This window comes from Magnetospira thiophila, assembly GCF_054657015.1.
In genome coordinates this window covers 1467810-1521734 of the sequence record NZ_BAAHXF010000002.1, presented here as the reverse complement: position 1 = coordinate 1521734, position 53925 = coordinate 1467810, and the positions used below count along the sequence as shown (strand labels likewise).

Here is a 53925-nt window from a genome sequence, read left to right as displayed (position 1 = left end):
TTCGGCAAGGTGTTTTTTGTGCGTCATTTCCGCGAGCCCATTCCTTTGCAGACCACGGCCATTGACCAGATCAGCGCCGTCATGGGGACCGATGACTCGGTGGTCGAAGGGCTAAAAACCATCTGCGAGAATTCCCGTCCGGCGATTATCGGCCTGCCGACCACCGGCTTGGTGGAAACCGAGGGCACCGATGTCACCCTGGCGGTGCGGACCTTCCGTGACAAATATCCCGAATATGCCGATGTGGTGGTGGTGCCCGTTTCCACCCCCGACTTCACCGGCTGCCTGGAAACCGGGTTTGCTGCGGCTCTGAGTGCGTTGTTCGAGGCCGTGCTGCCCGCCCAACCGCAAGGCCTGGTCGGGCGTCGTCCGCGACAGGTCAATCTGTTGGTCAATGCGACCCTGACCCCGGGCGATGTGGAGGAACTCAAGGTTCTGGTCGAGGCCTTCGATCTGCGGCCGGTGGTGGTGCCCGATCTGTCGGATTCCCTGGACGGCCACCTGCCCGAGAACGATTTCAATCCGCTGACCACCGGCGGCACGCCGATGGATGATCTGCGGACCCTGGGCGAGGCGGCGGCGACCATCGTCGTCGGTGCGTCCCTGTCCAAACCGGCCGATGTGCTGGCGGCGCGGACCGGGGTGCCCGACCACCGCTTCGATCATCTGATGACATTGGCCGAAATGGACCGTCTGGTGATGACCCTGGGCGAGATTGCCGGACGCGACGTGCCGGTGCGCATCGACCGCCAGCGCTCAAGGCTTCAGGACGCCATGCTGGATTGCCATTTCTCCATCGGCTTCTCGAAAATCGCCGTGGCCGGAGATCCGGACCTGCTGAATGGCTTTGCCCATTTGCTGACGTCCATGGGGGCGGAGGTGGTGGCTGCGGTGTCGCCGACCAATGCCCCGGTGTTCGCCCGTATTCCAACGGCCATGGTGAAAATCGGTGATCTGGAAGATCTGCATAATCTGGCCCTGGAGCAGGGTGCTGAATTGATCATCGGCAATTCCCATACAGTGGCCACCGCCGAGCGGCTGAACCGGCCGCTGCTGCGGGCCGGATTTCCGCAATACGACTGGATCGGCGGCTTCGCCCGGACTTGGATCGGCTATCCGGGCATTCGGCAGAGTTTATTTGATATCGCCAACCTGCTGCTGTCCCGGGAGCCGGGACATGTGGCCCCCCATCGTTCCATTTATGCACAGGAGAACGTCCATGCCCCTGGTTCGGCATCTGAGAATCCTGGACGGCCACATTAAGGACGGATGGATGGACAGCGCCCTCAAGGTGGCTTTCGCCTCGTCCGACATGAAGCATGTGGACCAGCATTTCGGGTCCGCCGAGTGCTTCGTCGTCTATGGGGTCGATATGGAAACCTCGCGCATGATCGACGTGGTGCAGTTCGGCCATCTGGATCAGGACGGCAATGAAAACAAGCTGATCGCCAAAATGGAAGCCCTGGAGGATTGTGCCGCCGTTTATGTGCAAGCCATCGGCGCCTCGGCGATCAATCAGTTGCGCAGCCTCGGCGTGCAGCCGGTGAAGGTATCCAACGGCACGCCCATCGGCGAGATGTTGCAGGCCCTGCGTGACGAATTGCGCGAAGGCCCCCGCAACTGGCTGGCCCGCGCCATCGAGAGACAGAAGGACCCGGACCGTTTCGCAGCCATGGCGGCCGACGGCTGGGACGAATAACGACCTCAAAACGGAGATGATGTCATGACCACCGAATTGGTGATTGCCCATACCGACCCGGTTCTGAAGACCGAATTTGCCACCGAGATGCTGCGTCAGATGAATGCCATCGACAGCTACGGCACCTATGAAGGCTGGGCTCCGGAAAAAATCCTCGACCCCTACATGATGACCAAGGAGCGGCGGCGGGAGATCCCCATCGTTGGCGATCCCGACGATATTATCATTGCCCGGGTGAAGGCGTTCTACAATGCCATCGCCTCAATGATCGAGCGCGAGTGCGGCAAAATGGCCGTGCCCATGGTGCACCTGTCCCACGAGGGTTTCGGTCGGGCGATCATCACCGTCGGCAAACTGGTGGTCATGGACCGCACCCTGCGCGACGTGCATCGCTTCGGCTTCCCGACCCTTGGCAAAATGAAGGACGAGGCGGACAAGCTGCTGTCCGTGGCCCTGGAGATCATTGGCAAGTATCCCGAAGCGGCGGATCTGTGAGGAGATGGATGGATGACCGATGACGAATTGAAAGCCCTGGAAAAGGCTGTCAAGAAGGCCAAGCGCATCGCCACCGAGAAAGCGGGCGAATTGCATGATCTGGTGGAGGATCGTCTGCCTGCCGGTTATGCCGAAATCCCCGGAATTTCTCAGGCCTGTTTCGATGCCTGCAAGGCTTGGGAAGACGCCACCAAGGCCCTGGAAGCGGCGCAGGACAAATAAGGAGAAGACCACAATGAGCACCATTACCGGACTGACCCGGGGCGGCGTCGAATGGACCCCGGCCTTCGTGACCGCACTGGACCAGAAGCACTGCATCGGTTGTGGCCGTTGTTTCAAGGTCTGCCCGCGCGACGTGTTCGAGCTGATCGAGCGGGGCGAGGACATGGCCCTGGAGGCGGACGACGATTTCGATGACGATGACGACGACATGTACGGCGATGACGATGACGACGACATGTACGGCGATGACGATGACGACGATGGGTTCTCCGACGAGGCGGCCATGGTCATGTCGTTGAAAAACAGCATGGATTGCATCGGCTGTGAGGCCTGTTCCCGGGTCTGCCCGAAAGACTGCATGACCCACGAACCGGCCGCGGCGGCCTGAGCCTGTCGAAGGGCGCGGCTCGCCTACCCGACACGTCTTGGAGATCCTGAAGATGCCCAAACCCGAAAAGCACGTTTTCGTCTGTACCCAGAACAGGCCACAGGGCCATCCGCGCGGCTCCTGCACCCAGCAGGGCTGCACCGAGGTCATGGAGGAGTTCCTCCAGCAACTGCAAAATCGCGACCTGTTCGAGAAGATCCAGGTCACGGCCACCGGATGCATGGGACCGTGTCCCGCAGGGGCCACCGTCTTGGTCTATCCGGAAGGCATCATGTATGGCCGGGTCTCCAAGGACGACGTGGCGGCCATTTTCGATGAACATCTGTTGCAGGACAAGCCGGTGGAACGGTTGCGGATGCCAGCGGATATCTGGGGCTGATGGCCCATCTCATCGCCTACCATAAACAGGCAACCAGCGCCCGGATGAGGTTTCTGCGCTATGCCAGCGGCAGCATCTGCGGGCCGGAGCCCCTGGCCAGCCCGGCGCAATTGGTCGATGAGGTTATCGCCGATAGCGGCGATCCGGCTATCGTCGCCCATCCCGCGCCGCTGAAATCCTCCATTCTGCGCGCTCTCGGGCTGACGACGGACGACTTGGAAGTCGAGGGCACGCCGTTGGCTCGGGTCGATGTGGCGGGCGGAGCGGTGACCGTCTATGCCGCCGCTTTCACCACCCTGGACCCGCCCTTTGACGCGGCGGAACAGGCCGGAGCCAAGTTCATCGAACTGGCCCAGGCGCGCGGCCTGCCGTCGGTGGAGTTGGAACTTCTCCGCCTGGTTTTCGAACGCGCCGTGGGCTGAGGACGCAGACGCAGGCACCGGATCTCGGTGGCGTGCTAAATCACCGGGTGAATCAGCTGCGGGTTGCTGATCGGCGGCTTGACTGAGTAGTCAAAAAAGCCCTTGCCGGTCTTGCGGCCCAGATAGCCGAGTTGCACCAGCCGGACCAGGGTATGCGGCGGGGCATGGTGACTTTCGCGCACGTCATCGAAAATATTCTGCGACATGGCCATGACCACGTCCAGGCCGATGTAGTCGGCCAGGGCGAACGGCCCCATGGGCACACCGGCCCCGGTCATCATGGCCTGGTCGATGGTGTCGATGGTGCCGGTGCCTCGCTCCAGCATGCGGATGGCATTGAGCATGTAGGGCGTCAGCAGGCGATTGACGATAAAGCCCGTGGTGTCCTGCACCGACACGGGGGACTTGCCAATCTGTTTGCAGAACGCATTCAGGGAGCGGAGGGTGTCGTCGGAGGTCTCGAAAGCATGGATGACCTCGACCAGACTCATCACCGGGGCCGGGTTGAAAAAATGCAGGCCGGCGAAGCGTCCACGGTGCTTGCAGACCGCCATCATCGCGGTGACCGACAGGGCCGAGGTATTGGTCGCCAGAATGGCCTCCGGTCGACAGATGTCCTCCAGGCGTTGGAACAGCGCCTTCTTGATGTCCATGTCCTCGACAATGGATTCAAGCACCAGATCGCAATCCGCAACGGCGCTTTCCTGATCGGTCAGGGTCAGGTTGTTCAAGATGGTGTCGCGCAGGGTGGCTTCCATCTTGCCGCGCTCGACCGCCTTGTCCAGAGAGCCCTTCAATTTCAAAAGGGGTTTTTCCACATCGCCCGGGGTCGCCTTGACGACGACCGTGGGGACGCCTGCCTGCGCACAGACCTGGGCGATTCCCAGCCCCATGGTGCCGCTGCCGATGATGCCGACGCTCTGAATATTCATGGCTCTGCCTCCCTTGCCCTGTCATTTAACCGGCGTGGCCTTGTATATGGCGACGCTATCCTACATCGACCATAGTAAATTTTTTCGCAACCGCAATATTTTTTTGTGCAGACGCACAAATTTGTATGGCTCATTTTTGTTGCGGCGCAAGGTTTCTGAATACCGCTGCAAATATTGCATCGTAACGAGAATAAAATAGCAGTATTCCGAGGCGATGAGGCGTTGATACTGTAAGGCCAGAGAGTGGGGCGTCCCCCATTCAGCGAATCGGAGAATCAACATGGCTCAACTTCCTCTCATTGATCGCCGCCTGTTCCTGCGCGGTCTCGCGGCCACCGGCGCTCTGGGCATGGCCTCGCTGTCGCCCTTGCGTCACGCCCTGGCGGCGACCACCACGGTCGGCTTCATCTATGTGGGGGCGCGTGATGACTACGGCTACAATCAGGCCCATGCAGAAGGCGCGGCGGCGCTGAAGGGTCTGCCCGGCATCAAGGTGGTCGAGGAGGAAAGCGTTCCCGAAACCGTCGCCGTTCAGAAGACCATGGAGAGCATGATCAATCTGGACGGCGCGACCCTGCTGTTCCCGACCTCGTTCGGCTATTTCGATCCGCACATGCTGAAAATGGCCGAGAAGTATCCCGATCTGACCTTCCTGCATTGCGGCGGCTTGTGGAATGCCGACAAGCACCCCAAGAACACTGGCAGTTATTTCGGATATATTGACGAAGCGCAGTACATCTCCGGCATTGTCGCGGGCTATGCCAGCAAGACCAAGAAACTCGGTTTTGTCGCCGCCAAGCCGATCCCGCAGGTGTTGCGCAATATCAATTCGTTCACCCTCGGGGCCCAGTCGGTGGACCCGACCATCACCTGTCAGGTGATCTTCACCGGCGAATGGTCGATGCCGGTCAAGGAAGCGGAAGCCACCAACAGCCTTGCCGACCAGGGTGTCGACGTGGTGACCTGCCATGTGGACGGCCCCAAGGTGGTGGTGGAGACGGCTGAAAAGCGCGGCCTGTTCACCTGCGGCTATCACGCCTCCCAGGCCCCGCTGGCTCCCAACGGCTATCTGACCGGGGCCGAGTGGAACTGGTCGAAGGTCTATACGGATTACGTCAATATGTTCACGGCAGGCACGACCATCCCCAATCTGGTGCGCGGCGGCCTCAAGGAAGGCATCGTCAAGATGTCCGATTACGGTCCGGCGGCGTCTGCCGAAGCCCGCCAGCACGCGGACGCGGTAAAGGCCAAGTTCATGGCCGGTGACATGGTGATTTATAAAGGCCCCATTGAAACCAACGACGGCAAGACCATCATCCCGGCGGGCGACTCCCACGGCCAGACAGATATCTGGCTGGAATCCATGGACTGGCTGGTCAAGGGCGTCATCGGCGGCGCATGAGGATGAGCGGGCTTCCGAACCGATTTTTCGCCGCTTCGGAAGCCTTTTTCCTTCCCGTGGCGGCCCTGGGGGTGTCGATGATCCTGTTCGGGATCTTCGTCGCCCTGGCCGGGGTCGATCCTTGGGAGGTCCTGGCGCTGATGTATAAGGGTGCCTTCGGAACCGCGTTTTCCATTCAAAATACCCTGCAACGGGCCGCGCCGTTGATTCTGGCCGCCCTTTGCACCGCCTTGCCCGCCCAGTTGGGGCTGGTCATCATCGGCGGCGAAGGGGCCTTGGTGATGGGCGGACTGGTGGCGGTGGCTGCCGGACTGGCCTTGCCAGACGGGGCATCGCCTCTCGTCGTGCAGACGGTGATGGCGCTGGCGGGCATGATCGCCGGAGGGAGCTGGATCGCCCTGTCCGGGGCCTTGCGCCATTACCGGGGGGTCAACGAGACCATCTCCAGTCTGCTGCTGACCTATATCGCCATCGCCATTCTCAACCACATGGTTTCCGGTCCGATGCGAGACCCGGCCAGTCTCAACAAGCCGTCCACGCCGTCCATTGGCGAGGCCAACATGATCGGGGCTATCCCGGGCATGGATGTGCATTGGGGGCTGGTGTTTGGCATCCTGTTCTGTATCGGGGCCTATGTCTTGATGTATCGCACCACCTTCGGCTTTGGGGCGCGCATGGTCGGTGGCAACCCGCGCGCTGCCGCCATGGCCGGGCTGCCGGTGGGGCGGTTGCTCTTGATCACCTGTTTCATCGCCGGGGCCGCCGCCGGGTTGGCGGGCATGGTCGAGGTCGCCGCCGTACATGGGGCGGCCAACGCGCCGTTGGCGGCAGGCTACGGCTATACGGGCATTCTGGTCGCTTTCCTCGCGCGCCAGAATCCGCTGGCGGTGATTCCGGTGGCCATCCTGTTGGGGGGTATTGATGCCAGCGGCGGGCTATTGCAGCGGCGGCTGGATCTGCCCGACGCCACGGTGATGGTGCTGCAAGGCATCATTTTCGTGGTCATCCTGGCCAGCGAGACCCTGTATGGCCGCTTCAAGATCTTCAAGCCACGGGAGGCCGCGTGATGGAGGTTGTGGGCGATCTGGGGCTGTGGACGGTGCCGCTGGCCATCTTCGCCGGAGCCATTCGGGTGTCCACGCCTTTTTTGCTGGTCAGCCTGGGCGAATGCCTGACCGAACGGTCGGGCCGCATCAACTTGGGCCTGGAAGGGACCCTGGTGATGGGGGCCATGTCCGGCTATGCGGTATCCTATCTCAGCGGCTCGCCGTGGCTCGGGGTGCTGGTGGCCGGGACCGTTGGCAGCGGCTTCGGGCTGCTTCATGCGCTGATCTGCAACATGCCGAAGGTCAACGATATTGCCCTGGGCATCGCGCTGATGCTGTTCGGCACCGGGCTGGCGTTCTTCCTCGGCAAGGGGTTCATCCAGCCGCAGGCCCCCAACCTGCCCGCCCTGCATCTGGGTTGGTGGAGCGACGTGGCGCAGATTCGTTCGGCGCTGGAAATCAACGTGCTGTTCATCGTCGGGGTGCTGCTGACTCCGGCCATAATATTTTTTCTCAATCGCACCCGCTGGGGGCTGATGCTGCGTACCGTCGGCGACAGCGAGGATGCCGCCCGCGCCGCCGGGTTCTCGGTCGAGCGGGTGCGCCTCCTGGCGACCATGGCGGGCGGATTTCTGGCCGGGGTCGGCGGTTCGTTTCTGTCGCTTTATTACCCGGGCAGTTGGAACGAGGGCCTATCCAGCGGTCAGGGCATTACCGCCGTGGCGCTGGTCATCTTCGCCCGCTGGAACCCGCTCTATTGCTTCTATGCCTCGCTGCTGTTCGGCGGGGCCGGGGCGCTGGGTCCGGCCTTGCAGGCGGTCGGCATCACCCATGGCTACTACCTGTTCAATGCGGCGCCCTACATCCTCACCCTCGGTATCATGATCCTCACTTCCTCCTCGACCCGGAGATTTGCCGGAGCACCGGGCGAATTGAGCGTCACCAGATAGAAGGAACGAAAAGGAATGAGCGGACTTGGCGGTCTCAACAAATCCCCCAACGGCGTGGTGTTGGGCATGGTGCAGCTCCAATTGCCGGTGGTCGAAACCAAGCAGCAATTGGCGGCGCAGACCGACAAAATCGTAGCCATGGTGGCCAAGGCGCGGCGTAACTTGCCGACCATGGATCTGGTGGTCTTTCCCGAATACGCCCTACACGGTTTATCCATGGATACCAACCCGGAAATCATGTGCGCCCTCGACGGCCCCGAGGTCGCTGCCTTCAAGCAGGCCTGTATCGACAACACCATCTGGGGCTGCTTCTCGATCATGGAATTGAACCCCGAGGGCAACCCCTACAATTCCGGATTGATCATTGACGACAAAGGAGAAATTCAGCTCTATTACCGCAAGCTGCACCCCTGGGTGCCGGTGGAGCCCTGGGAGCCCGGCGATATTGGAATCCCGGTCTGCGACGGACCTAACGGCTCCAAGATCGCGCTGATTATTTGTCATGACGGCATGTTCCCGGAGATGGCCCGAGAGGCGGCCTATAAGGGCGCGGAGATCATGATCCGCACGGCGGGTTATACGGCGCCGGTACGGGAAAGCTGGAAGTTCACCAACCAATCCAATGCCTTTTGTAACCTGATGGTGACCGCCAACGTCTGTATGTGCGGTTCCGATGGGACCTTCGATTCCATGGGTGAAGGCATGATTGTCAATTTTGACGGTACTCTGCTGGCCCAGGGTGGCGGGCGTCCTGACGAGATCATCACCGCCGAGGTGCGCCCCGATCTGGTCCGCGAGGCGCGCATCGGATGGGGCGTTGAAAACAATATCTATCAGTTCGGCCACCGGGCCTATGTGGCGGTCCGTGGCGGCGCACGGGATTGTCCCTACACTTACATGCAGGACCTGATGGCCGGTCAATATAAACTGCCCTGGGAAGATGACGTGAAAGTCACCGATGGTACTTCCTGCGGCTTTGAGAAACCGACCCGCGACTTCAAAGGGAACCCCCATGACTGAGACCTACATCAACTCCACCCCCTACAAATGGCCCTACAACGGCGATTTGCAGCCCGACAACACGGCCTTGATCATCATCGACATGCAGACCGATTTCTGTGGCATCGGTGGCTATGTGGACCAGATGGGCTACGACATTTCCATGACCCGCGCGCCCATCGAGCCGATCAAGACGCTGCTCGCCGCCCTGCGCGCCAAGGGCTATCTGATCATCCATACCCGTGAGGGCCATCGTCCGGACCTGTCGGACCTGCCGGCCAACAAACGTTGGCGCTCGCAGCAGATTGGGGCCGGGATTGGCGACCCGGGGCCTTGCGGTCAGATCCTGGTGCGCGGTCAACCGGGATGGGACATCATCCCCGAACTCTACCCTATGGACGGCGAGCCGATTATCGACAAGCCGGGCAAGGGCTCGTTCTGCGCCACCGACCTGGAACTGATTCTGCGTACCCGAGGCATCGAAAACCTCATTCTGACCGGCATCACCACCGACGTCTGCGTCCATACCACCATGCGCGAGGCCAACGACCGGGGTTTTGAATGCGTGCTGCTGGAAGACTGCTGCGGGGCCACCGATCAGGGCAATCATGACCATGCGGTCAAAATGGTGAAAATGCAGGGCGGCGTGTTCGGTGCCGTGGCCACCTCGCAAGACCTGATTGCCGGGTTGCCATGAGCGCCGCGATGGTCGAAATCGTCCATGATGCCAAACATCCCATCGGCTTGGAGGTGCTGCACCTGACCAAACGATTCGGCGATTTCACTGCCCTCGAAGACGTGTCCCTGAAAGTGGCCCCAGGCAGCTTCCATGCCCTGCTGGGCGAGAACGGCGCAGGCAAGAGTACCCTGGTCAAATGCGCCATGGGCTTCCATCCGGCCAGCGCAGGCAGCATCCTGGTCGGCGGCCATGAATACGATATCGACAATCCGCAGATTGCCTACGAGTTGGGCCTCGGCATGGTCTATCAGCATTTCACCTTGGTCCCCCATATGACAGTGCTGGAAAATCTGGTGCTGCCGCGCGGCGACCTGCCCCGGATCATCAACTGGAAACGGGAAAAGGCCATCGTCGAGGCGTTCATCTCCCGTATGCCGTTTCGGGTGCCGCTGGACACCCGCGCCCGCGACTTGGCAGCGGGGGAAAAGCAGAAGGTGGAGATCCTCAAGCAGCTCTACCTGGGCTGTAAATTCTTGATTCTCGACGAGCCGACCTCGGTGCTGACCCCGGGCGAGGCCGACGAGGTGCTGGGGCTGATCCGCGACATGACCCGCAACGACGGCCTGACCGTGTTGATGATCACCCATAAATTCCGCGAGGTCATGGCCTTCGCCGATGAGGTTTCGGTGCTGCGACGGGGCCGCTATGTGGGCGGCGGCGGAACCGGCGAACTGACACCCGACGACATGGCCCGCATGATGGTCGGGGCCGATACGGTCGCAGCGGGCATGGCCCGGCAGGACACCGCACCGGGCGCGGTCCGCCTCGAACTCAAGAACATCCGTGCTGACGACGACACCGGCCATCCGGCGGTGACGGGGGTCAGTCTGGCTCTGCGCGGCGGTGAAATCTACGGCATTGCCGGAGTTTCCGGCAACGGTCAGAAGGAGTTGGTCCAGGTACTGTCCGGGCAACGCAAACCTACCGGGGGCAGCATGGCGGTGCATGGGGAAAACTACTGGGCGACGCGGGCCGAGATGCGTCGCCACAAGGTCTTTTGCCTGCCCGAGGAACCGTTGCGCAATGCCTGCGTGGCCCGCATGAGCGTCACCGAGAATCTGGCCTTTCGCACTTTTGATCGCCCGCCCCAGGCGCGCGGCAACTGGTGGATCGACAAACGGGCCATGCGCCAAGCGGCCCAGGATTTGATTGCCCGCTACAACGTCAAATGTCCGTCTGCGGATTCGCCCATCGCCACCTTGTCGGGCGGCAATGTGCAGCGCGCCGTACTGGCCCGGGAATTGTCCGGCGACGTGGATGTGCTGGTGGTCGCCAATCCGGTATTCGGGCTCGATTTCGCCGCCGTGGCCGACATCCGGGGTCAGATCATGGCAGCCCGCAATCGCGGCGTGGCGGTGCTTCTGGTCAGCGAGGACCTGGACGAAATCCTGGAATTGTCGGACCGCATCGGTGTCATGTTCCATGGCCAATTGGCCTATGAAACCCCCATCGCCGAGGCCGACCTGACGGTCATCGGTCGTCATATGGCCGGACACTGAGGAGCCCCCATGCCGACCATCGAACGTGCCCAGCCCTTTCCATATGCCTTTGAGGTGGCCAGCACCGCCTTGGTGATCATCGACATGCAGCGGGATTTTCTGGAGCCGGGCGGCTTCGGCGAGACCTTGGGCAACGACGTCTCCCTGCTGGCCCCGGTGGTCCCGGCAACCGAGATTTTGCTCGCCGCCTGCCGCAAGGTCGGGATGAAAATCGTCCATACCCGCGAAGCCCATATGCCGGACCTGTCCGACTGCCCCCCGGCCAAGCGCGACCGGGGAAGCTGCAAACTGCGCATCGGCGATACCGGTCCCATGGGACGCATTCTGGTGCGCGGCGAGCCGGGTAACGATATCGTGCCCTCCCTGGCCCCGCTGCCCGGAGAGACGATCATCGACAAGCCGGGCAAGGGGGCGTTTTACGCCACCGGACTGAAGGAGATTCTGCGCCACAAGGGCATCACCCATTTGCTGTTTGCCGGGGTGACCACCGAGGTCTGCGTCCAGACCTCCATGCGCGAAGCCAACGACCGGGGCTTCGAGTGTCTGTTGGTGGAGGACTGCACCGGCAGTTATTTCCCCCACTTCAAGGCGGCGACCCTGGAGATGATCACGGCGCAGGGGGCCATCGTCGGCTGGACGGCCCCCCTCGATGCGGTGCTAGGCGGACTGGAAAAAGCCGATGCATAAGCCGTTGTCGTTCCCGGGCCTGCTGACCGACCCCGGCCCCTGCCATGACCGGGATTGGGAAGCCTTCCGCGAGGGGATCGAGATCAGTTGGGTTCATCGGCCCGAGCAACCGGACGGACCCTCCTCGGCCTTCCTGCGCTATGCTCCCGGGGCCGTGGTGCCCGCCCATCGTCATCCGGCCTTCGAGTATATCTTCGTTCTTGAGGGATCGCAGAGCGACGACAACGGCACCCATCGGGCGGGGTCATTGGTCGTCAATCCCCCCGACAGCGTTCACGGGGTCCAGAGCGCGGACGGCTGTCTGGTCTTCGCCGTCTGGGACGCGCCGGTCCAGTTCCTTTGAATCGTCGGATCATTTGCGCATTGTGCCGGAACCGGCGACATGCGCATGAGTGACTGAGGCGGGGGGGCGTCACTGGGTGATAACCTCGGTCATCTTCTCGGCGAGTTCCTTGATGTTATGTTTGAGCAACTTGTCATCGGTATTGGTGGCCGCCATGTGCAGGGCCTTGAAGACGATCTGCACTTCCTCGCGGGTCATCTGAAACCAGAAATCCTGGGCATCTTTTTTTTCAATTTTCATGCGCCTTGTCCCGACATGGCTGAGGTCGGGCCGAGTGTAGACCTGTCGGCGCGCAAGGGGAATAACCCGATGGAGGAAGGCCGGATTCGGACGCTTCAACGGCCTTTAAACAGGGAGCCGAGCAGGCCACGGACGATCTCACGGCCCAGTCGGCTGCCGACCGCTCGCACGGCGCTTTTGACCAGGGCCTCGCCGACGCCTTGCCGGTTCGAACTGCGTGAGGTCGGCCGGGGCGCGGCCCGAGTCTCCTTCATTCGGGTTTCGGATTCAGCAGCGGTCCGAGCCGCCTGATCGGCCCGGGCGCTCAGGATTTCGTAGGCCGATTCCCGATCCAGTGCGGTCTCGTAGCGGCCCGCATAGGGGCTGAATTTTTGTCCGGCGGCCTGTTCGTCGGGCGTGGCCATGCCGATCCGGGAGCAAGGCGGGCGCAACAAGGTGCGCTGGACAATGGTCGGGGTTCCTTTCTTTTCGATGGTCGTCACCAACGCCTCGCCGAGCCCCAGTTCGGTCAGCACCTGTTCGGCATCGAAGGCGGGATTTTCGCGAAAGGATTGGGCCACGGCACGCACCGCCTTGCGGTCCTTTTCGGTGAAGGCACGCAGGGCATGGAGGATGCGATTGCCCAACTGCCCGGCCACATCGGAGGGAATGTCCAGTGGATTCTGGGTGACGAAATAGACTCCGACCCCCTTGGAGCGGATCAGCCGCACCACCTGTTCCACCTGTTGCAACAAGACGCGCGGGGCGTCGTCGAACATCATATGCGCTTCGTCGAAGATCAGCACCAGCTTGGGCTTGTCCGGGTCGCCGATCTCGGGCAGATCCTCGAACAGTTCGGACAGCAGCCACAGCAGGACCGCACTATAGAGTCTCGGGCTGCGAGCCAGTTCGGCGGCTTGCAGGATATGCACCAGACCTTTTCCGTAACGGTCGCCGCGAATCAACTCGGCCACATCCAAAGCGGGTTCACCGAAGAAGCCATCGGCGCCGGAGCGTTCCAGCACCAGCAACTGGCGCAGAATGGCGGCGACAGACGCGGAACTAAGCGATCCGTAGGTCTTTTCCAGCTCCTTACGGTTTTCCTGGGCGAAATTGAGCAGGGCGCGCAGATCCTTGAGATCCAGCAGCGCCAACCCCTGATCATCGGCCAGGGCGAACAGCGCCTGAAGCACCCCTTCCTGAATGTCGTTGAGGTCCAGAAGTCGGCCCAGCAGCAGCGGTCCCATCTCGGAAACCGTGGTGCGGATCGGATGGCCGAGTTGGCCGTACACGTCCCAGAACACGGTCGGGAAGGCTTCGGCCCGATAGTCGGACAATCCCACTTTGGCGGCTCGCTCGCCCAGCTTGCCGTCGGTCTTGCCGGCCATGCAGAGCCCCGACAGATCGCCCTTCACATCGGCCAGGAACACCGGCACCCCCTGGCTGGAAAAACCCTCGACCAGACATTGCAGGGTGACCGTTTTGCCGGTGCCGGTGGCCCCGGTGATCAGGCCGTGCCGGTTGGCGTAGCGCAGATTGAGATGGACCGGCCCGTCCCCCAGGCCGAGAAAGATCGCCGAATCGTTATCCATGGAGGTGCCCCTGTTCTGTGAGTCCGAAGAGGATACATCTCACAGCCGGGACATGAAATCCTCGAACTTGCCGTTGGCCGCCACCGGCAGCAGGTCGCGCTGCTCATGCAGATTCAGCCGATGGTTCCAGTGCAGGGAGTCCCGAATGACCCGCTCCAGGGCGTCCCGTTGTGCCGTGGTGAGCGGCTCCGTGACTACCAGCGTCGCCTCGATGAGGTCCAATTCCGATTGGATGAATTGATACTGGCGTACCGCCGCGATGCCCTGGAAGTCATGGAATCCGGTGAGCGGCCAACGGATTTCCCCTTCCGGCGTGCGCAACATATTGCGGGAGCGGCCCATATTTCGTGACAAGGTTGGCAGGCCGCGGCCGCAGGAACAAGGCCCGCCGACCTCGGCGTAATCCCGGATGTCGTAGCGGATCAACGGGGTGGCGAAGTTGTGCAGATCGGTGACCACGATCCGTCCGGTTTCGCCCGCCTGGCAGGGGGTGCCGTCGTCTCGCAGCACCTCGACAATCAGGTTTTCCGCCATGATGTGGTACAGCCCGCTGTCTGGACATTGAAAGGCAATATTGCCCACTTCCTCGGAACTGTAGAGGTCGCTCGTCTTTACCGACCACTGGCTTTGGCAGCGATCGCGCAGGTCCGCCGACAGGGTTTCGCCGATGGTGGTGACCTCGATCATCTTGGGGAACGTCAGATTCCGGGCCGCCGAGGCATCCAGCAGGGCGCGCAGATTGGACGGATAGGTCAGCAGAAAATCCGGTTGCAATTCGTCGAGGAACGCCAGTTGCGCCGCCACGTCAATAAACGGCAGGGTGGCGAGCGGCCCGGTGCGGAACAACTGCGCGATTCCGCCACCCCAGGAAGGATGCTGCTGGCGTTGCATTTTGGCCCGAATCACCGCGACCCTGCCGGTGAGATCGCGGCGGTGCCAGAAGTGGTGGCGGATGGACAGGGCCTGGAAGAAAAGATCGGAAATATTGGTCTTGCGGACGGTCACCGGCTGGCCGGTCGAGCCCGAGGTTTTGACCTGTCCGCCGACCTTGTGCCCCGCCGGAAGCCGGTCCGAAAAAATCTTGTCGCCCGCCCTCTGGAGAGCGTCTCGGGTCAATAGGGGCAGTCTGCGCCAAGCTTCCAAGGAGCGGCAGGTGGCCTCAATGTCGATGCCCGCCAAGCTGTGCCGATAATGCGCCGACTGCTGACGCGCCACATGCAGGATCGCCCGCGCCTGAACCAGTTGCCGCCGCAGAAGGACTTCCGTCGGGTCCCATTCGGTCCTGTCCAGGGCTTCACAGAGGTGGATCAACGGGGCCAAGCCGAGGTGGGGCACCCTGAGCCAGGTCACGCCGGGAATGAAGGCTTCCGGGCGGACCTTCCAGCCGGGGGGGAGGTGATCGAGGAAACTCATGGTCGGCGCTCCAACTGAATCAGCGGGCAGCGCGCGCCCAACTCATAGGTGGGGGTGACGACGCCGGAGATCTGGAACCGCCCTTCGAGTGTGGTCTCGATTTCCGCCAGGGTCGGGAAGGTGTAAATGGCGCTTGAGCCTTCGTAGGCATCAATGGTCTGGATGTCTGCTTCCGGCCAACCCAACCGCCCGGCCGCCGCCGCCCGATCCGGCAGGCGGTCGCACAGGCTTTCCCGGATGAGGGCGACCGCCACTCCCTCGGAGAAGCGTGTTTGCAAGGCCATGGCAACCCGCCATTTCAGCACATGGAAGGAGCCAATGCGGTTGGCCTCAAGGTCGGCGAAAATGTGGTCGAGGGTCTCCGTCGCCTCCGGACGGACAAAACAGCGCAGGAAAACGCGACCGCCCGGGCGGAGGATGCGGTGCAGTTCCCGAAAGACCGACAGGTATTCATCGGGGCTGCTTAATGTGGTCAGGGCGCCATCACCGAGCGCCAGATCGAAGGCCGCGTCTTTCAGGGGGACATGTTGCCATTGGGCGCAGATCGCCTCATTGTCGCAGGGCGGCAACCCGGTGGGCCAGACCCGGGCTATCATGTCTGGATTCTGGTCGATGGCGGTCAAGTGGCATTGGCGGGGCCAGGGCAGCAGGGCCAATTCCGGGGTGACACCCATCATCATGATTTTCGGCGCATCCAGATCGACAATCAGGGGGGCAAGCAAACGCCAATAGAGCTGACAGTCCTCAGAGATGGGCCGCAGCGGACTGCCCACATGGGACCATTGCCGTGCGTGTCGCGACCAGGGGGATGCCGAGGAAGGGACCGAAAGTGTCATGACGGCTCCCATGGGGGCTGTTACAGCATGCTGCTGATCAGGGTCTGATAGGCGGCATTGATGCGTTTGAAACGTTCCTCGGAGTCCTTGTTGCCCTGGTTGGCGTCCGGGTGGTGGCGTTTGACCAGTTCCTTGTAGCGGGCGCGCAGGACCTCCAGGGTCAGCGGTGCTTGCAGATCCAATTCACGCAGCGCCAGGGCTTCCGGAGTGCCCTGCCGGGGGCGCTTGATGTCCTCTTCCGCTTCGTCGTCGCGGAAAAAACGGAACGGATCTTCCATGTCGTCGATGGTGGGGCCGGATTTGACCCGGGGGCCGGTGCCCCAGCGCCAGGTGGGACGGTCCCAGATGGTATCCCGCCGCAAATCGGCTTCCACCTGGTTTTCATCCATGCCGGCATAATAGTTCCAGGCGGCATTGTACTCCCGCACATGGTCCAGGCAGAACCAGCGGTATTCGGTGATGTTGTCGCGCGACCGGGGGGCCCGGTACAGGCCCGCTTCCTGGCACTTGGGCCATTCGCAACGGGGTGTCTCCGGGTCGTCCGGTTCGAAGAACCGACCATCTGATTTTCTGCGTCTTCCTACCATACTTGCATAATGGGCCGTCGCCCGGTTTCAGGCAAGATGACGGTGGCTTGACGGAATGATTTTCCGACCCCACCTGTAGGCGGTAAGATGCCGCTCGCGCGGTTGATATTTTATTATATTGAAGGACAAGATCATGAGCGTAGCCGAAACCATGCGGACGAAATTGACCGAAGCCCTGGCTCCGACCCTCATTGAGGTGATCGACGAGTCCCACCGCCATGCCGGACATGCCGGAGCCAATCCCAAGGGCGAGAGTCATTTCAGTCTGCGCGTGGTATCGGCGGCCTTCGAGGGGCAGTCACGGGTGCAGCGTCAGCGCCTGGTCTATGGCTTGCTGGCCGAGGAACTGGCCGGTCCGGTGCATGCCCTGTCGTTGTCGACCCAGACCCCCGGCGAGGCGGGCTGACTGCCGCTTTTTTTCGTCCCATTTGATTGCAATAAGAGAGAAACCTTAACAAGGTTTCTTTTTTGTGGTTGCAATTCACGGGGTTTTAAGTACAACTTTCATATTAAAGACAAATATCACAGGGCAACATACAGTGTTGTTCAGTCGAGGGGAGATGTCTCTGACCATCGTTCTCTGTGATGTGGGGGGATTTAGGGGGGCGCAACGCGAGTGATGTGGATACAGAGCAAACTGGTGACACGAAACGTGACCGTCCATGGACGCCGGACTAGCATCCGCCTGGAAAAAGAAAACTGGTCAGCGTTGGAGGAAATCTGCCAGCGGGAACGGATCTCCATCCACGAACTTTGCAGTCAAATCGACTCGAACCGCACCAATTCCAGCCGGACCTCCACCGTACGGGCCTTTATCACCGCCTACTGCCGCAAAACCCAACTCTCCCCCGATCCTAAATCCCATCCTTCCGATCAGGCGGGTCATCTGCTTCAGGAGCTTCTGCCGGTTCGGACGTCCTAGGTTCGGACGTCCTGGCGGCCTCCTGCTTCAAATATGAACCATATAGTCCATATTTGACCCCTTGTCAAGCCGGTGATGAATAAGGTCCGATGGGCCGGAAGCGGCGCGTGCCGTCGCGACCGTTTCAGGGGAGGACATGCATGCCGGGCAAGGGGGGCGACGGGCTGACAGGAGTGGCGGACCGGTTGGCGCGGCTGGTGTCCCTGGCCGGGTCACAGGCCCGAGCGGCCAGTCTGGCCGGGGTGTCCCTGTCGCAGTTCAAACGCTATCTGTCGGCGGAATCGCAACCCGGGCTTCAGGCCATGGTCGCCCTGTCACGGGCCTTGGATGTGCGGCTGGATTGGCTGGCGCTGGGGCAGGGTCCGCTGCGCACGGCGGGGAATTCTCCGCCGCCGCTGGAGGAGTCCCTGATGGAATTGGTGATTGTCGAGACCGAGCGATTTTTACAGCGACGCCAGTTGCACATCGACCCGGCGCGCAAGGGGGCGCTGCTGATGGCGGTCTATCGTCTGGCACTGCGGGCACGCGACGGCGGGGCCGATCCGGCCTCGGTGCTGGGCGCAGACTCCTTGCAGGACCTGATTGGACTGGCCGGATAGTTCCTATTACGTTCTTGACCCGTGGTGCGATATGTGAATAGATATGTTATTCACATGATTGCATCGCGAGGTGTGCCTTGAGGGACGGCGACAAGGATCTGGAAACCGTACGCCGTGTGTTGGCCGAGGCGGCGGGGTGCAACGACAACGGAGACACCCACGGCGGTCGGACGGGAGACCTCGACGGGGCACCGGGCGGCGGCGTCGCGGGGCCGGTGCGCGCGCCGCTTGGTGCGGCGTCGGCCAGTCAATGGGGTGCCAGTCTATGGGGTGCCGGACTATGGAGTGCCTTGGCCGGAGGGCTGGTATTCAATGGCCCGGTGACCCTGCATCTGCATCTGACGGACACTCCATCGCGCGACCGCAGCGATGGTCTGGACAGCCTGCGTCGACGGCGGGGCGTCCTGGCGGCCCTGCCCCCGGCGAATTTCGGAGGATAGATTTGCGATCAGGTCTCGTCGGGGGACAACGAGCGGGCACTTTTCGGGAGATTGGGCCACAGGCGGGCGACGACGGGGCCTTCGGCGGTCAGGGCGTGACAGGTATCGACCACCCGGGGCAGGCCCTGGTCGTCCTCCGGGGCTTCCCGGCGGTGGCCGGTGGCGATGATGGTCTGAAAGGCGGTGGTGGCGATAGGGCCGGTGAGCATATCGGTCAGGTGGGTGCAGCCTTGGCGGTTCCCCATCTTGTCGCGTACCTTGCGGACCCAGCCCGGTCCGATCCGTTCCCCTTTGAGCCGGGCATAGTCCGGGGCGATCTCGGGGCAGATGGTGAAGGGCGCGGCCTCGGTCACCGCTTCGATGTCATGCACGGTCAGTTCCTCGTCCAGGGTCACCCGGACCCGCATCAGGTGAATGGGTTCCCCGGCCCGGATGCCGCCCCGGTCCTGGTTGTCGAAGGAGTAGGATTTGATGTCGAGCAGCCGGGCCTCGATGTCCCATAGCCCGTCGTCGCGCTGATAGCCCCGGCAATCAATCTCGCGGGTATGGGATAGGCGGCGCGGCTGCGGCTTGGACAGGGACATGGGGCGGTTCTCCTGGGAGGGGGCGCTATTCGGGCATTTGCAGGTTGCGGATGAGCACCTTTAGCAGCCGTTGCCCCTCGCGGACCAGATCAAATTGCCGACCGCTCAGCGACCAGCGCAAGGCCAGACTCTGAATGATGCTCAGAGTCAGCGCGGCAACGTCCGTCGGTGGGGTGCGGGTGGGCAGGGAGCCCTCGGCAAGGGCCAATTCGGCGGCCCGGACCAAATGGTGGTTCAACTGTTTGACCAGGGACAGGAAATGCTGTTGCAAAACCGCATTTTCCACATGCAGCTCACGGGAAAACAGGATCGCCGGCAGGGCCGGGGTGGCGGCGATGATGTGGAGTTGCGCCTCGGCGAGGTCTTGCAGGCGCTGCAATCCCTGGGGCGTCTGCGCGGCAACCTGTGACCAGCGGGCCTGCATGAGGTCACTGAGATGGGCCGCCACCGCGCTCCAGATCGCCTGTTTGGTGGCAAAATGCCGGAATACAGCGGCCTGGGACAGGCCCACCGCCTGGGCGATGGCGGTGGTGGTCAGCCGCTCCGGACCGGCCTCTTCGGCCAGCCGGAGGGCCGCCTCGATCATTTCAGCCTTGCGTTGTGCCGCCGGTTTGCGAGTCATTGGCGCTCATTTGGGACTGTCCATTACATTTTCACTGCGCCCGGGAATGCCACGAAAAATGGCATGACACGACACGCAGCCGCCGACGATTTCCGACAGATGGGTGGCCGCTCCGGCCATGTCGCCCTTGTCGGCAGCATCGGCGATCTTCAAGGCACCACCTTCCACCACCTCGTTCATGGAAGTCAACACGCCAAGGGTTTCGTCATTGACCGTATCGGCGGGCAGATACGGCAACATGCCGCCGCGCGGGATGCGATGGTCGGCCAGTCTGCGGGCAGCCATGGCCGCCAACTCGCCGTTGTCGGTCAGAATGCCGGTCAGAACGGCGCTGAAATCGCTCTGAATTTCATGCATGAGCTGACGCAGGGTGATGGTCGACTGCCGTTGATGTTTGGCAAAAACCTGGAAAATGGTCTGCCGGGTTTCCGGTGACAGGGCCATGACCCGCTGGCGGGTCTCGGGGGTCATCAGCATCATTTGCTGCTTGATGGACTCGGGAATGCCCTGCATGGGGTCGGCCGCCTGCGCGGCGGGCGCGCCGAGCGGCAGGATCAGCAGGGCAAGCAACAGCAACGCGGAGGGCAGGGAACGGGACATGGTCGGTCTCCAGTTGGAAGAGCAGGAAGCCTTCATGTAAGTGATCAATCACATACTTGTCAAGTTCCGACCCTGCGACTGTGGGCGTGCGGACTGAATCCATGTCATGGGGTTCCGGTTTGGTCGGTCGCGGCTTATTGGGGGCTCTTGCCGTCCGGCGTCTCCGCCTGTTTGCGGAGCGCTTCCTGCACCTCTTCGGCGCTCAGTTTGTTCTGGGTGGCATTGAGCCAGATGGTGCAGATGCGCACCCAGTTGTCCACCGAGTCGGACCGTTGCACCGCCAGATGCGGCACGGAATTGCAGTAGATGGCCAACGGCTTGCCGGAATCGGCGGTCTGTTCGCCCGGCGCGGCGAGGGTGGGGAGGGCGAACAGGGAAACGGCAAGGACCAGCGGTATCTTTCTCATCAGTTCATCCCCATATCATCCGGGTGCGCTATACTTGTCTGATGTTGATTGTTCGCCCTTCCGCGGGCGGGGTCAACGCTTTCCATGCGATGCAAAGGGAGGATCTGCCATGCTGATCGGGGTGCCCAGGGAAATCAAGGTCCGCGAATACCGGGTCGGCATGACCCCCGGCAGCGTCCGCGAGGCGATTCACCACCACGGTCATCGGGTGATCGTTGAGAGCGGGGCCGGGGACGGCATTGGCTGCGATGATGCGGCCTATCGGGCGGTCGGGGCCGAAGTGGTGGACAGCGCCGAGGAGGTCTTCGCCCGCGCCGAGATGATCGTCAAGGTCAAGGAACCGCAGCCCCAGGAGATCGCCCGCCTGCACGCGGGCCAGTTGCTGTTCACCTATCTGCATCTGGCCCCCGATCCGGCCCAGACTCAGGCTCTTTTGGCTTCGGGGGTCACCGCCATTGCCTATGAAACGGTGACCGATAGTCGCGGTGGTCTGCCCCTGCTGGCCCCGATGAGCGAGGTGGCCGGGCGCATGGCGACCCAGGTCGGCGCAGGATGTTTGGAAAAAGAACGCGGTGGTTCGGGGATACTGTTGGGCGGCGTGCCCGGCGTCGCCGCGGGGCGGGTGACGGTTCTCGGCGGCGGCACGGTCGGCACCCAGGCGGCGCGCATGGCGTTGGGACTGGGGGCGGACGTCACCGTGCTCGACAAATCGAGCGCCCGTTTAAGCGCTCTGGACGACCTCTATGGGCCGCGCCTGAAAACCCTGTTTGCCACCCTTGAGGCGGTGGAGCAGGCGGTGCAGGGGGCGGATCTGGTCATCGGGGCGGTGCTGGTGCCCGGGGCGGCGGCCCCGAAACTGGTTACCCGAGGCATGCTCGACGGTATGCGCCCGGGATCGGTGCTGGTGGACGTGGCCATTGATCAGGGCGGCTGTTTCGAAACCAGTCGCCCGACCACCCACGATCAGCCAACCTATGTGGAACAGGGGATGGTGCATTACGCGGTCACCAACATGCCCGGTGCGGTGCCGCGCACCTCGACCCAGGCGCTCAACAACGCCACCTTGCCGGTGGCCATGACCCTGGCCGACAAAGGCTGGCGGCAGGCGTTGCGCGACGATCCCCACTTGCGGGCCGGATTGAACCTGCACGACGGCCAACTGACCTGTGCCCCGGTGGCCGAAGCCCAGGGGCTGCCCTATGTGGCGGCGCAGGATGTTGTTTAGGCGATGGGCCTTTCTTCGGTGAGGGCTTCCGGTTCGTCCTTGGCGGTCTTCTGCGGGATGATCCGTACTTCAGTGATCTGATTGCGTTGCCGTTTGAGAATGTCAAAGCGGAAATTGTGGAACAGGAACGACTGGCCGACTTCCGGAATGCGTCGGGATTCATGGAGTATCAATCCGGCGACGGTGGAGGCCTCCTCATCGGGCAGACGCCATTCGAATTTCCGATTGAGGTCGCGGATGGTCACCGACCCGTTGACCAGGAGCGAGCCGTCGGTATCCCGGGTGACTCCGGTGAAGGTGATGTCGTGCTCGTCGTCGATGTTGCCGACGATTTCCTCCAGGATATCTTCCAAGGTGACGATACCCAGCAGGGCACCGTATTCATCCACCACCAGCGAAAAATGTTCGCGCCGTTTGCGGAACGCCTGAAGCTGGTCGTGCAGGGTCGTGGTCTCGGGAATGAACCAGGGATCGGCGGCCACTTCCACCACGTCCAGGGCATCCAGCCCTTCCAATCCGCCGTTCTGTGCCCGCACGGCTCGCAGCAGGGCGCGGGCATGGAGCAGGCCGATGATGTTGTCCGGTTCTCCGCGCCACAGGGGCAGTCGGGTATAGGGGCTGGACAGCACCGCATCGACGATTTCCTGCGGTGGGGAATCGGCATTCAGGGTGACCACGTTCTTGCGATGGATCATGATTTCACCGACTTCCACGTCTTGCAGTTCCAGCACGCTGCGCAGCATGGCCCGTTCGCGGCGGATGGTTTCCTCGTCTTCGGCGGTGCCCTCGTGCAGTTCGATGGCTCCGCGCAACTCATCGACGCTGCGGCCCAGGGCGTCGTCGGTCTCCAGGCGGACCCCGAACATCAGCAACGTGCCGCGCACCACCCATTGCAGGGTCATGGTGATCGGGGCCAGCAGATAGACCAGAATGCCGACCAGCGGGGCGATGCGCAGGGCGACGCCGTTGGCTTTGCGGAACGCATAGCTCTTGGGCAGAATCTCGGCGAAAATCAACACCAACAAGGTCATGGCCAGGGTGGCATAGGCGATACCCGCCGCGCCGAACAGCTCGATCAACAGGCCGGTGGCGACCGCCGAAGCCATGATGTTGACCAGATTGTTGCCGAGCAGAATCGCTCCGATCAGCCGATCCTTGTTGGCATGCAGCCGGTTGACGATGGCGGCGCGGCGGTCACCGCCCTGTTCCATCCGATGCATGACCGGGCGGGAGGCCGCAGTCAACGCGGTTTCGGAGCCGGAAAAAAACGCCGACAACAACAGCAGGATGAAAATGACGATCAGGGAAGTGATCATGAACCGTCTCCGTTGAGGTAATCCGCTAGCATCCTATGCAACACATCGGGCGGCACGTCGCGACTGAGGAACGATTGGCCGATGCCCTTGGCCAGCACGAAGGTCACCCGGCCCTCGGCAACCTTCTTGTCCGAGGCCATCAGGGTGAGCATCTGATCGGCGCTCCATGAGGAGTCCTTCAGATTGCCGATGCCGGTGGGCAGACCGGCGGCGGTCAGGTGGGCACGCAGGCGGGCCAGGTCGGCGGGCGGGCACAGCCCCAGGCGGACCGATAGATCAAACGCCTGCACCATGCCCAGCGCCACCGCTTCGCCATGCAACAACCGATCGCCGTAACCGCACAGCTTCTCCAGCACATGGCCAAAGGTATGGCCCAGGTTGAGCAGGGCGCGCTGTCCAGATTCCCGTTCGTCGGCGGCGACCACCCGGGCCTTGGCCCGGCAGGAGGTGAGCACCGCCCGGCGGCGGGCTTCCCGATCCCCGGACAAAACACGCCCGCCGTTCTGCTCCAAACATTCAAAGAACGCCGGATCGTCGATCAATCCGTATTTGAGCACCTCGGCATATCCGGCGCGCAGTTGCCGGGGGTCCAGGGTGTCCAGGGTGCCGATGTCGGCCAGCACCAATCGCGGCTGATAGAAGGCCCCGACCAGATTCTTGCCGTGCGATGTATTGATGCCGGTCTTGCCGCCGACGGAGCTGTCCACCTGGGCCAACAGGCTGGTCGGCACCTGGATGAACGGCAGGCCGCGCAGCACCACCGAGGCGGCGAATCCGACCAGATCACCAATCACCCCACCGCCCAGCGCGATCAGGCTGGTCTGGCGCTCCACCCGGCGGTCGAGCAGGGCGTCGATCAGCGCTTGCAGATGGACGAAATCCTTGCTGCCTTCGCCCGCTGGGAGCGGCGGCAGATATTCCACGGCCACTCCAGCCCCAAGCAGGGACGCTTCGATGGGAGCCTGGTATTGGGCCGTGTTCTCATCGGCGATGATCACCACCCGTTTTTGCGGCAGCACCGGCAGCATGTGGTCGGCGGCCCGGGTCAACAGATCGTCGCCGACCAGGATGTCATAGGAACGGTCGCCCAGTTCGACGGGCAGGGTTTGGGCGGTCATGGCTGCGGGGCTTCCTCTTGCAACGGCACATGGAGGTGACGGGCCAGCGCCTGAAGCGCCAGCTCGGTGGTATGGTCGGCGCTCTCCTCGCCGGTATCGATCAGGGTATCGGCCTGCTGATAGACGGGATAGCGCAGATCCATCAGGTTTTGCAGAATTTCAGCCGGGTTGCCCTGGCGCAGCAGGGGCCGGGTGTCGCGCCGGGAGGTCCGTTCGACCAGAATATCCAGGCTGGCCCGCAGCCACAGGCTGAGGCCGCATTGCTGGATCACTTTGCGGGTTTCCGGGTCCATGAAGGCCCCGCCGCCGGTGGCCAGGATGCCCGAGGGCTCGCCGAGCAGTCGGGCGATGACCCGACGTTCACAGTCGCGGAAGGCCTCCTCGCCGTACAGGTCGAAGATGTCGGCGATGGAACATCCGGCGGCTTTCTCGATTTCGGCGTCCGCGTCGATGAACGGCAGTTCCAGCCGCGCCGCCATGCGGCGTCCGACGGCGGACTTGCCCGCGCCCATCAGTCCGACCAGCACCACGGAGCGGCCGTTGAGCCGGGTCACCAGTTCGCGCAAGGTCTCGGGAGAAGTTATTTCAGTCATCGGGCGGTTAGGGCCTCCGGGAGCGTTGAAAGGCGGGCAGCCTATGGATACACTGCCGCCGAGTTGTCTTGCTGGGGTCTTACCTAGCACAGGCCGCCGCATTTGTGCAGGCGGCTGATTGTCCGTTCGAGCGAGGGAGAGCATCTTTATGAGGGGTCTGACCAAATTTCTGCTGCTGCTGGTCCTGCTGTTGGTGGTCGGGGGCGGTGTCTTTCTGGTGACCTGGGATATTCCCGCTCCGGTGACAAAAGTCGAGAAGGTGATTCCCAATGACCGCTTCGAGCGCTAGCCGTCGGGCGGCGGCCCTGGGTGTCGCGCTGGGTGTTTTAACGGCGGTTCCGGCGCTGGGGCAGAGTTCCGGTCCCATTCGGTTGACGCCGCTGGCCCCTGCCGTGGAGGCGCAGCCGTCGGGGCCGATGATGCCCCAGGACGGAATCCAGACGCAATCCCTGGGCGCGGTGGATGCCGATTCCGTGGGGCTGCTCAATGCCCGCAACGGCGGTCTGGGGTTTGACCTCTGGGTCGGGGCCGAGCGCTCGACGGTGACCCGCTTGATCGGCCTGCTGCCGACCCGTGCCGCGTCGCCGGCCATGCGGGATCTGATGCGGCGTCTGTTGCAGACGGCCGCCACCGCACCAGCGGGGGAGGGCGTCAGCGGAGCCATGGCCGAGGCGCGGATCGGCGCGCTGTTGGCTCTGGGCGATGCCAAGGGGGCGGCTGAACTGTTGCGCCAACTGCCGACCGTTCCGGCCAGTTCGAAATTGGCCGAAGACGAGGTCAACGCCCTGTTCCAGACCGGCGAGGCCCCCCGTGCTTGCGCACTGGCGGCCGAAAAAGTATCCCAGAACGACAATCCCTTCTGGCAGAAGACCCTGGTGTTCTGCCAAGTCCTGGCCGGGGAATCCGACAAGGCGGGGTTGAGCATCGCCCTGTTGCGCGAGACCGGGCATCGCGACGACGCCTTTTTCCTGCTCACCGATGCCATGGTGTCGGGGGGGGCGGAGCCGCTGAAGTCCCTGCCTGGGGCGACGCCGTTGCACATGGCCATGGCCAGCGCGGCCAAGCTGAAGCTGCCCGCTTCGGTGGCCGAAACCCGGGACCCGGGGGTGCTGAAAATGGCCGCTGAAAATGAAACCCTGGATCTGCCGGTACGGATTTCGGCGGCCGAACGGGCCGAGGCCGCCGGAGCCCTGGCGACCGAGCAGTTGCGGGCACTGTATGTCCAACATCCGTTTACCCGCGAGGAAATGAGCAATCCTTTGAGTCGGGCTCGGGATTTGGGAGGTGCCGCCGGACGGGCGCTGCTCTATCAGGCGGCTCAGGCGCAGGGCATTGCCGCCGCCCGGGCCGAAGTCATGGCCGAGGCGCTCTCCCTGGCCCGCAACGCAGGCTCCCATGCCCAGGCGGCGCGCGTCTATCTGGCTTTGCTCATTGATCAACAGCCGACCGGAGATCTGGACTGGTTCGGACCGGAGGCGGTGCGCGCCTTTCTGGCCGCCGGGGAGCCCGACCGGGCGGCCCGCTGGATGCTGTTGCTGCGGGCCTCGGCCCGGACCGATCCCAAGGCCGAGCAGGCGCTGATTGATCTCATGCCACTGGCCCGTCTGGCCGGGGGGGCCATCGGGACCTCCTGGACTCCCGAGGATCTGGCCCGCTGGCACGACCGCACCCTGTCCCGCGAGGATGGGGCCACGGTGTTGGCCGGTTTCGGGCGCGCCGCGTTGATGTTTTCGTTGCTCGAAGCGACCGGGGAGACCGTGCCCGACGCCTATTGGCTCGATCTTCTGGCCGCCCCGCCACAGCTTTTGAGCGCGCCGCCCAATGCCGCCGCCTGGACCGGACTGGATCGCGCCGTGCGCGCCAGACAACGCGGCGAAGTCGCGCTTTATTCTTTGATTCTGCTGGGCGAAGCCGGGCCAGGCCAGGCCAATCCGCCGGTGCTCCATAAGGTGGTGGGGGCGCTTCAATCGACCGGCCTGCCCCAGGACGCCCGGGCCATCGCCGTGGAAGCGGCCATTGCGGGCGGTCTGTGAGGGGCCGTCCGCCGTCGCCGCGTCCGCCGCTCTCCCGCTCGGCGCAGTTGTTTCTCGACATGTTGAGCGCCGAGCGCGGGGCGGCAGCCAATACCCTCGACTCCTATCATCGGGACCTGGCCGACTTCGAGGCGTTTCTGGGCACCGCGCCGGAAGCCGCGACGACCGAGGATCTGCGGCGTTATCTGGCCCACATGAACCAGGCGGGACTGGCCCCGCGCACCGCCGCCCGACGGCTGTCCGCGCTGCGCCAGTTCTTTCGGTTTCTTCATGGCGAACGACGACGACCGGATGATCCCAGTCTGGCCATCGACAGCCCGCGTCTGGGCCGTCCGTTGCCCAAATATTTGAGCGAGGCGGAGGTGGACCGGTTGTTGGAGAGGACGCGGCTGCGCGACAATAGCGACGGTCTGCGGCTCACCGCGATGCTTGAAATTTTATATGCCACGGGTTTGCGGGTCTCGGAACTGGTCGGCCTGCCGGTGGCCGCGTTGTCGCGGGACGGGCGGGTGCTGGTGGTGCGCGGCAAGGGCGACAAGGAACGTCTGGTCCCCATGAGCGAACCGGCGCGACAGGCCCTGGCGGCCTATATGACGGTGCGTGACCGCTTTCTGCCGCAGGGTGCGACGGCGGCCAAGGCGCGCCGCTTCATGTTCCCCTCAACGGCCCGCGAAGGTCATCTGACCCGCGCCCGATTCGCCCAATTGCTCAAGGAACTGGCGGTAGAAGCGGGGCTGTCGGCGGCCCGGGTGTCGCCGCATGTGCTGCGCCATTCCTTCGCCAGCCACCTGCTGGCCCACGGGGCGGACCTGCGCAGTCTGCAACGGATGCTCGGCCATGCGGATATCTCGACCACGCAGATTTATACCCATGTGCTCGATGAACGACTGAAGCGACTGGTGGAAACGGCCCATCCCCTGGCCCACCTGATGAAGGGTAAAAAATAACGGTCGTTAAAAAACGCTTTTTCGCGTCGCCAACGATGAGTCTTTGTGCTACCAAGCGCTCATGCATACGTATCTCGATTTTGAAAAACCCATCGCCGAGTTGGAAGGCAAAATCGCCGAGCTGCGCCACATGGGCAGTTCGGGCGGGCTGGACATTGCCGAAGAGGTGAGCAAGCTTCAGGGCAAGATGGAGCGACTGCTCAAGCAGACCTACGCCAAGCTGTCCCCCTGGCAGAAAACTCAGGTGGCGCGCCATCCGGACCGGCCCAAGGCCTTGGATTACATCAACGGGTTGATCGACGACTTCACGCCGCTGGCCGGGGATCGGGCGTTCGCTGACGATCAGGCGATCGTCGGCGGCCTGGGACGGCTGCGCGGTCAATCGGTGATGGTCATCGGCCAGGAAAAGGGCCGTGACACGGAATCCCGAGTGCGCCACAATTTCGGCATGCCGCGACCGGAAGGCTACCGCAAGGCCATGCGTCTGATGCGTCTGGCTGACCGCTTCCATCTGCCGGTGATCACCCTGGTCGATACGCCGGGGGCCTATCCGGGCAAGGAAGCCGAGGAACGCGGACAGGCCGAGGCCATCGCCCGCTCCATCGAAACCTGCCTCGATCTGCGGGTGCCACTGGTCAGCGTAATCATCGGCGAGGGGGGCTCGGGCGGGGCCATTGCCCTGGCTTCGGGCAACGTGGTGCTGATGCTGCAACATGCGGTCTATTCGGTGATCTCGCCCGAGGGATGCGCTTCGATTCTTTGGCGCAGCGGCGAGCAGGCGGAAACCGCCGCCGATGCCTTGCGCCTGACCGCCACCGACTTGCAGGCTCTCAAGGTGATCGACGGGATCATTCCCGAGCCCCTGGGCGGCGCGCATCGGGAGCCGACCGCCGCCATCAAGGCGCTGGGCGATGTCCTGGAAAAGAAGCTGAAAGCCCTGGCGGGTCTGGAGGGCGGCGTGATCCGCGCCAAGCGGCGCAGCAAATTCCTCGAAATGGGCAAACAGGGGCTGGCCTGATCAGGTCGTCCCGCGATTGTGGACCCGGTCGCGGATTTCCAGCATCTGGTTGGCATCAATATCGAGCAGCGGCGACAGACGTTGCATCAATCCCGCCTCGAAGTTGTGCAGAATGCCATCGGCGAACATCACTTCCCAGACCATTTCGAGCAGTCGCACCCGATCCTCGCTCGCCAGTTCATCCATCACCACCATGGAACAGCTATAGATTCCATGCGGTCCGGCAAGCACCTCCTCGACCTCCACCAGCAGCGCATCCACCTGCGCCGGGGTAAGGTTGAAGCGGGTCGCCAACAAGCCATGGATGGCCTCTTTTTCCAGGTCATGGAAATGGGCATCGGACTGGGCGGCCTTGACCAGCAATCCGCCGACGGCGATTTGTAGGGAGGTGAACTCCACTTTGCCGTTGTTCTCCAAGGGCCCTTCGAACAGTTTTTCCAATTTTTTGTTCATTCGGGAGAAATCTCCATCCGGGCCCGGACTTCGTCGCGAATGCGCAGGCTGTCCGCCTCGTCGATATCGAGAATGGGGCCGACCCGGCGCATCAGCCGTTCCTCGTACTGGTGCAGGACCCCGTCGGCATACATGATCTCCCAGATCATCTCCAGCAGCGCCATGCGTTCGGTGTCTTCCAGTTCGTCGTTCAGGACCATGGAACAGGCATACATGCCCTTGGAGTCCTTGAGGAAGGCCAGGGCAGCTTCAATCAGCCGCCCGGCTGTTCCGGGGGCGAGGCTGAAACGCCGCGTGAGCTGGGTTTCAATGGTCTCCCGCTCCGCTGCCTGAAAGTCGTCATCGGCCGCCGCCGCCTTGATCATCAAGGCGCCGACCGCGACTTGCAGAATGGAAAATTCCGCCGCGTCGCCGGAGTCGGAAAATATCTTAGTCAGCCGGTCTGTCATGAGCGTTATTCTGGCGAACCCCCGGGTGAGCGTCCAGTACTATTGAGCTGCCTGTCCGTGACAATGTTTGAACTTGCGACCCGACCCACAGGGGCAGGGGGCATTGCGCGACACCTTGCCCCATGTGGCTGGGTCCTGGGGGTCGATTGCGTCGGCGGCCTGACGGGAGCGAATGGGAGCCGGTCCCGAACCGTCGGACTTTTCAGAGGCCTCGGAGTCGCCCAACAGGCCGGTGACCTGGGAATAGCCGAGCGCTGGATCAATCCGCGATTCGTGCATTTCCTGTGGCCCACCGCTGAGCGAGAAGTCCTGTGACGGGGCCATGTGCAATTCCACATGCATCAACAACTGGGTGACCCGTTCGCGCAGCACCGACAACAGGTCGTCAAACAGATTGAAGGCTTCCCGCTTGTATTCGTTCAGCGGGTCGCGCTGACCATAGGCGCGCAGGCCGATGCCCTGACGCAGATGGTCGAGGGTCAGCAGATGATCCTTCCAGACGAAGTCCAACACCTGAAGCAGGACGTTCTTTTCCACGTCGCGCATCACCTCGGGGCCGTAATTGGCGACCTTCTCCGCCGCCTTGCTGTCGGCCTTCTTGAGAATCCGCTCGCGGATTTCCTGGTCGGCGATGCCTTCTTCCTTCGACCAGTCGGTGATCGGCAGGTCCAGCCCGAGAACACGCAGAACCTCCTCATGCAGGCCGTTGGTATCCCATTGCTCGGCATAGGCCTTTTCCGGGATGCAGCGGGCGACCATTTCCTCGATCACCTGATGGCGCATGTCGGCCACCGTATCGGCCACATTCTGGGTCGCCATCAATTCCTTGCGCTGTTCATAGATGACCTTGCGCTGGTCGTTCATCACGTCGTCGAATTTCAGCAGGTTCTTGCGGATTTCGAAGTTGCGCGCCTCGACCTTCTGTTGCGCCTTTTCCAGCGCCTTGTTGATCCAGGGATGGACGATCGCCTCACCGTCCTTGAGGCCCAGCTTCTGCAACATGCCGTCGATGCGCTCGGAGCCGAAAATCCGCATCAGGTCGTCTTCGAGGGACAGATAGAACTTCGATCCGCCGGGATCGCCCTGACGTCCCGAACGGCCGCGCAACTGGTTGTCGATGCGGCGGCTCTCGTGGCGTTCGGTGCCGATCACGTAGAGTCCACCGGCCTCCAGCACGATCTTCTTGTTGGCCGCCACTTCCGCCTGGATTGCTTCCTTGCCTTTTTGGAACGCCTCGCTCTCCGGGTCCAGCTTGCCCAACTCGTTGTGGATTCGCATATCCACGTTGCCGCCCAGCTTGATGTCGGTGCCGCGTCCGGCCATGTTGGTGGCGATGGTCACCGCGCCGGGGGCACCGGCCTGGGAGATGATGATGGCCTCGCTGGCGTGATGCTTGGCGTTCAGTACCGCATGGGGAATCTTGCGCTTTTTCAGCAGGGCGGCCAGGGTTTCCGACTTCTCGATGGAGACCGTGCCGACCAGGGTCGGCTGTCCGCGCTTGTGGCATTCGGCGATCAGATCGGCGATGGCCTCGTTCTTTTCCACCGCCGTGCGGTAGACCTCGTCGTCCTCGTCGATGCGGGTGACCGGGACGTTGGTTGGCATCTCCACCACATCGAGCTTGTAGATCTCGGCGAATTCCCCGGCTTCGGTCATCGCGGTGCCGGTCATGCCGGCCAGCTTGGGGTAGAGGCGGAAATAGTTCTGGAAGGTGATCGAGGCCAGGGTCTGGTTCTCGTTCTGGATCGCCACCCCCTCGCGGGCTTCCAGCGCCTGATGCAGGCCTTCGGAAAAGCGGCGGCCCTCCATCATGCGTCCTGTGAACTCGTCGATGATGACCACCTTGTTGTCCTTGACCACGTAGTCCACGTCGCGGGTGAACAGCACATGGGCGCGCAGGGCCTGATTGATATGGTGGACCAGGGAAATGTTTTGCAGGTCGTACAGGCTGCCCTCGGTCAGCACGCCGATCTCGCGCAACAGACCTTCCATCTTCTCGGTGCCAACTTCGGTGAAGGTGGCGGAGCGGGACTTTTCGTCCTTTTCGAAATCCTCCGGCAGCAAGTTGGGGATCAGCTTGTCGATCCGCGCATAAAGCTCGGAATTGTCCTCGGTGGGGCCGGAGATGATCAACGGCGTGCGCGCCTCGTCGATCAGGATGGAGTCCACCTCATCGACGATGGCAAAATTGAACGGCCGCTGCACCATGTCTTCGAGCCGGAATTTCATGTTGTCACGCAGGTAATCGAAGCCCAACTCGTTGTTGGTGCCGTAGGTGACGTCACAGGCGTAGGCCCGTTGACGCTGGGCGTCGTCCAGTCCGTGCACGATGCAGTCGACGGTCAGACCGAGAAAGCGGTAGACCTGCCCCATCCATTCGGCGTCGCGTTTGGCCAGATAGTCGTTGACCGTGACCACATGCACGCCCTGGCCCGACAAGGCATTGAGATAAACCGGCAGGGTGGCGACCAGGGTCTTGCCTTCACCGGTCTTCATCTCGGCAATCATGCCACGGTGCAACACAAGCCCGCCCATGATCTGCACATCGTAGGGGCGTTCGCCGAGGGTCCGTTTGGCCGCCTCGCGCACGGTGGCGAAGGCGTCGGGCAGAATATCGTCGAGGCTTTCGCCCTGCTCAAGGCGGCCACGCAGCCACGGCGTACGGGCCGCCAGATCGGCATCACTGAGGGACGAAACCTCGGGCTCCAGGGCGTTGACCGCCTCGATGGTCTTGGTCAGGCCCTTGATGAAGCGATCGTTGGCCGAACCGAACAGCTTGCGGGCAATGGCGCCAAACATGGGAAAATCCTCGGACTAAATGGTGTCATGGGCGCAAACGGAATGTCCCGGCACGGGGCTTCCCACGCAGTTGGGCAAGAGATAGAGGCGACAGCCGGTCCTGTCAACGGCACTGCCCAATTCCGCTCAAGGGAATTTGTGCGGCAAAGTTATTCCGGGGCTGTACCAAAACCGGACAATCTGTTATGATGCGCGGTGCGGCGCGGAGGTTTTACAGGGCAGAAGCCTGTCCCTGCGGTCCGTAGTGTACCCTCAGAAGGAGGCCAAATATATGAACGAAAGCAATATCGGGGGGCTCCCCTCCCAGCAAGTGCCGCCCAAGGCAGATGCCCGCGCGGCCCATCAGCAACCGGCGGAACGGCCCGACATCGACCGCTTGCAGCATCAGCAGGCGGCCGAGCGGCAGAAGCCCGTTGCCAGCGAACATCAGAAAAAATCCGGCGATTCCACCGACAGCGGCTCCGGCGTGGTGGTCGATCTGAAGTCGATTCCGCGCGCCGCCTTGCCGACCATTACCGGCGTGTCTCCGGCGCGGGCCTTGTCCTATGCGGTGGCGGCCCTCAAATCCGAACTCTCCACCCTGTTCGTGGTGCTCGGTCAGACCGGCGATACTTCGTCCGGTGTTGCCCAGAAAGTTGGCGCGACCATCGAACACGACATCAGTTTCAATCAGGGCGGCGGTGCCGGAGTCACCCAGGCCGTCACCCAGGCGCTGGACGGGTTTACCGTTCCGCCCATTAAGACTTCCGGCGGGTTCAGTGTCGCCGCCACCGATTCGGCGGATATTTCCATCGCCGTCCAGGATCTTCAGATCAGCCTGGGGGCCGGTGGCGGCATTGGGGTCAGCTATTCAGGCATCGACGTGGTGGTGGAGACCTCGCCCGGTGCAGCGCTGGTGAACGGCGGTCAGTCCAATTTCGCCCAGGATCTGACCGGCAGCGAGGTGGATCTTGCCGGTCTGACCTCGGGAATCGCCTTCGCCTCGGGGACCGATGCCCTGCGCGGCCACGTGGCGCGGGTGGGGTCGCGGCCCGAAATCGAACTGGAGCTACCGCCCGCCGCCCGGTCCAAGGAGCCACTTCGGGTGGCGACCTATGGTCCGCAGGCGATCCGTCCCGGTGCCCCACCGCAAGAACAACAGGCCGGGCTGGACCTGTTACGGCGTCGGGTTGATCTGGCGATTTCCTCCCTGATGCTGGTCAAGGGCGGCTCTCTGCGTGAAGGGGAGGGTGAGAAAGGTCTGACGCTGGTCAGTCTGGATGCCATCCGGCCGCTGTTCTCGCGCCGCGAGGGGCAGGTCCAGTTGTCCGCCGGTTTGGTCGAATTCGCTCAGGCGGCAGAGCGGGCGACCCTGCCCAAGGATCAAGTGGGCGGCAGCAAGTTCGACTCCAAGGCCTGATTTGCAGGTGTTGACTCGGGCCGGTAGTCGCCGGTCCGGGCGGCCCTGGGGAGCCTGTCGACGCGCGTCCCGACTCGAGGGCAAGGCCTCGGGTCTGGGGCGTTTTTTCGGTTGCGTTCCTTGAAATCCCCATACCCCCTTGCCGCTTGGGCAGTGATATGCTTCAGTCACGGCCCAATTGTTTTCTCGAAGGATACAGCTTCATGATCGCACGTCTTGTCCGTACCACCGCCGTCTGCCTGATTGCGGCGGGTTCCGTGTTCGCCACTGCCCGCGCCGCCGACCCCACCCCCGAAACGGTGGTGGCCCGGGTCAACGGCGAGCCGATCTTGTTCGGTGAGCTTCTGGTGGCGCGCGAACAATTGCCGGAGAAGGCGCAGCAGGTGCCGATCGACCAGGTCTACGGCGTTCTGTTGTCGGCGCTGGTCAACAACAAGCTGCTGGCCGTCGAGGCGCGGAGCCGTGGATTGCAGGACCTGCCCGACATCAAGGAGCGGGTGCATCGGGTCGAGGATCAACTCATCGCCCGGCAGTTGCTGGTCGAGCATGTGACCTCGCGGATGAACGACAAGGATATCCAGGACACCTATCAACAAGTGGTGGCGCAGAATACCGGCGTCGAGGAAATCCACGCCCGCCACATTCTGGTGGACGACGAAGCCAAGGCGGCGGAACTGATCACCCAGCTCAACGGCGGAGCCAATTTCGCCGAGCTGGCAGTCAAGAATTCCATCGGCCCGACCGGTCCCAATGGCGGCGACCTGGGCTGGAATCGTCAAGGTTCCCTGGTGCCGGAATTCGAGGCGGCGGCCCTGGCCCTGCAAAAAGGCACCTTCACCACCAAGCCGGTCAAAACGGCGTTCGGTTGGCATGTGATCTTCCTGGAGGACAAGCGGACCGCACCGGTGCCGACCCTGGAACAGTCGATGCCCGCCATTCGGGCCAAGCTGTCCAATGACTATGCGGTAGAACTGACCAAAAGCCTGATGGCCAAGGCGCAGGTCGAGCGGTTCGGCCTCGACGGTACGCCGTTGCCCGCGCCGACGGCCCCGGCGGCACAGTAAGTCGGCCATGAGCAAGGTATCGCCCCTGGCCCCGGCGGCCTTTCCCGCCTTGCCCGTGATCGAGGGTGTGCGACTGGCCGCCCACGCGGCGGGGATTCGGTATCGCAATCGCAGCGATCTGATGCTGATGCATTTCCCCGACGGGGCGGAAGCGGCGGGGGTGTTCACCACCTCCAAAACCGCCTCCGAGCCAGTGCATTGGTGCCGCAACGCCTTGCAGGTCAGCGGCGGTCGGGCCCATGCCCTGCTGGTCAATGCGGGGAATGCCAATGCCTTCACCGGCATGGCGGGCAAGCGGTCGGTGGAACGCACCCTGGCCCGCTGCGCTGCGGTTGTCGGCTGTCCGGAAACGGAGATCTATCTGGCCTCCACCGGCACCATTGGTCAGGACCTGCCCGATCAGCGCATCACCGATGCCATGGAAGCCATATACGGTGCCCTGGCCCCCGACAATTGGGAGGCCGCCGCGCGCGCCTTCATGACCACCGATACCTTCCCCAAGGGCGCGACCCGGACCACGAAGATCGGCCATGTTCCGGTCCGGATCAACGGCATTGCCAAGGGCTCGGGCATGATCGCCCCGGACATGGCGACCATGTTGTCCTATGTGGTGACCGATGCCGATCTGCCCTCCGACGTCTTGCAGCAATTGCTGCGGGCCGCTGTGGATGAAACTTTCAACTGCATCACCGTCGATTCCGACACCTCCACGTCCGATAGCCTGATGCTGTTCGCCACCGGCAAGGCGGGCAATCCGGTGCCCGGCACGGCAAGCGATCCGCTGTTGGAGGGATTTCGCACAGCGTTGCACGACCTGTTGCTGGATCTGGCCCTGTTGGTGGTCAAGGACGGCGAAGGGGCCTCCAAGCTGATCGAGGTGCAGGTCAGCGGCGCGGAAAATGACCGGGCGGCCAAAAAGATCGCCTTTTCCATCGCCAACTCGCCGCTGGTCAAAACGGCCATCGCCGGGGAGGACGCCAACTGGGGCCGTATCGTCATGGCGGTCGGAAAGTCCGGCGAAGCGGCCGAGCGGGACAAGCTGGTGATTTCCATCGGCGGCATTCCGGTGGCGGCCGAAGGCCGCGCCGTGCCCGACTACGACGAAGCGCCGGTGGCGGCCCACATGAAGGGCAAGGAAATCCTCATTCAGGCGGATGTGGGAATCGCCGATGGCAGCGCCACCGTCTGGACCTGCGATTTGACCTACGAGTACATCCGGATCAACGCCGACTATCGGACATGAGGGCGGATGTCGTCCTTAGATCCTGACGGCTGTTTCGGTGCCCTGCCGCCCCATCGCCCGCTGCCGGTGCTGCTGGTCAGCGCGGTGGCGTTGCTCGATGCGGACAACCGGGTGCTGCTGGCGCAACGCCCGGAGGGTAAGGCGATGGCCGGATTGTGGGAGTTTCCCGGCGGCAAGGTGCAGGCGAACGAAAGCCCGGAAACGGCGCTGGTGCGGGAGTTGCGCGAGGAATTGGGGATCGACGTCACGGAAAGCTGTCTCGCGCCATTGACCTTCGCCTCGCACCAATATGACGACTTTCATCTGATGATGCCGCTGTATGTCTGCCGCACCTGGAAGGGGCAGGTCCGACCGATGGAGGGGCAGAGTCTGCAATGGGTCCGCCCGGCGCGATTGGCTGAATTTCCCATGCCGCCCGCCGACTTGCCGTTGATTCCGCTGTTGCGGGACTGGCTGTAGCGGATTAGGTTACGCGCTGCTCCGATCGCCAATCCGCGAGGCCGTCTTGAAATATATTTCCACCCGCGGGCAGGCCCCCGACCTGCCCTTCGACGATGTGTTGCTGACCGGCCTGGCCCGGGACGGCGGTCTTTACGTGCCCGATCAATGGCCGACGTTCAGCGATGCCGACTGGCGGGCCTTGCGCGGCTTGCCCTATTGGGAAATCGCCACCCGAGTGATGCGTCCCTATGTGGCCGGGGTGATTCCCGAAGATGTTTTTGCGGATATGGTGCGCGACGCCTATGCCGGTTTCGGCCATCGTGCCGTCGCGCCGATGAAACAACTGGGCGATAATTTGTGGCTGATGGAACTGTTCCATGGCCCGACCCTGGCCTTCAAGGACATGGCCATGCAGATCCTCGGGCGGCTGTTCGACTATGTCCTCAGCAAGCGCGGCGAGACGGTGACCATCGTCGGGGCGACGTCGGGCGATACCGGCTCGGCGGCCATCGAGGCCTGCCGCGACCGGGAGGCCATCGAATGCTTTATCTTGTATCCCCATGGCCGGGTGTCCGACGTGCAGCGCCGCCAGATGACCACCGTGCCCTCGGACAACGTGCATTGCATCGCCCTGGAAGGCACCTTCGACGATTGCCAGGACGCGGTGAAGGCGATGTTCAACGACATTGCGTTCCGTGATGCCCGGCGACTGTCGGCGGTCAATTCCATCAACTGGGCAAGGATCATGCCGCAGATCGCCTATTACGTGGCGGCGGCGGTAAACCTGGGAGCCCCGGATCGGCCGGTGTCCTTTGCCGTGCCCACCGGCAACTTCGGCAATATCTTCGCGGCCTACGCGGCGGGCAAGATGGGGCTGCCCATCGCCCAATACATCATCGGTTCCAATTCCAACGATATCCTGACCCGCACCCTGGAGACCGGCCACATGAGCATGGCGCAGGTGGTGCCGACCCTCAGCCCGAGCATGGATATCCAAGTGTCGTCCAACTTCGAGCGGCTGCTGTTTGATCTCTATGGGCGGGACGGAGCGGCGCTGACCGAAGCCATGACCCGCTTCCGGGCCGACGGCACTTTGAGCTTCGGGCGCAATCAATGGGACCCCCTAAAGGCCCAATTCACCGGATTCCGCATGGATGACACGCAGACCCGGGAGGCCATCCGGGCTGTCCATCAAAGCACCGGCGAATTGCTCGATCCCCATTCGATCATCGGCCTGATGGCGGCCGAACAACGCCGGGCCGATCCGTCGGTGCCGGTGGTCGCCATGGCCACCGCCCATCCGGCCAAGTTCCCGGCGGCGGTGGAAGAAGCGACCGGGGTCCATCCGGCGCTGCCCCCCCGCATGGCCGATCTGTTCGATCGCCCGGAACGGTTCACCGTGCTGCCCAACAGGCTGGATGGCCTGAAAGACCATATTACGTCCACATTGACCACGCGGGGCAAGGTTTGAAAAACGTTCAGGTAACCACTCTGCCCTCCGGTCTGCGTGTCGTCAGCGATTTCATGCCAACGGTCGAGACGGTCTCCCTGGGGGCCTGGGTGGAAGTGGGGACCCGCCACGAAAAGCCGATGCGCAACGGCATCTCCCATCTGCTCGAACATATGGCTTTCAAGGGCACCCCGACCCGCGACGCGCAGGACATTGCCGAGGAAATCGAGGCTGTCGGAGGGTCGATCAACGCCTATACCTCGCGCGAGCATACCGCCTATTACGCCAAGGTGCTGAAGGAAGACAGCGCGCTGGCAATGGATATTCTGGCCGATATTTTGCAAAACTCGCTGCTCGACGGCGCGGAATTGGAACGCGAACGGGCGGTCGTCTTGCAGGAAATCCATCAGGCCCACGATACCCCCGACGATATCGTGTTCGACTACTTCCAGGAAACCGCCTTCCCGGATCAGCCGCTCGGGCGTCCGGTGCTGGGTACCCTGGAACGGATCGGCGGGCTGACCCGGCAGGATCTGGTCGAGCATATGGATGACCACTATAGCGCCTCGCAGATGGTGCTGTCGGCATCCGGGAACCTTGACCATGACGCCCTGGTGGCGCTGGCCGGGACCGCCTTCGAGAGGCTGACTTCGACCACCCCCGGCAAGCCTCAGACGGCCCGCTATGCGGGAGGGGAATGCCGTAAAAATCGCGATCTGGAACAGGTCAATCTGGTGTTCGGTTTCGGCGGCACGCCCTACGGCCATCCGGACTATTATGCGTCCAGCGTGCTCAGTGGCCTGCTCGGCGGCGGCATGTCGTCGCGGCTGTTCCAGGAAATCCGGGAAAAACGGGGGCTGGTCTATTCCATCTACAGTTTCACATCAAGCTACACCGACGACGGTTTGTTCGGCATTTATGCCGGCACCGGGCAGGACGAAGTGGCCCAGGTGATGCCGGTGATCTGCGATCAGATCCGCGCGGTGTGCGACGGCGTGACCGACAAGGAAGTGGCCCGGGCCAAGGCCCAGATCAAGGCGTCGATTTTGATGTCCCTGGAAAGCACCGGCTCCCGTTGCGAACAACTTGCGCGGCAGATGCTGATCTTCGGGCGTCCGCTGCCGATTGCGGAAATCGTCGAAAATCTCGACGCGGTGGATCGGGAGTCCGTGCTCGCCGTTGCCCAGCGGATTTTCAAGAGTCCGCCGACCCTGGCCGCCGTCGGGCCGTTGCACAAACTGGAAAGCCTGGAAAAGCTCACGGCGCGTCTGAACTGAGCGCCTTCTGAGCCGCGTCCTCTTCGGCCGGATACAGGGTGAAGTGGAGGGTCGCTCCCTGACCTTCTCCCGCCGATTCGATCCAGATTCGACCGCCGTAGCGCTCGACAATCTTGCGACAGAGGGCCAGACCGATGCCGGTGCCCTCGTATTTGTCGTCCGTATGCAGCCGCTGGAAGATCAGGAAAATACGCTCCTGGTAACTGGCCGCCACCCCCATGCCATTGTCGGACAGGGTAAAGTGCCATTGCAGGCCCTCGCGCCGGGCGGCGAAATGAATTTCCGGCACGACCTCCTTGCGGCGGTATTTCAGGGCATTCTCCAGCAGGTTTTGGATCAATTGTTCCAATTGGCTGCGATCCCCCAGAACATGCGGAAGCGGCTTGTCCTGGGTGATGATGGCACCGGTTTCCGTGATCCGTGACGCAACCAGGGCCAGCCCCTGTTCCCAGACCGCCTGCATGGAGACTGGGGCGAAAGAAATTTTGTCGGCTCCGATTCGGGAAAAATTGAGCAGATTGAGAATCAGGTCCGACATGCGTTTGCTGGCGTTGGCGGCAAAAGCGATGAACTCCCGCCCGTCCTTGTCCAGTTTGTCGGCGTAGCGTCGTTCGAGCAACTGCACGTAACTGGTGACCGTGCGCAGGGGCGTTTGCAGGTCATGGGAGGCCAGATAAACGAATTGCTCCAAATCCTGATTGGAGCGTTTCAACTCTTTTTCGCTGGCCCGAAGCTGTTTGAGATACTGCTCCTGGGCCTCGGCCATGGCGTTGAAGCTGTGGCCCAGGCGGTCGATCTCGTCGCCGCCCCGGCCCACCTCCACCCGCACCGACTGATCATGCAGCGCCAGCGCTTCGGCGGCATGGGCGACCGCCCGCAGGCGTCGGGTCAGCCAATAGCCGATCAACGAGAACAGCAACGTTGAGCCGACAATGGCTAGGCCCAGAATGCCTGCCGCCGTGCGTCGCATGTCCTGTCGGGCCTTGATGAAATCGGCGGTGGATATGCCGAAGTACAGGGTTCCGTAAATCTGTCCGCCCAGGGTGATGGGGGTCGACGCATGCCAGATCTTCTCCACCCCCTTGCCGGGGCGACCGATTGAGTCGGGGGGCGGGGCCTCCTCCGCCCAGCCGCTGCGGGCCATCACTTGCCCGGTGGAGTCATACAACAAAAGGTATTCGATGTTTCCGATGGTATGGATGGCGTCCAGGCTGTCCTGCAAAGTACCGGAATCCCGCTCGACCAGGGGCGGGGCAAGGGCGGTGGAAAACAACTGCGCCAATTCCGCCAAACGGGTCTCCGTATGTCGGCTGTGGACGTCTTCGAGAACTTCCGAGTCGTTGGCGAACAGCGCCAGCAGCATGAGGACTTCAACAGCCAGACTGGCGAGGACCAATTTAAAGCCAAAGGATCGGAAAAGCGGAGGCAGCATGGAGGTTCCAGACCCGATCTACGGCACGTCGAGGGCTCGGCGGACCGACCCCAAATAGCGGTCCAGGGACGTCAAATCGTCACTGGATACCGGCGCAATATGACCATAGCCGGTGGCCTGGGCGAACGCCCGCCCTTCGTCGCTGGCGGCAAAATCAAGCAGCGCCTGTCGGACCGCCTGGACCTCCGCGTCCTCGACTTGCGGAGCGGCGAGAAACAGGATGAAGATCGGCTCGTCCACCGTGTTGCCGATGACCCGCAGGCGATCAATGGTCTCGGGGGCCATGCTGGCCAGGGTCTTGTACCAGACCAGGGCGGCGTCGCTTTCGCCGTTCAGCACCGACAGCACCGCCGCATTATGGGAGGGTTTGGCGATCAGGGTTACGGTCTCGCCCGGCATCAGACCGGCATCGACCAGTGCCTCGGCCCCCATCATGGTGATGATCGCCAACGGGTCCGGCGTGCTCACCGTCAGCCCGCGCAGGTCGGCCAGGGACGCGCCGGGGCTCTCCTGGGCGACCAGGAAGGTGCCGCGCAGGACGGCCTTCATCTGCAACAGCACCCGATAGCCGTCGTCCACTTCCGCCAGGCGACCGAAATGCGGCACATCGAAAATGAACCGATAGGCCCGATCACGGGTCTTGAGCGCGAAGGTCTGGAAATCCGTCGCGGTGACAAAATAGGTCGGTCGTCCCAGGGTTTTTTCCAGATGGACCCGCAACGGCTCGTATTGCTTGAACAGCAAACGGGTGCTGTAGTAGGGGGTGATGCCGATTTCCAGCGGCTCCGCAGCCCACGATGGCCCCTGAATCAAAACGCCCAGGGCCAGGACCATGAGCCACCGGCGGAAAAGTCCTTTGAGCAATCCTGCGACTCCCCCCACAGAGCCACCTTTCCACACACTTTGGAAAGAGCAACTCAGGTCCGATTGCATTTCGGGTATCTACCTCCCAAGTATAACCCAACATATTGGGTTGTCATAGATTTTTCATCGTTCAGGGGGCTCAGGAGTCTTCGGCATCGAGATATTCCTCGATCAGGTCGTAAATCACCGGCGCGTCGTCCTCGCTGGTGACGGCAAGGTTGGTGCGTTCGCCGAAGGTATTGAGCAGGTAGCCCCGCTCGACGCAGAGCCGTTCCAGGGCGGCGATGAAGGGCTCCAGCACCTGCGCGTTGAGGGTATCGGCGGTGGGGCAGGCGGCCATGCGCTCAAGCAAATCGCGGTGCAGGGTCTGGGCAGCCTTTTTGCCGTCCTTGCTCATGCGTGACCCGCCTCAAGCGACAGCAACGACGAGTCGATGCCCAGCCGGGCCAGGGCCTGCTCCCATTTGTGGTCCGTATCGGGATCGAAAATCAGACGGCTGTCGCCGGGCAGGTTGAGCCAGCCATTGGCCAGGATCTCGTCGTCCAACTGCCCCGGTCCCCAGCCCGCGTACCCGAGGGCCAGCAGGGAGCGGTCCGGACCATGGCCGTGGGCGATGGCGCGCAGGATATCCACCGTCGCCGTCAAGGCGATGTCGCCATCGACCCGCAGGGTGGAGTCCTGGAAATAGTCGGCGGAATGCAGGACGAAGCCGCGTCCCGTATCCACCGGTCCGCCCACATGCACCCGAATGCGCTCATCGACGCCGATGGGGTCGATGTCAAGTTGTTCCAGCAGGTCGGGCAGGGTGAAGGAGTCCATCACCCGGTTGATGACCAGCCCCATGGCCCCTTCCGGCCCGTGGGCGCAGATGTAGATCACCGAGCGCTCGAAGCGCGGGTCACCGATTCCCGGCATGGCCACCAGAAGCTGGCCGGACAGGGTTACCAGATCGAGGGTTTCGTTCTTGCTCATGGTTTCATTATCGCACAGGGGATCGTTCGACCCAATGCCCTTGTCGGGTCGGGCGATGTCGGGCGATCAAATATCCGTGTAGGGCATTTCCCTGCCGCGTAAACAGGTTATAGTCAAAGGATGATGATTCGAATTTTGATGTTCCTGTTGATCGGCCTGGGGGCCGTTTTTTCGTCGCCTGCCCCGGCCCCGGCGGCCGGTTCCGAATGGGCGCGTCTGGAGCATGTCTCCCTGCGCCTGATTTCGGCCGACAATGCCCTGCCTGGGGAGGAGGCCCGGTTGGGGCTGTATTTCCAACTGGAAGACGATTGGAAAATCTACTGGCGGTCACCGGGGGATGCCGGGTTTCCGCCGCAGATTGATTGGAGCGGCTCGCGAAATCTGGCCGACGTGGAGATTCTGTGGCCCGCTCCGGTGCGTTTTTCCGCCGCTGGATTCGAGACCATCGGCTACAAGCACGAGGTGGTGCTGCCGCTGTTGGCCCGGCTGGAGAATCCAGGCCGGGACGTGGCCCTGCGCGGCAATGTGGATTTCCTGGCCTGCGCCGAAATCTGCATTCCCTATCAGGTGGATCTGGCGCTCGATCTGCCGGGCGGCGAGGCCATCACATCGAGCCCCGAAGCGGCTCTGATCGACCTCTACCAGGCCCAGGTGCCGGGCAATGGCGCGGCGCACGGATTGACCCTTGAACCGATTGTTGGTCTGATCCCGGGTGAGAAGCCCGTGCTGCTGGCGGCGGCCCAGGGCATGGCCCCCTTCGAGGCCCCGGATCTTTACGTGGAGGGACCGCCCGAACTGATCTTCGGCAAGCCTGTGGCCTCCCTGGCCGGGGGCGGACGGCAGGCCAGCTTCCGCATTCCCGTCGAGGGCCTGAAGGACGTGGCGGACGGCGGCATCGGGGCGACCCTGACCCTGACCCTGGTTGATGGGCCGCGCACCGCTGAACGGCAATCGACGATCATCGCGAATACGCCAAACAGCCTTTCGGTGTCCGCAGACGCGGCGACGGTTTCCCTGCCCCTGATCCTGGCGCTGGCGCTGCTCGGCGGGTTGATCCTCAACCTGATGCCCTGCGTGCTGCCGGTGCTGTCCATCAAGCTGCTCGGGGTGATCGGTCACGGCGGCGGCGATCCTCGCGAGGTGCGCCTGGGGTTCGTGGCCTCGGCGGCGGGCATCGTCACCACCTTCCTCGGGCTGGCGACGGTGCTGATCCTGCTCAAGCAGGGCGGAGCCTCCATCGGCTGGGGCATTCAGTTCCAGCAGCCCTGGTTCCTCACCGCCATGGCGCTGCTGGTCACCCTGTTCGCCTGTAATCTCTGGGGCTGGTTCGACATCCGCCTGCCGCAATGGCTCAATGACCTGGGGGCTACAGGGGCCGGTCGGGTGCATGGTCTGGGCGGGCATTTTCTGACCGGAGTGTTCGCCACCCTGCTGGCGACTCCCTGTTCGGCCCCCTTCCTGGGCACGGCGGTCGGGTTCGCCCTGGCTCGGGGCGCGGTGGAAATTCTGGCGGTATTTCTGTTCATCGGGCTCGGTCTGGCGCTGCCCTATCTGCTGGTGGCGGCCCGTCCGACATGGGCCACCCGACTGCCCCGACCGGGCGCATGGATGGTGACCCTGAAGAAAATTCTGGGCTTCGCCCTGGCGGCGACGGCGGTCTGGCTGGTCAGCGTGATGGTGGCCCAGGTGGGGCGCGACGCGGCTGTGATGGTCGGTGGCCTGCTGCTGCTTCTGAGCGCGCTGTTTGCCCTTCGCGCCCGGCTCGGCAAGGCCCTCACGCCGCTGGTGACTCTGCTGGCGGTGGCGGCGTTTGTCGTCCCTGCCGACGAGGCCCCGACCTCCAGTGCTGATCCGCAGGGGCTCTGGCAACCGTTCGATGAGGCGGCCATTGCGGGACTGATTGCCGAGGGCAAGATTGTCTTCGTCGATGTGACGGCCGACTGGTGTCTGACCTGTCAGGTCAACAAGGCGGCGGTGCTCCAGGTGGACCCGGTGCATGCCCGCCTGAACGCCCCCGAGGTGGTGGCCATGAAGGCCGACTGGACCCGGCCCAGCGAGACCATCGCCGCCTATCTGGCACAATTCGGGCGCTACGGCATTCCCTTCAACGCCGTTTACGGGGCGGCGACGCCGGACGGTCAGCCGCTGCCTGAGCTGCTGACCTCCTCCATGGTGCTCGAAGCCCTGGATCGGGCGCGGGGCGTCGGCCCATGACCCCAATTGCCGTGGGCGACCGCCTGCCCGACGTGTCGCTGAAGAGTTTCGATGCGACGGGTGAATTCCTCAACCTGCAAACCGCTTCCTGCTTTGCCGACCGGCGGGCGGTGCTGTTCGGCCTTCCCGGGGCCTTCACGCCGACCTGTTCGACCCTGCATTTACCGGGCTATGCGAAAAATCAACCACGGTTTTTGGAACGGGGCATTGATCTGCTGGCCTGTCTGTCGGTCAACGATGTGTTCGTCATGCGGGCTTGGGCGGAGGCCCAGCAGGTGGCGGGGCGGGTGCTCATGCTGGCCGACGGCAATGGGGAAATGACCCGGGCCCTGGGCCTGGAAACCGATGCCACGGCCTACGGCATGGGCCTGCGCGCCCAACGGTTCGCCATGGTGCTGGACAACGGTCGGGTGAGCCAATTGCACATCGAAGCCCCGGGGGAATACCGGGTATCGGATGCCGACTACGTTTTGCGACATCTCTAGTCAAAAACTTATTTGGCCTGTACCATGGCCGGCCCTGCCACCGTTCGGAGACGAGGTGCCGTTTCGTGACATCCTTGCAGACCCGATTGATCATTCTGATTGGTGGCTTGCTGTTTCTGGCTTTTGCCGGACTGGAAGGACTGTCCTATTTCCGGGCCAAGGAAGCCGCCGTCCAGGAAGCCTACCAGAGGGCGGAGGGGTTGCGCGGAGTGCTCATGGCACTGCGCCGGGTCTATCAGCACCAGTTTCTGGAGAGCGGGATTGAACTGACTCCGAAGACCATCGGCTTTCTGCCCGCCCATTCCATCTCGCGGATTTCCGAGGAGTTCAAGTCCTGGGACCATTCCGGCGTTTCCTTCAACAATGTGTCGGACAATCCTCGGAATTCCAGGAACAGGGCCGATGCGGTCGAGGAAGCGGCGATGCAATTTTTCCGCCAGAACCGCCAGGAAGAGCGTCGCCTGACCACCTTCAAGGGCGGTGACGGCGAAACCTATTTCCACTATGCCAGCCCCATCTGGGTGGAGAAATACTGCTTGAAATGCCATGGGCGCCGCGAAGATGCACCGCAAACCATTCGGGACGCCTACGACACGGCCTTCGACATGAAGGTCGGGGACCTGCGCGGCATCGTGAGCATCAAAATTCCGGGCGGGGATCTGGATCAACGGATCTGGAACACGGTGATGCAGGATCTGGTCGTCCACCTGCTGGTGTTCATCGGGCTGTTTCTGATCATCACCCTGACCGTTCGCCGCTTCCTTACCCGACCTGCCATCCTGCTCTCGAAGGGCCTCGACGCGCTGGCTGCGGGCGACCTGAATCACCGCATTTCCGGCCTGGAAGGGGAATTTTCGCAAATCGGCGATCATTTCAACAAGATGGGAGAGCAATTGGCCCGGACGCAAAACGAACTGCGACGCTCCAACGATGAACTGCGCCAGTTCGCCTATGTGTCCTCGCACGATCTGCGGGAGCCGTTGCGCATGATCACCTCCTATTTGCAGCTTCTCCAACGGAAATGTACCGGGCTGCTGGATCAGGATGCCCATCAGTTCATCGGCTATGCGGTCGATGGGGCATTGCGGATGGATTCCCTGATCAGCGACCTGTTGGCCTTGTCCCAGGTGGAAACCCATCGCGATAAACTGTCCGCCGTCGATTGTGAACGTCTGACAAAAAACGTGATGGAGGGATTGCGGGTCGAGCTGGAGGAGTCCGGCGGTACCGTGGTGTGTGAAAAATTGCCGAGCATTCAGGGAGATCCATCGCAAATTGGACAACTGTTCCAGAACCTGATTGTCAATGCGCTCAAATATCGCCGACCCGACGGACGGCCGGAGATTCGGATATCCGGCGCGGTGGAAAAGGGCATGGTCCATGTCGCGGTGGCCGATAACGGAATCGGCATCGACCCCGTCTATCATGATCGGATTTTCATTATTTTCCAGCGCCTGCATCAGCGTGAGGAATACGGCGGGACCGGAATCGGGCTGGCCATCTGTAAGCGCATCGTCGAGCGCCATGGGGGGCGAATCTGGGTGGAAAGTGAACTGGGGCAGGGGGCGACCTTCCACTTCACCCTGCCACTCAGCCCGGCAGAACCTCCGCCGTCCGCTTGAGTTCCAATGCCGTCTCCTGATCGCGGATCGGGCTCAGATTGTCGAGAAACTGTTGGGCGCTGGCGGCCCAGGAAAACTTCTCCGCATGGGGGCGGCACAACTGGCGGGGAATGTTCAAGGCGCGACGGACCGCCGCTTCCAGGTCCTCATCCAAGGCCCCGGCAGGGCTGTCGCCGATGACGTCCAACGGTCCGGGCACCGGATAGGCGGCCACCGGGACGCCCGAGGCCAGCGCCTCAATCAGCACCAGCCCGAAGGTATCGGTGCGGCTGGGGAAAACGAACACATCCGCCGCCGCATACCAGGACGCCAGATCTTCCCCATGCTTGGTGCCGGCGAACAGCACCTCGGGATGGGCACGGCGCAACTCGTCCAGCTGCGGGCCGTCGCCGACCACCACCTTGTGGCCCGGCGTCTTCAGATCGAGAAAGGCCTGGATGTTCTTTTCCACCGCCACCCGGCCCACATAGAGCTGAATTGGGCCGTCCAGATCGACCAATTCCGCGGGTTTGTTCTGGCGCCGTTCAGGGGTGAACAACTCTGTATCAACCCCGCGCGTCCAACGGCGGATATTATTGAATCCCCGTTCTCTAAGCGCCAATTCGATGGTTTCCGTGGCCACCATGATATTGGCCGCCCCGCCATGAAACCAGCGCATGAAGGCATAGGACCAAGACAGCGGCAAGCGCGTCCGGGCGTAAATATATTCCGGGAAGCGGGTGTGATAGGCCGTGGTGAAGGGCAATCCTTCTTGTTGACAATAGCGGCGGGCCGCCAGTCCCAGGGGGCCTTCGGTGGCGATGTGAATGGCGCAGGGGCGGGCCGCTTCGAGGACCCGGCGGACCTGTCGCCCGGGAAATATTGCCAGGCGAATTTCCGGATAGGTGGGACAGGGCACGGTGCGGAAACTGTCCGGGGTGAGGAAATGGACCTCGCGGCCCCGCAACCGGAGCATCTGTCCAAGGGAGTCCAGGGTGCGCACCACGCCGTTGACTTGCGGATACCAAGCGTCGGAGACAATGAAGATAGGCATGGGGGGGCTCAGATCTCCGTTGCCGGGGTCTCGATCGGTCGAGACATGGGAGCAACTTCCCGAACCCGGGCGTCGATTGGCGACAGATCGCGCATTTTCAACCAATCGAGAACCTCCAGCCGACCATCGGGATGTTCCACCAATGCGGTGCAACTCTCCACCCAGTCGCCATCGTTGGCATAGAGAATGCCACCCATGTCGAATAGCGCCGTAGCATGGATATGGCCGCAGACGACGCCATCGACGCCGCGCCTGCGGGCCTCGCCGACCACCGCTTCTTCATAACGACTGATATATTCGACGGCATTCTTTACCTTGTGTTTTAAAAAGGCGGAGAGCGACCAATACCGAAATCCCAACTTGCGTCGGACCACATTCAGCCAGTGATTGGCTTCTAGAAGGAATTCATAGGCCCAGTCACCGATCAACGCCAGCCATTTGGCATACTTTACCACCGCATCAAACTGGTCGCCATGCAGAACCAGATATCGTTTTTTGTCGGCCGCCGTGTGAATGATTTCCGTCTGAATAGCCACGTTGCCAAAACGGTGGCGGGCGAAGTCGCGGAAACTTTCGTCGTGATTGCCGGGAATATAATAGACCTTGGTTCCCTTGCGGGCCTTGCGCAGGATTTTCTGAATGACGTCGTTATGGCTCTGCTGCCATTCCCATTTGCGGCTCAGGCGCCAATTGTCGATGATGTCGCCGACCAGATAGAGATAATCCGATTCCGTATGACGCAGGAAATCCAGCAGAAATTCCGCCTTGCATCCACGGGTTCCCAAGTGGATGTCCGAGATCCAGATGGTCCGATAATGCAGCTTGCTTTTGCTCACGGCGTTCATGGCGTGGACCTTTATCCCCGACAAGACGGGGTTTCATATATATAGTGGGAGGCCCCGTTGAACTCCCACATGTTGAGTAACCGGATTGGCGCGCCCTGTATAGAGGCCGCGTGGGCATTTCACGAAATATTAAAAAAAGCGTCTTGGGACTGTCGTTGAGAATTGTAACTTTTCATTTTGTTATTTTTTTGTATTCTTACTGTCATCAGATTTACACATTGCTGAAATACTGAACCCCAACAAAGTGACAAGAACATGATCGAATCCTATCTGGGAAGCGTCACCCGTCGCGTCCTTGTGATCCATAATCCGGTTGCCGGTCAGCGTCATGGCACGTTGTTTCATCGGGTGGTCGGGCAATTGCACGATTTGGGGTGCGTTTTGACGGTGCGCGACACCGCCTGTCGCGGCGATGCGGAGGCCTTTGCCGCCGAGGCGTCGGCCGATCAGTTCGATGTGCTGGTGGCGGCGGGCGGCGACGGTACCATCAACGAAGTGATCAATGGTGTTGACGATTTCAGGTTGCCGCTGGCAATCATTCCCCTGGGGACGGCCAATGTGCTGGCGCTGGAAATGGGCCTGTCCGGCAAGGCGTCGGCCATCGCCCGGGTCATTGCCCTGGGGCAACCAACCCCGGTGCACATGGGGCGGGCCAATCACCGGCGCTTCATTCAGATGGCGGGCATCGGTTTCGACGCCCGGGTGGTGGCGGGAGTCAATCCGCGGATCAAGAAACGTCTGGGCAAGGGTGCCTATGTGATCGAGACCCTGGCCCAACTGGCCCGACCGCCGATGCCGCACTATCGGTTGACCCTGGACGGTCGGACGGTGGAGGCCGCTTCGGCAGTCATCTCCAACGGCCGTTATTATGGCGGTAAGTTCTCCTGTGCGCCGCTGGCCCGCCTACAGGAAGACACCTTCCAGGTCTGCCTGTTTCAAAACAATGGGCGTTGGGATACCCTGCGCTATCTCTGGGGGTTGGTCTCGGGACGGCTCAAGTATTTCCGCGACGTGGCGGTGGTGGCGGCCCGGGAAATCACGGTCGAAGGCCCGCTCGGCGATCCGGTGCAGGGCGACGGCGATATCCTCGGCCACCTGCCGCTGTCGCTGTCCGTGGAGCCCCGGCAACTGACCTTGATGATGCCGTAAGGGTCAGCGTCCGGCCAGGGCCATGCCCTCAATCCGCACGGTCGGGGCGTCGCTGCCGTAGCGGAATTCCAAATCGTCGGCCGGGGTCATTCGGGCGAACATGTCCAGCAGATTGGAGGCGATGGTCACTTCGCTGACCGGGTAGGAAAGCTGGCCGTTTTCGATCCAGAAGCCGGTCGCGCCCCGGCTGTAGTCGCCGGTCACCCCGTTGACCCCGAAGCCGATCATTTCGGTGATGTAGAGCCCCTGTTGGATGTCGGCCATCAATTCGGCGGGGGACAGCCTGCCCGGGGTCAAATACAGGTTGGTCACGCCGGGCGACGGCGGTCCGCCGGTGCCGCGCGTCGCATGGCCGGTGGGTGGCAGGCCCAATTGGCGGGCTGACCGCAGGTCGAGCAGCCAGGTGGTCAGCCGTCCGTCCTCGATGATCTGCCGTTGCCGGGTCGCCAGCCCCTCGGCGTCGAACCCCTTGGAGCGCAGGCCGCGCGGGCGGTGCGGGTCTTCGATGATGGAGACCCCTTCGGCAAACAGGCGTTGGTCCATTTTATTCTTCAGAAACGACGTGCCGCGGGCAATGGACGGACCGGTGATGGCCGAGGACAGATGGCCGAGCAGGCTGCGCGAGACGCGCGGGTCGAAGACCACCGGCACGGTGGCCGAGTCCACCTTGCGCGGTTTCAGTCGGGCGACGGCCTTTTCACCGGCGCTGCGTCCCACCTGTTCCGGGCTGCGCAGATCGGCCCGGTAAACGGCGGAAGTGAAATCGTAATCCCGTTCCATGCCGGTGCCTTCCCCGGCCAGCACTGAAGCCGAGAGTCCGTGGCGGGATTCCTGACGCTGACCGACAAAGCCATTGCTGGCGGCCAGGGAAACGCGGGTACGCTGCCAACTGGCCTCGCCGCCTTCGGAATTGGTGACCCCGGGAACGGCGCGCGCCGCCTGTTCGGCCCGCCGGGCCGCGTCGGCCAGATCCTCGGGAGAGACATCCTGAGGGTCGGAGCTGTCCAGGTTCGGAAAGTCGCGGCACAATTGGTCCGCATCGGCAATGCCGCAATGGGGGTCTTCCGGCACCTCGCGGGCCATGGCCACGGCCCGTTCGACTAATTCATCAAGCGCCGCCACCGATGGATCGGAACTGGAAACCACCGCCTGACGTTTGCCAATGAACACCCGCAATCCTAAGTCCTGACCTTCGGAGCGTTCGACTTTTTCCGTTTCTCCGAGCCGCAGGGACAAGGACAGGGCGGTTCCGGCCACATGCACCGCATCGCAGGAATCGGCCCCCGCCTTGCGGGCCTTGGCAATCAGGTCGGTGAGCAGGTCGAGGGTATCGGGCATGGGGGAGGCTTCCTGGACGAAAAAGGGACAGGACTCACATAGGGGATCGGCGGCGCAAAGCCAAGGGCGGGTTACTCGAATTCCATCTGCATGAAGACATTCTGGGCATTGCGTTTAGCGATTTGCTCGAACACCGCCAACGAACGATAGGCGTCTTGATTAACGGCAATCGCGTCTTCGATGGCGCCACCCCGGGCCAGAATGGCCCCGATTTGCTCACGCAAATAGGCCAAGTAGTCGTAAGTCTCCGCCTTGGCTTGGGCCAGCGTGGTGGGCGCGCCGTGGCCCGGAATCACCTGCGCCGGTTGATATGCCGCCAGGGCCTCGAAGGCGGTCATCCAGCTTTGAGTATTTCCTGCCGGTCCGATGCCCAACATGCGTCCGACAAACACGATGTCTCCGGCGAAAACCAGCTTCTTTTCGGGCATCCAGATAAAGGCGTCGCCCAGGGTATGGGCCGGGCCCGGATGATGCAGCTCAAAGGTCTCGCCGCCGAAGGTCAGGGACATGTCGGTGTCGAAGGTTTCATCGGCATAGACCGGTTCCGTACCCTCCAGGGCCGCCGCGCCCATCAACTGGGTCAGCATGAACAACTCGTCCCGGGTGCGTGCCTTCTGATCCTCGACCGCCGCCCGGGAGGCGATGATGCGGGCACCTTTGGCTTTGAAATAACTATTGCCCAACCACCGATGATCCTGGCCGCCAGAGTTGATGACGATCTTGACCGGCTGTTCGGTCACCGTGCGGATGGCCGCCTCAATGGCCGCCGCCCCCTTGAAGCTGCCGCCCGAATCGACCAGCAGGACACCCTGGTCGGTGACCACGAAGCCGAAGGTCGCGTTGTTGGCGAGGTTGTCGGCGTTGCGTTGTTCGAACGGTCCGACGATGGCGTAGACATTGTCGAGGACCTTGACCACCGACAAAGCCGTCGCCTGGGCAAGGCTGGCGGGGATCAGTAGGCAGAGCGTCAGCAGCAATTTTTTCATGGGGCGGGGAGTCTCCTCGGTACATGCGGTTGCAACTCAGTTGAAAGATTGTTATCCCATTCCAAGGCCCCGTTCCAAACAAATGAGTCGGCCAAAGACCGATTTGCGTCCGGGCGGGTGTCTTTACTTTCTTAAAAAGTATGTTATATCATATCGAACGTATCTTTCTGCTCCCCTTTTGATGACGGAACTTCACCATGGCCCTCGATATCAACCTCGATGTCAATATTGCTCGTCTGATTCACCTGAAATGGGAGGATCAACTGGAAGATCTGGTGGCGGGCAAGGGGGGACCTGTGCAACTGCAAAGCCATGAGGATTGCGATGTGGGGGTGTGGATCTATGGTTCGGGGTTGCAGAAATACGCCCACACTCGGGATGTCTGGATTCTCAAGGACGTGCACAAGTCATTCCACAAGGCCGCCGACGCGGTGGCCCGGGCGGTGGCGGATGAAGATCATGAGCTGGCGGAGCTGCATCTGGCGCAGGTGCGCAATCTGAGCAAGGAGATTATTTTTCATCTGACCTCCATGGAACTGTCGGTCATCGAAAGCCAATGGACCCGCGATCTGGCGCGCAGCCCGACGCGCCTGTTGCAGCGTCTGCTTGGTGGCGGTGAGAAACCGCCGGCGCTGCATATGATGCATACGGAGACGGAATCCGGCATCGGTCCGATCAAGCGGCGCAAGAACAACCTGGGGGCCATGCTGTTGAACGTCAATGTGGCGCGGCTGGCCCATATGCGCTGGACCATAGATCTGGAGAAAGCTTTCCGCCGGCATGGCAAGGCAGTGTCGTTGCAGCCCTCCGAGCAATGCGAATTGGGGGTCTGGCTGCATAGCGTGGCCCTGAAACGTTTCGAAGACAGCCCGACCTTCCTCGAATTGGACCGCAATCACAAGCGGTTCCACGAACTGTCGGAGCGGACGGTCTCGGCCCTGCACCATCGCCGTTATCGTCAGGCCGATGATTTCTACGAGGAACTCAAACGGTTGAGCCGCGAGGTGATTTTTCTGCTTACGCGCATCGAAATGGATCTGGAAAACAGCCCGACCCTGTTCCAGCGCCTGCGCTCAATGATGTAGCGCAACCCGCTTTGGTCGCCTGTCAGTAGCTGTAATAGACCGTATCCGACTT

At 62.4% G+C, this 53925-nt stretch carries 60 protein-coding genes (2 of these 60 running past the window's edge); 35 read left to right on the top strand and 25 right to left on the bottom strand.

Annotation, left to right across the window (positions count from 1 at the left end):
* The 7 genes in view from nifN to ACYQ1P_RS16880 are tightly spaced (at most 52 nt apart) and all read left to right on the top strand, a layout consistent with a single transcriptional unit that may run on beyond the window.
* On the top strand, nt 1–1263 hold the 3' portion of the coding sequence (gene nifN, locus ACYQ1P_RS16910; protein ID WP_460021523.1) for a nitrogenase iron-molybdenum cofactor biosynthesis protein NifN. Its footprint begins 138 nt before the window's first position; 1263 of the gene's 1401 nt are visible here — the last part of the coding sequence; its start codon lies off the left edge, out of view; it ends in the stop codon at nt 1261–1263.
* On the top strand, nt 1220–1699 hold the full coding sequence (locus ACYQ1P_RS16905; RefSeq protein ID WP_460021522.1) for a NifB/NifX family molybdenum-iron cluster-binding protein: 480 nt from the start codon (nt 1220–1222) through the stop codon (nt 1697–1699). The genes nifN and ACYQ1P_RS16905 overlap by 44 nt, the downstream gene beginning before the upstream one ends.
* 24 nt (nt 1700–1723) lie before the next feature.
* Nucleotides 1724–2194 carry a NifX-associated nitrogen fixation protein gene (locus tag ACYQ1P_RS16900; RefSeq protein ID WP_460021521.1) on the top strand — a complete coding sequence of 157 codons (471 nt, stop codon included), beginning with the start codon at nt 1724–1726 and terminating at the stop codon, nt 2192–2194.
* A 12-nt stretch (nt 2195–2206) separates the two neighbouring features.
* The gene (locus tag ACYQ1P_RS16895) at nt 2207–2416 is read left to right on the top strand and encodes a CCE_0567 family metalloprotein (protein ID WP_460021520.1); all 210 of its coding nucleotides are present in this window, start codon (nt 2207–2209) and stop codon (nt 2414–2416) included.
* Between the two features lie 13 nt (nt 2417–2429).
* Nucleotides 2430–2804, top strand: a complete 375-nt coding sequence (locus ACYQ1P_RS16890) for a nif-specific ferredoxin III (protein WP_460021519.1) — start codon at nt 2430–2432, stop codon at nt 2802–2804.
* 52 nt (nt 2805–2856) lie between these two features.
* Nucleotides 2857–3183: a (2Fe-2S) ferredoxin domain-containing protein gene (locus tag ACYQ1P_RS16885; RefSeq protein ID WP_460021518.1), complete on the top strand. Its 327-nt coding sequence runs from the start codon at nt 2857–2859 to the stop codon at nt 3181–3183.
* A complete protein-coding gene (locus ACYQ1P_RS16880; RefSeq protein ID WP_460021517.1) occupies nt 3183–3605 on the top strand; it encodes a hypothetical protein in 423 nt (140 codons plus the stop codon). Before ACYQ1P_RS16885 ends, ACYQ1P_RS16880 begins: the two co-directional genes overlap by 1 nt.
* Nucleotides 3606–3640: 35 nt before the next feature.
* On the opposite strand, the gene ACYQ1P_RS16875 is transcribed toward ACYQ1P_RS16880, so the two are convergent.
* Nucleotides 3641–4537: a 3-hydroxyacyl-CoA dehydrogenase family protein gene (locus ACYQ1P_RS16875; RefSeq protein ID WP_460021516.1), complete on the bottom strand. Its 897-nt coding sequence runs from the start codon at nt 4535–4537 to the stop codon at nt 3641–3643.
* Between the two features lie 280 nt (nt 4538–4817).
* Between ACYQ1P_RS16875 and ACYQ1P_RS16870 the strand changes: the two genes are divergently transcribed.
* Genes ACYQ1P_RS16870 through ACYQ1P_RS16835 form a run of 8 tightly spaced genes read left to right on the top strand, consistent with a single transcriptional unit; the run spans nt 4818 to nt 12202 of the window.
* Nucleotides 4818–5939 carry a BMP family ABC transporter substrate-binding protein gene (locus ACYQ1P_RS16870; protein WP_460021515.1) on the top strand — a complete coding sequence of 374 codons (1122 nt, stop codon included), beginning with the start codon at nt 4818–4820 and terminating at the stop codon, nt 5937–5939.
* Nucleotides 5940–5941: 2 nt separating this feature from the next.
* Entirely contained in the window at nt 5942–7006 is a 1065-nt protein-coding gene (locus tag ACYQ1P_RS16865; protein ID WP_460021514.1) for an ABC transporter permease, read from the top strand.
* Complete coding sequence (locus ACYQ1P_RS16860; RefSeq protein ID WP_460021513.1) at nt 7006–7935, top strand: ABC transporter permease; 930 nt, start codon at nt 7006–7008, stop codon at nt 7933–7935. The genes ACYQ1P_RS16865 and ACYQ1P_RS16860 overlap by 1 nt, the downstream gene beginning before the upstream one ends.
* 15 nt (nt 7936–7950) lie before the next feature.
* On the top strand, nt 7951–8955 hold the full coding sequence (locus tag ACYQ1P_RS16855; protein ID WP_460021512.1) for a formamidase: 1005 nt from the start codon (nt 7951–7953) through the stop codon (nt 8953–8955).
* Complete coding sequence (gene biuH / locus ACYQ1P_RS16850) at nt 8948–9631, top strand: biuret amidohydrolase (RefSeq protein ID WP_460021511.1); 684 nt, start codon at nt 8948–8950, stop codon at nt 9629–9631. The genes ACYQ1P_RS16855 and biuH overlap by 8 nt, the downstream gene beginning before the upstream one ends.
* Nucleotides 9628–11172, top strand: a complete 1545-nt coding sequence (locus ACYQ1P_RS16845) for an ABC transporter ATP-binding protein (RefSeq protein WP_460021510.1) — start codon at nt 9628–9630, stop codon at nt 11170–11172. The genes biuH and ACYQ1P_RS16845 overlap by 4 nt, the downstream gene beginning before the upstream one ends.
* A 9-nt stretch (nt 11173–11181) precedes the next feature.
* Nucleotides 11182–11859, top strand: coding sequence for a cysteine hydrolase family protein (locus ACYQ1P_RS16840; protein WP_460021509.1), 678 nt, complete (start codon nt 11182–11184; stop codon nt 11857–11859).
* On the top strand, nt 11852–12202 hold the full coding sequence (locus ACYQ1P_RS16835) for a cupin domain-containing protein (protein WP_460021508.1): 351 nt from the start codon (nt 11852–11854) through the stop codon (nt 12200–12202). Before ACYQ1P_RS16840 ends, ACYQ1P_RS16835 begins: the two co-directional genes overlap by 8 nt.
* Before the next feature lie 69 nt (nt 12203–12271).
* On the opposite strand, the gene ACYQ1P_RS16830 is transcribed toward ACYQ1P_RS16835, so the two are convergent.
* The 5 genes from ACYQ1P_RS16830 to ACYQ1P_RS16810 form a co-directional block, all read right to left on the bottom strand.
* The gene (locus tag ACYQ1P_RS16830) at nt 12272–12442 is read right to left on the bottom strand and encodes a hypothetical protein (RefSeq protein WP_460021507.1); all 171 of its coding nucleotides are present in this window, start codon (nt 12440–12442) and stop codon (nt 12272–12274) included.
* A 95-nt stretch (nt 12443–12537) separates the two neighbouring features.
* Nucleotides 12538–14013: a helicase HerA-like domain-containing protein gene (locus tag ACYQ1P_RS16825; protein ID WP_460021506.1), complete on the bottom strand. Its 1476-nt coding sequence runs from the start codon at nt 14011–14013 to the stop codon at nt 12538–12540.
* Between the two features lie 39 nt (nt 14014–14052).
* Nucleotides 14053–15426, bottom strand: coding sequence for a phenylacetate--CoA ligase family protein (locus ACYQ1P_RS16820; protein WP_460021505.1), 1374 nt, complete (start codon nt 15424–15426; stop codon nt 14053–14055).
* The gene (locus ACYQ1P_RS16815) at nt 15423–16262 is read right to left on the bottom strand and encodes a class I SAM-dependent methyltransferase (RefSeq protein WP_460021504.1); all 840 of its coding nucleotides are present in this window, start codon (nt 16260–16262) and stop codon (nt 15423–15425) included. The genes ACYQ1P_RS16820 and ACYQ1P_RS16815 overlap by 4 nt, the downstream gene beginning before the upstream one ends.
* 20 nt (nt 16263–16282) lie before the next feature.
* Nucleotides 16283–16849 (bottom strand): J domain-containing protein, encoded by a 567-nt coding sequence (locus tag ACYQ1P_RS16810; protein WP_460021503.1) that lies wholly within the window; start codon nt 16847–16849, stop codon nt 16283–16285.
* A gap of 133 nt (nt 16850–16982) precedes the next feature.
* Between ACYQ1P_RS16810 and ACYQ1P_RS16805 the strand changes: the two genes are divergently transcribed.
* From ACYQ1P_RS16805 to ACYQ1P_RS16790, 4 genes are all read left to right on the top strand, one after another.
* On the top strand, nt 16983–17255 hold the full coding sequence (locus ACYQ1P_RS16805; RefSeq protein ID WP_460021502.1) for a BolA family protein: 273 nt from the start codon (nt 16983–16985) through the stop codon (nt 17253–17255).
* A gap of 213 nt (nt 17256–17468) precedes the next feature.
* Nucleotides 17469–17771 (top strand): ribbon-helix-helix domain-containing protein, encoded by a 303-nt coding sequence (locus ACYQ1P_RS16800; RefSeq protein ID WP_460021501.1) that lies wholly within the window; start codon nt 17469–17471, stop codon nt 17769–17771.
* Between the two features lie 140 nt (nt 17772–17911).
* Nucleotides 17912–18370 carry a helix-turn-helix domain-containing protein gene (locus ACYQ1P_RS16795; protein WP_460021500.1) on the top strand — a complete coding sequence of 153 codons (459 nt, stop codon included), beginning with the start codon at nt 17912–17914 and terminating at the stop codon, nt 18368–18370.
* Between the two features lie 77 nt (nt 18371–18447).
* Complete coding sequence (locus tag ACYQ1P_RS16790; protein WP_460021499.1) at nt 18448–18810, top strand: hypothetical protein; 363 nt, start codon at nt 18448–18450, stop codon at nt 18808–18810.
* Between the two features lie 8 nt (nt 18811–18818).
* Here ACYQ1P_RS16790 and ACYQ1P_RS16785 read toward each other — a convergent pair whose 3' ends face one another.
* The 4 genes from ACYQ1P_RS16785 to ACYQ1P_RS16770 form a co-directional block, all read right to left on the bottom strand.
* Nucleotides 18819–19394, bottom strand: coding sequence for a DUF2889 domain-containing protein (locus tag ACYQ1P_RS16785; RefSeq protein WP_460021498.1), 576 nt, complete (start codon nt 19392–19394; stop codon nt 18819–18821).
* 25 nt (nt 19395–19419) lie between these two features.
* Nucleotides 19420–20016 carry a TetR/AcrR family transcriptional regulator gene (locus tag ACYQ1P_RS16780; protein ID WP_460021497.1) on the bottom strand — a complete coding sequence of 199 codons (597 nt, stop codon included), beginning with the start codon at nt 20014–20016 and terminating at the stop codon, nt 19420–19422.
* A 6-nt stretch (nt 20017–20022) separates the two neighbouring features.
* Nucleotides 20023–20616: a hypothetical protein gene (locus ACYQ1P_RS16775; protein WP_460021496.1), complete on the bottom strand. Its 594-nt coding sequence runs from the start codon at nt 20614–20616 to the stop codon at nt 20023–20025.
* A 134-nt stretch (nt 20617–20750) separates the two neighbouring features.
* Nucleotides 20751–21023: a hypothetical protein gene (locus ACYQ1P_RS16770; protein ID WP_460021495.1), complete on the bottom strand. Its 273-nt coding sequence runs from the start codon at nt 21021–21023 to the stop codon at nt 20751–20753.
* Nucleotides 21024–21132: 109 nt separating this feature from the next.
* Here ACYQ1P_RS16770 and ald point away from each other — a divergent pair, with 109 nt between their 5' ends.
* Nucleotides 21133–22248, top strand: a complete 1116-nt coding sequence (ald, locus tag ACYQ1P_RS16765) for an alanine dehydrogenase (RefSeq protein WP_460021494.1) — start codon at nt 21133–21135, stop codon at nt 22246–22248.
* On the opposite strand, the gene ACYQ1P_RS16760 is transcribed toward ald, so the two are convergent.
* Genes ACYQ1P_RS16760 through ACYQ1P_RS16750 form a run of 3 tightly spaced genes read right to left on the bottom strand, consistent with a single transcriptional unit; the run spans nt 22245 to nt 25275 of the window.
* Nucleotides 22245–23564, bottom strand: coding sequence for an HlyC/CorC family transporter (locus ACYQ1P_RS16760; RefSeq protein WP_460021493.1), 1320 nt, complete (start codon nt 23562–23564; stop codon nt 22245–22247). The genes ald and ACYQ1P_RS16760 overlap by 4 nt on opposite strands.
* On the bottom strand, nt 23561–24682 hold the full coding sequence (gene aroB, locus ACYQ1P_RS16755; protein WP_460021492.1) for a 3-dehydroquinate synthase: 1122 nt from the start codon (nt 24680–24682) through the stop codon (nt 23561–23563). Before aroB ends, ACYQ1P_RS16760 begins: the two co-directional genes overlap by 4 nt.
* Nucleotides 24679–25275, bottom strand: a complete 597-nt coding sequence (locus ACYQ1P_RS16750; RefSeq protein ID WP_460021491.1) for a shikimate kinase — start codon at nt 25273–25275, stop codon at nt 24679–24681. Before ACYQ1P_RS16750 ends, aroB begins: the two co-directional genes overlap by 4 nt.
* A 148-nt stretch (nt 25276–25423) precedes the next feature.
* Between ACYQ1P_RS16750 and ACYQ1P_RS16745 the strand changes: the two genes are divergently transcribed.
* The 4 genes from ACYQ1P_RS16745 (at nt 25424) to ACYQ1P_RS16730 (ending at nt 29273) form a co-directional block, all read left to right on the top strand.
* Nucleotides 25424–25564 (top strand): hypothetical protein, encoded by a 141-nt coding sequence (locus ACYQ1P_RS16745; protein WP_460021490.1) that lies wholly within the window; start codon nt 25424–25426, stop codon nt 25562–25564.
* Nucleotides 25545–27308 carry a hypothetical protein gene (locus tag ACYQ1P_RS16740; RefSeq protein ID WP_460021489.1) on the top strand — a complete coding sequence of 588 codons (1764 nt, stop codon included), beginning with the start codon at nt 25545–25547 and terminating at the stop codon, nt 27306–27308. The genes ACYQ1P_RS16745 and ACYQ1P_RS16740 overlap by 20 nt, the downstream gene beginning before the upstream one ends.
* The gene (gene xerD / locus ACYQ1P_RS16735; protein ID WP_460021488.1) at nt 27305–28255 is read left to right on the top strand and encodes a site-specific tyrosine recombinase XerD; all 951 of its coding nucleotides are present in this window, start codon (nt 27305–27307) and stop codon (nt 28253–28255) included. The genes ACYQ1P_RS16740 and xerD overlap by 4 nt, the downstream gene beginning before the upstream one ends.
* Nucleotides 28256–28316: 61 nt before the next feature.
* Nucleotides 28317–29273, top strand: coding sequence for an acetyl-CoA carboxylase carboxyltransferase subunit alpha (locus ACYQ1P_RS16730; protein ID WP_460021487.1), 957 nt, complete (start codon nt 28317–28319; stop codon nt 29271–29273).
* Here the strand turns inward: ACYQ1P_RS16730 and ACYQ1P_RS16725 are convergent, their stop codons facing one another.
* The 3 genes from ACYQ1P_RS16725 to secA are packed head-to-tail and all read right to left on the bottom strand — an operon-like array spanning nt 29274 to nt 32974.
* A complete protein-coding gene (locus ACYQ1P_RS16725; RefSeq protein ID WP_460021486.1) occupies nt 29274–29726 on the bottom strand; it encodes a tellurite resistance TerB family protein in 453 nt (150 codons plus the stop codon).
* Nucleotides 29723–30175, bottom strand: a complete 453-nt coding sequence (locus ACYQ1P_RS16720) for a tellurite resistance TerB family protein (protein ID WP_460021485.1) — start codon at nt 30173–30175, stop codon at nt 29723–29725. Before ACYQ1P_RS16720 ends, ACYQ1P_RS16725 begins: the two co-directional genes overlap by 4 nt.
* 39 nt (nt 30176–30214) lie before the next feature.
* A complete protein-coding gene (gene secA, locus ACYQ1P_RS16715; protein WP_460021484.1) occupies nt 30215–32974 on the bottom strand; it encodes a preprotein translocase subunit SecA in 2760 nt (919 codons plus the stop codon).
* A gap of 271 nt (nt 32975–33245) precedes the next feature.
* On the opposite strand from secA, the gene ACYQ1P_RS16710 reads away from it, so the two are divergent.
* The 6 genes from ACYQ1P_RS16710 to ACYQ1P_RS16685 all read left to right on the top strand — a co-directional run bounded on the left by ACYQ1P_RS16710 (nt 33246) and on the right by ACYQ1P_RS16685 (nt 39848).
* Nucleotides 33246–34373: a hypothetical protein gene (locus tag ACYQ1P_RS16710; protein WP_460021483.1), complete on the top strand. Its 1128-nt coding sequence runs from the start codon at nt 33246–33248 to the stop codon at nt 34371–34373.
* 203 nt (nt 34374–34576) lie between these two features.
* Nucleotides 34577–35437, top strand: coding sequence for a peptidylprolyl isomerase (locus ACYQ1P_RS16705; protein WP_460021482.1), 861 nt, complete (start codon nt 34577–34579; stop codon nt 35435–35437).
* A 7-nt stretch (nt 35438–35444) separates the two neighbouring features.
* On the top strand, nt 35445–36680 hold the full coding sequence (gene argJ, locus ACYQ1P_RS16700; RefSeq protein WP_460021481.1) for a bifunctional glutamate N-acetyltransferase/amino-acid acetyltransferase ArgJ: 1236 nt from the start codon (nt 35445–35447) through the stop codon (nt 36678–36680).
* A gap of 6 nt (nt 36681–36686) precedes the next feature.
* Nucleotides 36687–37139 carry a (deoxy)nucleoside triphosphate pyrophosphohydrolase gene (locus ACYQ1P_RS16695; protein WP_460021480.1) on the top strand — a complete coding sequence of 151 codons (453 nt, stop codon included), beginning with the start codon at nt 36687–36689 and terminating at the stop codon, nt 37137–37139.
* A 46-nt stretch (nt 37140–37185) separates the two neighbouring features.
* Nucleotides 37186–38592 (top strand): threonine synthase, encoded by a 1407-nt coding sequence (gene thrC, locus ACYQ1P_RS16690; RefSeq protein WP_460021479.1) that lies wholly within the window; start codon nt 37186–37188, stop codon nt 38590–38592.
* Complete coding sequence (locus ACYQ1P_RS16685) at nt 38589–39848, top strand: M16 family metallopeptidase (protein ID WP_460021478.1); 1260 nt, start codon at nt 38589–38591, stop codon at nt 39846–39848. Before thrC ends, ACYQ1P_RS16685 begins: the two co-directional genes overlap by 4 nt.
* Here ACYQ1P_RS16685 and ACYQ1P_RS16680 read toward each other — a convergent pair.
* The 4 genes from ACYQ1P_RS16680 to ACYQ1P_RS16665 all read right to left on the bottom strand — a co-directional run bounded on the left by ACYQ1P_RS16680 (nt 39829) and on the right by ACYQ1P_RS16665 (nt 43116).
* Nucleotides 39829–41280: a sensor histidine kinase gene (locus ACYQ1P_RS16680; protein ID WP_460021477.1), complete on the bottom strand. Its 1452-nt coding sequence runs from the start codon at nt 41278–41280 to the stop codon at nt 39829–39831. The genes ACYQ1P_RS16685 and ACYQ1P_RS16680 overlap by 20 nt on opposite strands.
* 18 nt (nt 41281–41298) lie before the next feature.
* The gene (locus ACYQ1P_RS16675) at nt 41299–42144 is read right to left on the bottom strand and encodes a phosphate/phosphite/phosphonate ABC transporter substrate-binding protein (protein ID WP_460021476.1); all 846 of its coding nucleotides are present in this window, start codon (nt 42142–42144) and stop codon (nt 41299–41301) included.
* A 139-nt stretch (nt 42145–42283) separates the two neighbouring features.
* Complete coding sequence (locus ACYQ1P_RS16670; RefSeq protein WP_460021475.1) at nt 42284–42541, bottom strand: hypothetical protein; 258 nt, start codon at nt 42539–42541, stop codon at nt 42284–42286.
* Nucleotides 42538–43116, bottom strand: coding sequence for a YqgE/AlgH family protein (locus ACYQ1P_RS16665; RefSeq protein WP_460021474.1), 579 nt, complete (start codon nt 43114–43116; stop codon nt 42538–42540). Before ACYQ1P_RS16665 ends, ACYQ1P_RS16670 begins: the two co-directional genes overlap by 4 nt.
* Nucleotides 43117–43236: 120 nt before the next feature.
* Here ACYQ1P_RS16665 and ACYQ1P_RS16660 point away from each other — a divergent pair, with 120 nt between their 5' ends.
* The 3 genes from ACYQ1P_RS16660 to ACYQ1P_RS16650 all read left to right on the top strand — a co-directional run bounded on the left by ACYQ1P_RS16660 (nt 43237) and on the right by ACYQ1P_RS16650 (nt 47437).
* A complete protein-coding gene (locus ACYQ1P_RS16660) occupies nt 43237–45330 on the top strand; it encodes a protein-disulfide reductase DsbD family protein (protein WP_460021473.1) in 2094 nt (697 codons plus the stop codon).
* Nucleotides 45327–45815 carry a peroxiredoxin gene (locus ACYQ1P_RS16655; protein ID WP_460021472.1) on the top strand — a complete coding sequence of 163 codons (489 nt, stop codon included), beginning with the start codon at nt 45327–45329 and terminating at the stop codon, nt 45813–45815. The genes ACYQ1P_RS16660 and ACYQ1P_RS16655 overlap by 4 nt, the downstream gene beginning before the upstream one ends.
* Before the next feature lie 65 nt (nt 45816–45880).
* Nucleotides 45881–47437: a sensor histidine kinase gene (locus ACYQ1P_RS16650; RefSeq protein ID WP_460021471.1), complete on the top strand. Its 1557-nt coding sequence runs from the start codon at nt 45881–45883 to the stop codon at nt 47435–47437.
* On the opposite strand, the gene ACYQ1P_RS16645 is transcribed toward ACYQ1P_RS16650, so the two are convergent.
* On the bottom strand, nt 47406–48470 hold the full coding sequence (locus ACYQ1P_RS16645) for a glycosyltransferase family 4 protein (RefSeq protein WP_460021470.1): 1065 nt from the start codon (nt 48468–48470) through the stop codon (nt 47406–47408). The two genes, ACYQ1P_RS16650 and ACYQ1P_RS16645, sit on opposite strands and share 32 nt — an antisense overlap.
* 8 nt (nt 48471–48478) lie before the next feature.
* Entirely contained in the window at nt 48479–49315 is an 837-nt protein-coding gene (locus tag ACYQ1P_RS16640) for a UDP-2,3-diacylglucosamine diphosphatase (protein WP_460021469.1), read from the bottom strand.
* A 255-nt stretch (nt 49316–49570) separates the two neighbouring features.
* Here ACYQ1P_RS16640 and ACYQ1P_RS16635 point away from each other — a divergent pair, with 255 nt between their 5' ends.
* Nucleotides 49571–50464 carry a diacylglycerol/lipid kinase family protein gene (locus ACYQ1P_RS16635; protein WP_460021468.1) on the top strand — a complete coding sequence of 298 codons (894 nt, stop codon included), beginning with the start codon at nt 49571–49573 and terminating at the stop codon, nt 50462–50464.
* Between the two features lie 3 nt (nt 50465–50467).
* Here ACYQ1P_RS16635 and ACYQ1P_RS16630 read toward each other — a convergent pair whose 3' ends face one another.
* A complete protein-coding gene (locus ACYQ1P_RS16630; RefSeq protein WP_460021467.1) occupies nt 50468–51802 on the bottom strand; it encodes a TldD/PmbA family protein in 1335 nt (444 codons plus the stop codon).
* 71 nt (nt 51803–51873) lie between these two features.
* Complete coding sequence (locus ACYQ1P_RS16625; protein WP_460021466.1) at nt 51874–52788, bottom strand: MBL fold metallo-hydrolase; 915 nt, start codon at nt 52786–52788, stop codon at nt 51874–51876.
* Nucleotides 52789–52985: 197 nt separating this feature from the next.
* On the opposite strand from ACYQ1P_RS16625, the gene ACYQ1P_RS16620 reads away from it, so the two are divergent.
* Nucleotides 52986–53873 carry a CZB domain-containing protein gene (locus ACYQ1P_RS16620; protein WP_460021465.1) on the top strand — a complete coding sequence of 296 codons (888 nt, stop codon included), beginning with the start codon at nt 52986–52988 and terminating at the stop codon, nt 53871–53873.
* 22 nt (nt 53874–53895) lie between these two features.
* Here the strand turns inward: ACYQ1P_RS16620 and ACYQ1P_RS16615 are convergent, their stop codons facing one another.
* Nucleotides 53896–53925, bottom strand: the end of a protein-coding gene (locus ACYQ1P_RS16615; RefSeq protein ID WP_460021464.1) for a phosphoadenosine phosphosulfate reductase domain-containing protein. The gene runs 597 nt beyond the window's last position; the window shows 30 of its 627 coding nt (coding positions 598–627); the start codon falls outside the window, past its right edge; it ends in the stop codon at nt 53896–53898.

Coding starts and splice junctions, on each gene's coding strand:
- ACYQ1P_RS16905 (WP_460021522.1), top strand. CDS start 1,220: ATGCCCCTGGTTCGGCATCTGAGAATCCTGGACGGCCACATTAAGGAC.
- ACYQ1P_RS16900 (WP_460021521.1), top strand. CDS start 1,724: ATGACCACCGAATTGGTGATTGCCCATACCGACCCGGTTCTGAAGACC.
- ACYQ1P_RS16895 (WP_460021520.1), top strand. CDS start 2,207: ATGACCGATGACGAATTGAAAGCCCTGGAAAAGGCTGTCAAGAAGGCC.
- ACYQ1P_RS16890 (WP_460021519.1), top strand. CDS start 2,430: ATGAGCACCATTACCGGACTGACCCGGGGCGGCGTCGAATGGACCCCG.
- ACYQ1P_RS16885 (WP_460021518.1), top strand. CDS start 2,857: ATGCCCAAACCCGAAAAGCACGTTTTCGTCTGTACCCAGAACAGGCCA.
- ACYQ1P_RS16880 (WP_460021517.1), top strand. CDS start 3,183: ATGGCCCATCTCATCGCCTACCATAAACAGGCAACCAGCGCCCGGATG.
- ACYQ1P_RS16875 (WP_460021516.1), bottom strand. CDS start 4,537: ATGAATATTCAGAGCGTCGGCATCATCGGCAGCGGCACCATGGGGCTG.
- ACYQ1P_RS16870 (WP_460021515.1), top strand. CDS start 4,818: ATGGCTCAACTTCCTCTCATTGATCGCCGCCTGTTCCTGCGCGGTCTC.
- ACYQ1P_RS16865 (WP_460021514.1), top strand. CDS start 5,942: ATGAGCGGGCTTCCGAACCGATTTTTCGCCGCTTCGGAAGCCTTTTTC.
- ACYQ1P_RS16860 (WP_460021513.1), top strand. CDS start 7,006: ATGGAGGTTGTGGGCGATCTGGGGCTGTGGACGGTGCCGCTGGCCATC.
- ACYQ1P_RS16855 (WP_460021512.1), top strand. CDS start 7,951: ATGAGCGGACTTGGCGGTCTCAACAAATCCCCCAACGGCGTGGTGTTG.
- biuH (WP_460021511.1), top strand. CDS start 8,948: ATGACTGAGACCTACATCAACTCCACCCCCTACAAATGGCCCTACAAC.
- ACYQ1P_RS16845 (WP_460021510.1), top strand. CDS start 9,628: ATGAGCGCCGCGATGGTCGAAATCGTCCATGATGCCAAACATCCCATC.
- ACYQ1P_RS16840 (WP_460021509.1), top strand. CDS start 11,182: ATGCCGACCATCGAACGTGCCCAGCCCTTTCCATATGCCTTTGAGGTG.
- ACYQ1P_RS16835 (WP_460021508.1), top strand. CDS start 11,852: ATGCATAAGCCGTTGTCGTTCCCGGGCCTGCTGACCGACCCCGGCCCC.
- ACYQ1P_RS16830 (WP_460021507.1), bottom strand. CDS start 12,442: ATGAAAATTGAAAAAAAAGATGCCCAGGATTTCTGGTTTCAGATGACC.
- ACYQ1P_RS16825 (WP_460021506.1), bottom strand. CDS start 14,013: ATGGATAACGATTCGGCGATCTTTCTCGGCCTGGGGGACGGGCCGGTC.
- ACYQ1P_RS16820 (WP_460021505.1), bottom strand. CDS start 15,426: ATGAGTTTCCTCGATCACCTCCCCCCCGGCTGGAAGGTCCGCCCGGAA.
- ACYQ1P_RS16815 (WP_460021504.1), bottom strand. CDS start 16,262: ATGACACTTTCGGTCCCTTCCTCGGCATCCCCCTGGTCGCGACACGCA.
- ACYQ1P_RS16810 (WP_460021503.1), bottom strand. CDS start 16,849: ATGGTAGGAAGACGCAGAAAATCAGATGGTCGGTTCTTCGAACCGGAC.
- ACYQ1P_RS16805 (WP_460021502.1), top strand. CDS start 16,983: ATGAGCGTAGCCGAAACCATGCGGACGAAATTGACCGAAGCCCTGGCT.
- ACYQ1P_RS16800 (WP_460021501.1), top strand. CDS start 17,469: ATGTGGATACAGAGCAAACTGGTGACACGAAACGTGACCGTCCATGGA.
- ACYQ1P_RS16795 (WP_460021500.1), top strand. CDS start 17,912: ATGCCGGGCAAGGGGGGCGACGGGCTGACAGGAGTGGCGGACCGGTTG.
- ACYQ1P_RS16785 (WP_460021498.1), bottom strand. CDS start 19,394: ATGTCCCTGTCCAAGCCGCAGCCGCGCCGCCTATCCCATACCCGCGAG.
- ACYQ1P_RS16780 (WP_460021497.1), bottom strand. CDS start 20,016: ATGACTCGCAAACCGGCGGCACAACGCAAGGCTGAAATGATCGAGGCG.
- ACYQ1P_RS16775 (WP_460021496.1), bottom strand. CDS start 20,616: ATGTCCCGTTCCCTGCCCTCCGCGTTGCTGTTGCTTGCCCTGCTGATC.
- ACYQ1P_RS16770 (WP_460021495.1), bottom strand. CDS start 21,023: ATGAGAAAGATACCGCTGGTCCTTGCCGTTTCCCTGTTCGCCCTCCCC.
- ald (WP_460021494.1), top strand. CDS start 21,133: ATGCTGATCGGGGTGCCCAGGGAAATCAAGGTCCGCGAATACCGGGTC.
- ACYQ1P_RS16760 (WP_460021493.1), bottom strand. CDS start 23,564: ATGATCACTTCCCTGATCGTCATTTTCATCCTGCTGTTGTTGTCGGCG.
- aroB (WP_460021492.1), bottom strand. CDS start 24,682: ATGACCGCCCAAACCCTGCCCGTCGAACTGGGCGACCGTTCCTATGAC.
- ACYQ1P_RS16750 (WP_460021491.1), bottom strand. CDS start 25,275: ATGACTGAAATAACTTCTCCCGAGACCTTGCGCGAACTGGTGACCCGG.
- ACYQ1P_RS16745 (WP_460021490.1), top strand. CDS start 25,424: ATGAGGGGTCTGACCAAATTTCTGCTGCTGCTGGTCCTGCTGTTGGTG.
- ACYQ1P_RS16740 (WP_460021489.1), top strand. CDS start 25,545: ATGACCGCTTCGAGCGCTAGCCGTCGGGCGGCGGCCCTGGGTGTCGCG.
- ACYQ1P_RS16730 (WP_460021487.1), top strand. CDS start 28,317: ATGCATACGTATCTCGATTTTGAAAAACCCATCGCCGAGTTGGAAGGC.
- ACYQ1P_RS16725 (WP_460021486.1), bottom strand. CDS start 29,726: ATGAACAAAAAATTGGAAAAACTGTTCGAAGGGCCCTTGGAGAACAAC.
- ACYQ1P_RS16720 (WP_460021485.1), bottom strand. CDS start 30,175: ATGACAGACCGGCTGACTAAGATATTTTCCGACTCCGGCGACGCGGCG.
- secA (WP_460021484.1), bottom strand. CDS start 32,974: ATGTTTGGCGCCATTGCCCGCAAGCTGTTCGGTTCGGCCAACGATCGC.
- ACYQ1P_RS16710 (WP_460021483.1), top strand. CDS start 33,246: ATGAACGAAAGCAATATCGGGGGGCTCCCCTCCCAGCAAGTGCCGCCC.
- ACYQ1P_RS16705 (WP_460021482.1), top strand. CDS start 34,577: ATGATCGCACGTCTTGTCCGTACCACCGCCGTCTGCCTGATTGCGGCG.
- argJ (WP_460021481.1), top strand. CDS start 35,445: ATGAGCAAGGTATCGCCCCTGGCCCCGGCGGCCTTTCCCGCCTTGCCC.
- ACYQ1P_RS16695 (WP_460021480.1), top strand. CDS start 36,687: ATGTCGTCCTTAGATCCTGACGGCTGTTTCGGTGCCCTGCCGCCCCAT.
- ACYQ1P_RS16680 (WP_460021477.1), bottom strand. CDS start 41,280: ATGCTGCCTCCGCTTTTCCGATCCTTTGGCTTTAAATTGGTCCTCGCC.
- ACYQ1P_RS16670 (WP_460021475.1), bottom strand. CDS start 42,541: ATGAGCAAGGACGGCAAAAAGGCTGCCCAGACCCTGCACCGCGATTTG.
- ACYQ1P_RS16665 (WP_460021474.1), bottom strand. CDS start 43,116: ATGAGCAAGAACGAAACCCTCGATCTGGTAACCCTGTCCGGCCAGCTT.
- ACYQ1P_RS16660 (WP_460021473.1), top strand. CDS start 43,237: ATGATGATTCGAATTTTGATGTTCCTGTTGATCGGCCTGGGGGCCGTT.
- ACYQ1P_RS16655 (WP_460021472.1), top strand. CDS start 45,327: ATGACCCCAATTGCCGTGGGCGACCGCCTGCCCGACGTGTCGCTGAAG.
- ACYQ1P_RS16645 (WP_460021470.1), bottom strand. CDS start 48,470: ATGCCTATCTTCATTGTCTCCGACGCTTGGTATCCGCAAGTCAACGGC.
- ACYQ1P_RS16640 (WP_460021469.1), bottom strand. CDS start 49,315: ATGAACGCCGTGAGCAAAAGCAAGCTGCATTATCGGACCATCTGGATC.
- ACYQ1P_RS16635 (WP_460021468.1), top strand. CDS start 49,571: ATGATCGAATCCTATCTGGGAAGCGTCACCCGTCGCGTCCTTGTGATC.
- ACYQ1P_RS16630 (WP_460021467.1), bottom strand. CDS start 51,802: ATGCCCGATACCCTCGACCTGCTCACCGACCTGATTGCCAAGGCCCGC.
- ACYQ1P_RS16625 (WP_460021466.1), bottom strand. CDS start 52,788: ATGAAAAAATTGCTGCTGACGCTCTGCCTACTGATCCCCGCCAGCCTT.
- ACYQ1P_RS16620 (WP_460021465.1), top strand. CDS start 52,986: ATGGCCCTCGATATCAACCTCGATGTCAATATTGCTCGTCTGATTCAC.